The organism is Rhizobium sp. CFBP 8762 (assembly GCF_014841565.1).
GTDB lineage: Bacteria > Pseudomonadota > Alphaproteobacteria > Rhizobiales > Rhizobiaceae > CFBP-8762.
This window is the reverse complement of the sequence record NZ_JACYUD010000001.1, coordinates 630863-688533: the sequence shown is the minus strand read 5'-3', so window position 1 is coordinate 688533 and position 57671 is coordinate 630863. Positions and strand designations below refer to the sequence as shown.

Annotated in this window: 40 protein-coding genes, 1 tRNA gene, 4 pseudogenes and 3 other annotated features (2 of these 48 running past the window's edge); of the genes and pseudogenes, 22 read left to right on the top strand and 23 right to left on the bottom strand. The window is 57.8% G+C overall.

Annotation, left to right across the window (positions count from 1 at the left end; translation table 11 throughout):
• From IFT84_RS03205 to IFT84_RS03190, 4 genes are all read left to right on the top strand, one after another.
• Nucleotides 1-1381: the 3' portion of an MATE family efflux transporter gene (locus tag IFT84_RS03205; RefSeq protein WP_192117173.1), read on the top strand. It extends 14 nt beyond the left edge of the window; 1381 of the gene's 1395 nt are visible here — the last part of the coding sequence; its start codon lies beyond the left edge, outside the window; it ends in the stop codon at nt 1379-1381.
• A complete protein-coding gene (locus tag IFT84_RS03200; RefSeq protein WP_192117172.1) occupies nt 1378-1800 on the top strand; it encodes a glyoxalase superfamily protein in 423 nt (140 codons plus the stop codon). The genes IFT84_RS03205 and IFT84_RS03200 overlap by 4 nt, the downstream gene beginning before the upstream one ends.
• A 414-nt stretch (nt 1801-2214) precedes the next feature.
• On the top strand, nt 2215-2463 hold the full coding sequence (locus IFT84_RS03195; RefSeq protein WP_117191047.1) for a type II toxin-antitoxin system VapB family antitoxin: 249 nt from the start codon (nt 2215-2217) through the stop codon (nt 2461-2463).
• Nucleotides 2460-2849 (top strand): type II toxin-antitoxin system VapC family toxin, encoded by a 390-nt coding sequence (locus tag IFT84_RS03190; protein WP_192117171.1) that lies wholly within the window; start codon nt 2460-2462, stop codon nt 2847-2849. The genes IFT84_RS03195 and IFT84_RS03190 overlap by 4 nt, the downstream gene beginning before the upstream one ends.
• Before the next feature lie 710 nt (nt 2850-3559).
• Here the strand turns inward: IFT84_RS03190 and IFT84_RS03185 are convergent.
• The 6 genes from IFT84_RS03185 to IFT84_RS03160 form a co-directional block, all read right to left on the bottom strand.
• On the bottom strand, nt 3560-4111 hold the full coding sequence (locus tag IFT84_RS03185; protein WP_192117170.1) for a hypothetical protein: 552 nt from the start codon (nt 4109-4111) through the stop codon (nt 3560-3562).
• Nucleotides 4112-4330: 219 nt separating this feature from the next.
• Nucleotides 4331-4954, bottom strand: a complete 624-nt coding sequence (locus tag IFT84_RS03180) for a hypothetical protein (protein WP_192117169.1) — start codon at nt 4952-4954, stop codon at nt 4331-4333.
• Between the two features lie 267 nt (nt 4955-5221).
• Nucleotides 5222-6808 (bottom strand): hypothetical protein, encoded by a 1587-nt coding sequence (locus IFT84_RS03175; RefSeq protein ID WP_192117168.1) that lies wholly within the window; start codon nt 6806-6808, stop codon nt 5222-5224.
• 10 nt (nt 6809-6818) lie between these two features.
• Entirely contained in the window at nt 6819-9242 is a 2424-nt protein-coding gene (locus IFT84_RS03170; RefSeq protein WP_192117167.1) for a phospholipase D family protein, read from the bottom strand.
• Between the two features lie 779 nt (nt 9243-10021).
• Nucleotides 10022-10585: a hypothetical protein gene (locus tag IFT84_RS03165; RefSeq protein WP_192117166.1), complete on the bottom strand. Its 564-nt coding sequence runs from the start codon at nt 10583-10585 to the stop codon at nt 10022-10024.
• A gap of 254 nt (nt 10586-10839) precedes the next feature.
• A protein-coding gene (locus IFT84_RS03160; RefSeq protein ID WP_192117165.1) for an IS3 family transposase occupies nt 10840-12095 on the bottom strand; the annotation gives its coding sequence in 2 pieces (ribosomal slippage) (nt 10840-11801 and nt 11801-12095; 1257 coding nt in all).
• Nucleotides 11698-11814: a sequence feature (AL1L pseudoknot), on the bottom strand. Its footprint overlaps the gene before it by 117 nt.
• A 231-nt stretch (nt 12096-12326) precedes the next feature.
• On the opposite strand from IFT84_RS03160, the pseudogene IFT84_RS21675 reads away from it, so the two are divergent.
• The 3 genes and pseudogenes from IFT84_RS21675 to IFT84_RS03150 form a co-directional block, all read left to right on the top strand.
• Nucleotides 12327-12673: pseudogene (locus IFT84_RS21675) on the top strand (recombinase family protein); the annotation flags it as partial.
• A complete protein-coding gene (locus IFT84_RS21670) occupies nt 12659-12904 on the top strand; it encodes a helix-turn-helix domain-containing protein (protein ID WP_446737572.1) in 246 nt (81 codons plus the stop codon). The pseudogene IFT84_RS21675 and the gene IFT84_RS21670, both read left to right, overlap by 15 nt.
• A gap of 83 nt (nt 12905-12987) precedes the next feature.
• Nucleotides 12988-13781, top strand: a pseudogene (locus IFT84_RS03150) (IS3 family transposase); the annotation flags it as partial.
• Nucleotides 13324-13439: a sequence feature (AL1L pseudoknot), on the top strand. Its footprint overlaps the pseudogene before it by 116 nt.
• Before the next feature lies 1 nt (nt 13782).
• Here the strand turns inward: IFT84_RS03150 and IFT84_RS03145 are convergent.
• A pseudogene (locus IFT84_RS03145) lies at nt 13783-14452 on the bottom strand (IS3 family transposase); the annotation flags it as partial.
• Nucleotides 14055-14171, bottom strand: a sequence feature (AL1L pseudoknot). It overlaps the preceding pseudogene by 117 nt.
• A gap of 58 nt (nt 14453-14510) precedes the next feature.
• Here IFT84_RS03145 and IFT84_RS21590 point away from each other — a divergent pair.
• Complete coding sequence (locus IFT84_RS21590; protein WP_274603585.1) at nt 14511-14639, top strand: hypothetical protein; 129 nt, start codon at nt 14511-14513, stop codon at nt 14637-14639.
• A 154-nt stretch (nt 14640-14793) separates the two neighbouring features.
• Here IFT84_RS21590 and IFT84_RS03140 read toward each other — a convergent pair whose 3' ends face one another.
• From IFT84_RS03140 to IFT84_RS03100, 9 genes are all read right to left on the bottom strand, one after another.
• Nucleotides 14794-16743, bottom strand: coding sequence for an ATP-dependent helicase (locus IFT84_RS03140; protein ID WP_192117164.1), 1950 nt, complete (start codon nt 16741-16743; stop codon nt 14794-14796).
• 40 nt (nt 16744-16783) lie between these two features.
• A complete protein-coding gene (locus tag IFT84_RS03135; protein ID WP_192117163.1) occupies nt 16784-17332 on the bottom strand; it encodes a hypothetical protein in 549 nt (182 codons plus the stop codon).
• A gap of 97 nt (nt 17333-17429) precedes the next feature.
• Nucleotides 17430-19574 carry a BREX system Lon protease-like protein BrxL gene (gene brxL / locus IFT84_RS03130; RefSeq protein WP_192117162.1) on the bottom strand — a complete coding sequence of 715 codons (2145 nt, stop codon included), beginning with the start codon at nt 19572-19574 and terminating at the stop codon, nt 17430-17432.
• A gap of 10 nt (nt 19575-19584) precedes the next feature.
• Nucleotides 19585-22086: a BREX-1 system phosphatase PglZ type A gene (gene pglZ, locus IFT84_RS03125; RefSeq protein ID WP_192117161.1), complete on the bottom strand. Its 2502-nt coding sequence runs from the start codon at nt 22084-22086 to the stop codon at nt 19585-19587.
• Entirely contained in the window at nt 22079-25528 is a 3450-nt protein-coding gene (pglX, locus tag IFT84_RS03120; RefSeq protein ID WP_192117160.1) for a BREX-1 system adenine-specific DNA-methyltransferase PglX, read from the bottom strand. The genes pglZ and pglX overlap by 8 nt, the downstream gene beginning before the upstream one ends.
• Nucleotides 25528-29052: a BREX system P-loop protein BrxC gene (gene brxC, locus IFT84_RS03115; RefSeq protein ID WP_192117159.1), complete on the bottom strand. Its 3525-nt coding sequence runs from the start codon at nt 29050-29052 to the stop codon at nt 25528-25530. Before brxC ends, pglX begins: the two co-directional genes overlap by 1 nt.
• A gap of 3 nt (nt 29053-29055) precedes the next feature.
• Complete coding sequence (locus tag IFT84_RS03110; protein ID WP_192117158.1) at nt 29056-29658, bottom strand: DUF1788 domain-containing protein; 603 nt, start codon at nt 29656-29658, stop codon at nt 29056-29058.
• Entirely contained in the window at nt 29655-30275 is a 621-nt protein-coding gene (locus IFT84_RS03105; protein WP_197975415.1) for a BrxA family protein, read from the bottom strand. Before IFT84_RS03105 ends, IFT84_RS03110 begins: the two co-directional genes overlap by 4 nt.
• A gap of 189 nt (nt 30276-30464) precedes the next feature.
• Nucleotides 30465-31244, bottom strand: coding sequence for an HNH endonuclease (locus IFT84_RS03100; RefSeq protein ID WP_244651055.1), 780 nt, complete (start codon nt 31242-31244; stop codon nt 30465-30467).
• Between the two features lie 496 nt (nt 31245-31740).
• On the opposite strand from IFT84_RS03100, the gene IFT84_RS03095 reads away from it, so the two are divergent.
• The 8 genes and pseudogenes from IFT84_RS03095 (at nt 31741) to IFT84_RS03060 (ending at nt 41935) form a co-directional block, all read left to right on the top strand.
• Nucleotides 31741-32922: a hypothetical protein gene (locus tag IFT84_RS03095; protein ID WP_192117157.1), complete on the top strand. Its 1182-nt coding sequence runs from the start codon at nt 31741-31743 to the stop codon at nt 32920-32922.
• Between the two features lie 320 nt (nt 32923-33242).
• A complete protein-coding gene (locus tag IFT84_RS03090) occupies nt 33243-34379 on the top strand; it encodes a hypothetical protein (protein ID WP_192117156.1) in 1137 nt (378 codons plus the stop codon).
• 148 nt (nt 34380-34527) lie between these two features.
• The gene (locus IFT84_RS03085; protein ID WP_192117155.1) at nt 34528-35031 is read left to right on the top strand and encodes a hypothetical protein; all 504 of its coding nucleotides are present in this window, start codon (nt 34528-34530) and stop codon (nt 35029-35031) included.
• Entirely contained in the window at nt 35024-36991 is a 1968-nt protein-coding gene (locus IFT84_RS03080) for an ATP-binding protein (RefSeq protein WP_192117154.1), read from the top strand. Before IFT84_RS03085 ends, IFT84_RS03080 begins: the two co-directional genes overlap by 8 nt.
• Nucleotides 36988-37758: an ATP-dependent Zn protease gene (locus IFT84_RS03075; RefSeq protein WP_192117153.1), complete on the top strand. Its 771-nt coding sequence runs from the start codon at nt 36988-36990 to the stop codon at nt 37756-37758. The genes IFT84_RS03080 and IFT84_RS03075 overlap by 4 nt, the downstream gene beginning before the upstream one ends.
• 35 nt (nt 37759-37793) lie before the next feature.
• Nucleotides 37794-38732: a DUF429 domain-containing protein gene (locus IFT84_RS03070; RefSeq protein WP_192117152.1), complete on the top strand. Its 939-nt coding sequence runs from the start codon at nt 37794-37796 to the stop codon at nt 38730-38732.
• A 316-nt stretch (nt 38733-39048) separates the two neighbouring features.
• Nucleotides 39049-39366 (top strand): hypothetical protein, encoded by a 318-nt coding sequence (locus IFT84_RS03065; RefSeq protein ID WP_244651054.1) that lies wholly within the window; start codon nt 39049-39051, stop codon nt 39364-39366.
• Nucleotides 39367-39604: 238 nt separating this feature from the next.
• Nucleotides 39605-41935, top strand: a pseudogene (locus tag IFT84_RS03060) (hypothetical protein).
• A 43-nt stretch (nt 41936-41978) separates the two neighbouring features.
• Here IFT84_RS03060 and IFT84_RS03055 read toward each other — a convergent pair.
• From IFT84_RS03055 to IFT84_RS03045, 3 genes are all read right to left on the bottom strand, one after another.
• On the bottom strand, nt 41979-44063 hold the full coding sequence (locus IFT84_RS03055; RefSeq protein WP_192117151.1) for a DUF6538 domain-containing protein: 2085 nt from the start codon (nt 44061-44063) through the stop codon (nt 41979-41981).
• 158 nt (nt 44064-44221) lie between these two features.
• A tRNA-Gln gene (locus IFT84_RS03050) sits at nt 44222-44295 on the bottom strand.
• Between the two features lie 153 nt (nt 44296-44448).
• Nucleotides 44449-44676, bottom strand: coding sequence for a hypothetical protein (locus IFT84_RS03045; protein ID WP_192117150.1), 228 nt, complete (start codon nt 44674-44676; stop codon nt 44449-44451).
• Between the two features lie 379 nt (nt 44677-45055).
• Between IFT84_RS03045 and IFT84_RS03040 the strand changes: the two genes are divergently transcribed.
• Entirely contained in the window at nt 45056-47623 is a 2568-nt protein-coding gene (locus IFT84_RS03040; protein ID WP_192117149.1) for a DNA translocase FtsK, read from the top strand.
• Nucleotides 47624-47788: 165 nt separating this feature from the next.
• Here the strand turns inward: IFT84_RS03040 and IFT84_RS03035 are convergent, their stop codons facing one another.
• Together IFT84_RS03035 and IFT84_RS03030 are read right to left on the bottom strand one after the other, a co-directional pair.
• Nucleotides 47789-49942, bottom strand: coding sequence for a TonB-dependent siderophore receptor (locus IFT84_RS03035; protein WP_192117148.1), 2154 nt, complete (start codon nt 49940-49942; stop codon nt 47789-47791).
• A gap of 167 nt (nt 49943-50109) precedes the next feature.
• Nucleotides 50110-50994, bottom strand: a complete 885-nt coding sequence (locus IFT84_RS03030) for a helix-turn-helix domain-containing protein (RefSeq protein ID WP_192117147.1) — start codon at nt 50992-50994, stop codon at nt 50110-50112.
• Nucleotides 50995-51303: 309 nt separating this feature from the next.
• Between IFT84_RS03030 and IFT84_RS03025 the strand changes: the two genes are divergently transcribed.
• Entirely contained in the window at nt 51304-52176 is an 873-nt protein-coding gene (locus IFT84_RS03025; RefSeq protein WP_192117146.1) for a hypothetical protein, read from the top strand.
• A gap of 104 nt (nt 52177-52280) precedes the next feature.
• On the opposite strand, the gene IFT84_RS03020 is transcribed toward IFT84_RS03025, so the two are convergent.
• Together IFT84_RS03020 and IFT84_RS03015 are read right to left on the bottom strand one after the other, a co-directional pair.
• Nucleotides 52281-52748 (bottom strand): YbaK/EbsC family protein, encoded by a 468-nt coding sequence (locus IFT84_RS03020; protein ID WP_192117576.1) that lies wholly within the window; start codon nt 52746-52748, stop codon nt 52281-52283.
• A gap of 8 nt (nt 52749-52756) precedes the next feature.
• A complete protein-coding gene (locus IFT84_RS03015) occupies nt 52757-52945 on the bottom strand; it encodes a hypothetical protein (protein WP_192117617.1) in 189 nt (62 codons plus the stop codon).
• A 671-nt stretch (nt 52946-53616) separates the two neighbouring features.
• On the opposite strand from IFT84_RS03015, the gene IFT84_RS03010 reads away from it, so the two are divergent.
• The 4 genes in view from IFT84_RS03010 to IFT84_RS02995 are tightly spaced (at most 17 nt apart) and all read left to right on the top strand, a layout consistent with a single transcriptional unit that may run on beyond the window.
• A complete protein-coding gene (locus tag IFT84_RS03010; protein ID WP_192117145.1) occupies nt 53617-55224 on the top strand; it encodes a methyl-accepting chemotaxis protein in 1608 nt (535 codons plus the stop codon).
• 17 nt (nt 55225-55241) lie between these two features.
• The gene (locus IFT84_RS03005; protein ID WP_192117144.1) at nt 55242-55532 is read left to right on the top strand and encodes an STAS domain-containing protein; all 291 of its coding nucleotides are present in this window, start codon (nt 55242-55244) and stop codon (nt 55530-55532) included.
• A gap of 2 nt (nt 55533-55534) precedes the next feature.
• Nucleotides 55535-55900 carry a chemotaxis response regulator CheY1 gene (cheY1, locus tag IFT84_RS03000; RefSeq protein WP_192117143.1) on the top strand — a complete coding sequence of 122 codons (366 nt, stop codon included), beginning with the start codon at nt 55535-55537 and terminating at the stop codon, nt 55898-55900.
• A gap of 14 nt (nt 55901-55914) precedes the next feature.
• Nucleotides 55915-57671: the 5' portion of a chemotaxis protein CheA gene (locus IFT84_RS02995; protein ID WP_192117142.1), read on the top strand. Its footprint extends 541 nt past the window's final position; 1757 of the gene's 2298 nt are visible here — the first part of the coding sequence; the start codon lies at nt 55915-55917; the stop codon falls past the right edge of the window.

Here is a 57671-nt window from a genome sequence, read left to right as displayed (position 1 = left end):
ATCGCCCGAAAACCGTTTTCTGACTGCCTCTCCGGGCAAAATTTTTGTCGCCACCGCACTGCCTATGATCGCCATCATGGTGATGAACGGAATGCTGGGTGTTATCGACGCGTTATTTCTGGGACATTTTGTCGGTGCGCAAGCCATGGCGGCCGTCGGTATGGCCTTTCCGGTCCTTATGTTGACAATCGCGCTTTCGACACTTGTCAGCGGTGGAATGTCAAGCCTGCTGGCTCGGCAGCTTGGTGCCGACGAACGTGATGCCGCCAACGCGACCTTCGCGGGTGCTCATGGAATTGCGCTGACGATCGCGTCACTGCTGATCGTCATCTTCTGCGCGCGGGGGTGGAGTTTCGCCCAGCACATCGCTGGCTCCGATGGTCGTGTTGCAGAAATGGTCTGGGTCTTCCTGGCAATCACCATATTCGGAACCCCGATACAATTTTTGCTGGGTGTTCATGCCGATGCCTGGAGAAATGAAGGACAGGCGGGATTGATGGCGCTCATGTCGCTTGGGGTCACGCTCATCAACATTCTGCTGAACTACATGCTGGTTGCGGTACTGGAGCTCGGTGTTGCGGGTTCGGCCACGGGCACGGTTCTCGCGCAGGCGCTGGGACTGGTCCTTCTGGCCGGACTGCGCAAGTACATCGGGGGCATGATGCCGATCAACAGCCTGTGGCGGAACCGCTGGACCGGCAGTTGGAGGCGTATTGTTGCGCTGGGCGCACCCGTCAGTCTTGGATTTATCGGAATGGCGCTTTCAGCCGCCAGCGTGGTGCTTGCCCTCCGTCTTACGGGCAGCACCGATTACGAAAGTACCATTGCCGCCTACGGAATCGTGACACGCATTTTCGGTTTTACCTTCCTGCCAATCATGGCTATAGCGATGGCTATGCAGAGCATTGTCGGCAACAATGTCGGTGCGCGTCTCTACGCCCGCTCGGATGCGGTCCTGCGGATCGCAGCAGCGACAGCAATGCTTTACTGTCTTTCTGTCGAGGTTTTGCTGTTGAGCGAGTGCATCGTTGTCGGAGCGGCCTTTGTCGCTGATCCACATGTGAGCGGTGAGGTTGGCCGCATGCTTCGACCAATGTCTGCGATCTATCTTCTTTCTGGACCGATTCTCGTGCTTGGCCTGTATTTTCAGGCGATAGGCCAACCTGCCCGCGCGGCTCTTCTGACGATGGTCAAGCCTTTTGTGCTCTTGCCTGTCTTGGTCGCAGCGACTGCGGCAGTCTTGGGCGCGGATGCAATCTGGTTCGCCTTCCCGCTGGCCGACGGCGTGACCGCAATCATTGCAACTCTTGTGCTTGCCGCCGCCCTGAAGGCACGGGGAGACGCCGGTATCGGGCTCAAGGCCATGGAGAACCTGTCATGACAGTCAGAACCCTTGCAGAAGCCAAGGCGCACGCAAAATCTCTGAGGAGCGCATTTGCCGCTGACGGTACCGTGTTGGGTCATGCCCAAGCACTGGAACTCGTCGCCCGACAGAACGGTGAGCGCGATTGGAATACGTTATCTGCCAGACTGGCCAAAGGTGATCCCAGACCGTTCCATTTGCACCAAAGAGTGCGGGGACGGTATCTTGGGCAACCGTTCAAGGGCGAAATCACCGCGTTGTCATCCTCCGGCACATGTTACTCAGTCACGGTCCGTTTCGATAAGCCGGTGGATACCGTTACCTTCGATAGCTTTTCCAACATGCGCCGGGTTGTACGAGGTATGGTCGATCTAAACGGAAGTTCTATACGCAAGACATCAAACGGGACGCCGCACCTGACTTTAAGCGCGTTATAAAGTTAAGTGGAAGCCTTCGCAAAATTCCCCAGATTTTGAAAGATCACCGGCGCTGAATTTTCAGGGTAGTTCTTTCGAAAGACTTAGTCGCAAAACTCAAAGTTTCGCGATCGAGTTTTGCGACTCGCTTCATGTCGATCCCAGGCGGCCTCATCAATGTCGTCGGATGTGGGTCGTCTGCAACAGCCATCTTTAATGCCGTCTGCCTCCGCTTGGCTCCAAGTTGGCTTAATCCCTTCAACCCGGCAATATCCGGAGCCGCCGAGCGGTGTCCGATCGTCTGATTCAGAACGCTAGTCCTAACGTTACGAATAAAGGAAGAGCGGTTTTGACGCTGCATGCTCCCTTGGACACTGTAGTAGGATAGGGTAGAATGATAGAAAATTGGCTAAATAGGTAGAATGGATTCTCCGCATGAGCCTCAACGTGAAAGATCCCGAAGCGCATCGCCTTGCTCAGGCGATCGCCCATGCGACTGGGCAGAGCATGAGCCGGGTGGTGACCGACGCTTTGCGTGAGCGTTACGCGCAAATTGAAAAACAGAGAGGCAGGGCGTCTGTTGAAGAACTTCTGGCGATCGCTGACAGAGCTGCAGCCCATTTAAAGCGACCTTATGCCGATCACGCCGAGCTCCTCTATGACGAGGACGGTCTGCCGAAATGATTATCGACACGTCCGCCATGGTGGCGATCCTCTATGGTGAGCCGGAGGCTGCTGCCTTCACGCGACTGATCCACGTTTCCGCAACCAGCCGGATCAGCGTGGCAAGCTATTTGGAATTGTCCATGGTGATTGAAAAGCAGCTCGGGTCGGAAGGTATGAGGCAGGCCGATGCTTTCCTCCGCCGCGCGGCAATTGACATCGAGCCAGTAACCGTGGAGCAGGGCCATCTGGCCCGACAGGCATTCCTCGATTTTGGGAAGGGGAGACACAAAGCTGGACTGAATTTCGGTGACTGTTTTGCCTACGCTCTCGCCAGAGATTTCGACGAGCCGTTGCTATTCAAGGGAAACGACTTCACGGAGACAGACATTCGTTCGGCAGCATGATGCATGAACTCGTATGATGGGCTGGGGCTGACGCGCTGGCTGGTGCTTCGGCCCCGGAAGCGTCTCCGCTTTCGGTTCGTTCGAGTCATCGACCACAAGAATTGTCTTGTAGGAGTGGGTCCCCAGCCGTCTTTTTAAAGAGCTCCAGGAATCGCCGGGAATTAGCGGACGTCGCATGGTTTTAACGCGAAATCGTGCCAAGCATCTGCAAAGACGTCACTTTTTTTAGTGGGGAATGGCGACGATTAAACGTAGAAAATAGGTCCAAAAATGGCTTGCCTGGGGACCTTGGATTCTCACATGATTTCAGTAGCTTAACGAAATAGCTTTTGAATTCCCTATATTTTTCCGCCGCGAGCGACCGAGGATGCCACCTTTGTGCCCTGGCTTTGGGCCTCAGTCAACAAGACGTTATACCGGAAATAATTTCCGCGTTCGGGCGCGAAGCTGCCGTCTGGCCATTGCCTCGTGAAGCACGTAAATTCCCCTCATAATTTGCGTCCTGCCGCGTTGCAGAGGTAGTCTACAAGCGCATCCAGGCGGGCGGTATCGCCATCCGGAATGACGCGCGCGTTGCTGAACAAATGTGTCGTGTCGAGCGCGCTCGGAAGGCGGATGTAGCCTTCTCCGAGAGCGCTGAGAAGATCTTTCGCACGTAAACCAATGTCGTGGGCAAAGCAGTAGAGGGCATCTGCCAGTTAACCGCGACGCTAGATTTTAGATGTCGGCCAGGCGAACCCGAAGTGAAAATGGCCGACGTAGAAGTGGCGATGCAGGAAATCCAAATCTTGTTCCCACTCACGGATTGCATCCTCCCGCGACCCGTCTTTTCGCCGCTTGCTGTTCCTGCAGAACGCCGCGATAGACACAGCCATCTTCTGGAGCCGGACATACGATCCGTTCGGGCCCCATTCCAACATATAAGCACTATCGAACACAGGTGGCAGTGTCGCTTCGAACACACGGCGCAAGATCGCCTGCCTGACCTGAGTGGGCTCGCCGTGGGTGTGCCCCACCCAGTATTCGAGGTATGACAGCATGCCCTCGGCCTGCGACTTTTCAAGCCCTAGCCGGCCGTTGCCTCCGTTGGCGACCGTTGTCGGCCACTTGAAGCCTTTGGCGTTGGTGGTCGACGATCCGCGGCGTTCCCATTCCTTTGTGACCTTTATAACGGCAGCCTGCGCGCTGGCATGGCTGGTCTTTTGCTTGGGATCTCCGATAATCCGAAGCGCGTTCTTCCAGAGGATCAGAAGATCCGGCATCGACATTGTTTCCAGGTTGCCTGGCACGCGGGGCTGCCCACAAACCCTAGCGACGGCAAGCTCGCGCTTGTTGTTCGCCTTCGGTGCTGTAGGAGAAACCTGCGGCTTAGGAGGCTTTGGAGCCTTAACTTTCGGTTCTTCCATCACGGGAAGTTTGAGCTGTCCGGACTTCACACGGCTCGCTACACCGTAGCCGAGGTGCAGGAGCTTTCCCCGACGCTAGACGAGCTTTTCGTTGACCAGTTTCGTCAGGGCGGAGGCGAAGGTGCGCTGATAGCTCGGCTCCCCCGTTGGCGCGCCGTCTGTTTTCGCATGGGCAGGTGGGTAACCTAGGCCCGAAGCCACAACGGCCCCAAGCTCGTGGTACCCCAGAACCTTTCCATTCAATTCCCTGACGATAAGTGACAGTACCGAGGCGATCGGCGGAGGTGCGGGGGTGAACAACCCCTTCGCGGTTGCAGACACATCGGACTGATGAGACACGGAAGCGTTCGATGAGCTGGCAGGGGAACCCTCTGCTGGCGCGGATACTTTCCCAATGTTGATCGCAGGTATTCCAAGAAGGGTGACACGGCCGGAGGCGGAGATGTCAATGTCCAGATGAGGATGATGCTCGGAATAGCTTACAACCGTGCCGTTTTTCTTCATCGCGGCAGCAAAGGTGATCATGTCGTACCAGCGGACAGCCCGCTCGCCATACGGTAGCTCCTCGTCCAATGACAGACGAACAGCACTGCCGATGACAGATGTAGCCGCCGCGCGGCGCAGGTCACGTACCAGCCTTTCATGAGCGCCGCTTTGCGCGCTGGAATCGCCGCCTGCATCAATACCAATGCCGCCCATTTAGCCTCCCCACCGCGCATGAAGTACAAATACAACATACGGCCTGATTGTCTGAAATGATTTGGCAAACGCTACAAGTCCTGCTTGGTGGCGCAGCGTAATCGTTGTGGCTTTTGCTTGGCGATGTGGCTTTGCAGCGCGGCTATCCGACAACGATTAAGGCGCTGCTTCCAGCGTACAGCCAAGCCTCTATGTCAATCGGCGCAGAATTCCACGCCGCAACAAAGCAATGTGAGAGGTGCTGTTTCAGCAACGCAGCGCCCGATGTCATGCCGCCTCGTAGAGACCATCTTCCCTGATTTTGAAAAGACCGCATGAGGAACCGAGTGACAGAAACGTCCAGAGCCTGTCGGGTGTCGCGCCGAACCCTCTGCTGGGCTTCGGTCGCACAAGCATCCACCCGTCGCCCTCGAGCCCTATGCGCAACCGCTTCTTGCCGTCTCCGCCACGAACCGCCGACCAGTGCACATGCTGTCCGATGATCCAGCTCTCGATGATCTCCTTCCAGAGCACAGGGAGGGGACGATCAGCGAGAGCGTCCATCCTGCGGGCCATCATGCCCATGGGCATCCGGTCCGGGCGCTTCTCCATCGAATTCATGACACCGTCCGGGTAAACGGTCCCCTCGAAGGATTTCGCGATGGCCCTGACTACCGCCAGCGACCGCAAAGCAACACCCGGAACCAGGGAACGTTCCTTCTGCTGCGTGTGCCGGATTAATTCCAGGAGTTCCACCACGTCCGTGCCGCGTTCCGCGGCGGCGGTGGGCCACTCCCGTCCGCCTTCGATCAGTGCAAGATAGTCTCCCACTGTGCGGGAGGATGCGTAGTCCTGATCCTGTGCGGCTGCCGAATTATGCGCTGCCGCCACTATTTCGTCCGTCGAAAGAGACATCCCCTTCTTGCTGGAAAGAAATACTTCCACCCACAGCATCATTGATTCCGTCGCTAGCCGCTGGAGCTGGCGGGCTTGGAGGTGGCAGAGGAGAAGCGACGTGTTACGCATCTCCGTGTCGTCGCCTTCGTAGGCCACTACCGCGTCGAAGCCGGCGAACCTTCGTCGTATGCCGTCGATGTCGAGCGGCCCCTCATCGACAAGGATCGCGCGCAGAAGGTCGGCGGTCGCTTTGCGGCGACGCATGTCCTTCCCAGCTTTATCGAGGCCTCCGATATCATAGAAAAGGTGGCGGAACACGTCCATCTCCTCGGCAGAAGGCTCATCGATCGGCAGCACTCCCGCGAGTGGCCTGACATCATCCAGGGTCACCGTGGGCGGCTCCGGACGCAACAGGCGTTCCGGCAGTACAGATGAGACGAGATCCTCTATCACCTCGATCGCGGGCATGGCTTCAAGCGCCCAAGCGAACAACCCGCCCTCGGGCTTCAGGAAATGCAGTGCCTTGATGGAAGGTCCGTACTCGGTAGGGGCCATGAACCCGGTTTTCTCGTTTTTATAGCTGTCCCAGTCCGGCCCAGCAAAGGTGAACCTCCCTGTCGCCACCTCAGGGTTCAGATACTTCCGGACGGTCACGTCGCCACGGAAAGGGGTGCGCGCAATGGAGTTCGACCACGCGTAGAACGCCTCGTAGCGCTCCACCAGATCAACGATCTTCTCCGGCGTCATGCCAGCCCGCCCGGCGTACTTGGATGCCCTCCACCAGGCCCAGGCCATGAACGCATAGGGCCGGATGTGCTGGGTGACGTTGTTGATGCCGGGCACCGTCGCGTCCATCAGGTCGAGGTTGATCTGCCGCAGGCCTATGGGATCCACGCCACTCTCGTCGAGCTTCAACTCGCCCACGACGCGGAAGCCGGGCGTCCGGTCGAAGATTCCGTCTAGTTCGTCAAGCTTCATGTAGCTGTCCTCACAAGGATACGTCGATGATGATCCGGCTGCATCTCATCCCGGCGCAGGTGGCAAGGCGGTGCCGTCCCAGGCGAAGACGCTGCTCGGAAGGAAGGCCGGTATAGCATCCGGGGCAACCCGCCTTGCCCGATCGCCTTGTGGTGATATAGGCGATCTTGTCGGGCCTAGCTTCCCCGGCGGCGACTTTGCGCATGATGCTGCTTTCGATTGGCGTGGCTCCGTCCGGGATCGTAAGAACGCTTTCACCTGCGGCGATTTCCCGGCGAAGCTGGTTCATGATGCTCCATTGCGTCCGGCTGCCGACGATCTCCGCCCACGACTGCTTCCATTCCTCGTCGATGCCGCGGGGATGTATTCTTCGCTCTTCTCTGCCCTCCGCCAGGGGTTCGAAAAGCAGCCTCGTATCTTCGTCGAGCTCTCCTCCGAACCACGACTGGAGAACGGAGTGCATCTTCGAAGCGGACCCGGGATCACCGATTACGCTCATGGCCGCGATGATGCAGATGCACTGGTCGAGAGAGATCGGATCGGAATCAGTCGGCCGGGCGTGGACGGCGGCAAGGACCCAACGCTGCATCAACACTGGCAGGAGCTCATCGGGAGTCTCGGTACGCGGCACGATGTGGATCATCATGTCGAAGAGGGCGAAGAGACCTGGAGCGCGAACCGATCCCGCCGGGTATTCCTCGAGCTTCTTGAACAGGTGGTCGAAAGCCTTCTCCGCCATGGGCCGTGGAACCCTACGGCCTCGCTTCGGGGGGCGGCCGGAGCTCCCGGAGGCGGCACCGGGAACGACTGAGTCGTCATCGTCATCGGCGGCGTCGTTGTTCTGTTCGGGCATTGTCTCTGCAAGCCGGCGAACAAGCGCATCGATCAGCCCGTCGCCTGTCGGCGCGGCTTCGCCTCCCGCCCAGGTCGACTGCATGTCCAGCGCGCTCTGACCCTGCAGCGCGCCTAGTTCGCCCGTAAGACGAGGCATGGCTGCCTTCCGGTCGCTCCGGCCGCCGCCCGAGCGGTCGGCTGCGTCGAACAGGGCCTTCGGATCTCGAGCGAAGTAATCGAGGATAGCGGCCACGTCGCTGACGGTGTCCAGGCCGCTCACCATCCGGGCCATCGCCCGAGCGATCGGTCCGCGCCGCGATATGTCCCGGATCAGGTCGCGCAGTACCAGCCAACCCCGGACTTCCTGATCTTCACGGATGAGGATGACCTGCACCGAGGTCCCGAGAGCAATTGGTTCCAGCGACGGAGGGGGTTCGAACCTGAACCTCCCATCCGTGCCGACCCGTACGGTTCCGGCCGGGCCGCGCGTTGTTCCCGACGAGATGACCGCCTTCCATTGTCCTTCCGCGGCCATCCCGAGCACTCGTCCGACGATAACACCACCATTGTAGTCGACGATGAGGCCAGCGCCCGAGCATTCACGGGGTTCTTTTTCATACGTTGCAGTGCCGCCGCCTCTCGTCGTCGCTTCCCACCCGAAAGACACAGAGAGGTCGCATGGACGGATTACCACGGCCTCGACATTCCTGCCCAAAAGGGCTGCGGTCGTCGCGTTGGCGCTTCCTGTAACGATGAGCCGCCCGCGCTCGCATTCGATGTCGTAGAGTTTGGAATGAAGCGAGCGGCTGTCGTTGAAATGCGAGCTACTCACGGGCTTGCACCGCATCCCGGCCTCGCTTGCGGAACTGAAGTCGAAGATCGACGGTGCGAGCGGAGGCACTGCGATCGAGACGTCGTCGCAGCCGAGCCCTTCGGCGAGCGCCTTGAGGCCGAGGTGCCCGGAGAAGAACGGGGAGACGGCCGTAAACCGTCGGGCCCCGCCGAGTTCATCTGCCATCTCCTTGATCTGTGTGACTAGCGATCCTCCCATAGTATGGAGCATCCGGCTTCGTCCTGCCCCTGGGATCGACGCTGCCCTGGTCGCAAGTTCAATGAACCTGTCGAGACCCGCCGGTCTCAGACATTCGAGACGGCCGCCTTGCATAGCCCCGGCGGATATCGACTCGAACATGGCGGCGATGTCGGAGAAGCACCGCGAATCCCTTCCGGGCCTCAAGAGCTCGAGAACCTCGTTGTTGTAGCCCCAGCCACCGAACGAGAGATTGCCTGATCCCACCGTAACGCGAACATTACCATCCTCGTCCGCAAAAAGGGAGATCTTCGGATGGAATACACCGCCTGACACCTTGATCGGGACGAGATCGTAATCCCGACCCACTCCGATTGCTCCGACGTCCGAAAGCGACGACATGTATCCTTCGAGATCTGCGAGAATCGTAAAGTTCCTGACCGAGCGGCTCACCGCCGCCAGTGGAACAGCCTCGACGAACGACAGGCTCAACGAATAGGTGGTGAAGAGAAGAGACGACCAGGCCGAGGCGGAAAGCAGATCGCGTGGCGTAAAATTTCGTTCGTCCAATGGATGCCTCCCAGCCCCGCATTTGTGGCACAGCTTATAGACTGCACGAGAGCGGTGTTGCAATCTACGCTACGAACTTCAAAGTCGCTGAGATGACGCTACATACTCAAGCTTATTAGCCCCTTTCGTCCAATTGCGGGCCTGGTCTAACCCTTGCGGGTGTTCCTGCTCGTAGAGCGAAAGAGCAGACTGTGCGTTTCCGGCCATGGAATGGTAGTTGACCGCGGGTCCCCGGCCGTCTTTTTATATAGTTCCCGTCATCCCCGGAATCCGGCGTGCACAACATGGCTTTTACGAGAAATTTTGCCAAGCGCCTGCAAAGACGTGACTTTTTCTGGTGGGGAAAGGCAGCTATCAAACGGGAAATTAGGTCCAAAAACGGCGCGCCTGGGGACCTTAGATTCTCACATGATTTCAGAGGCTTATCAAAATAGCCTTTGATTTCCCTATATTTTCCTGCCGCGAGCGACCGTGGATGCCACCTTTGTGCCCTGGCTTTGGGCATCAGTCAATACGGGTGTGAAGCGGAAATAATTTCCGCTTTCGGGCTAAGTTTCACCTTCCTGCGGTCGCCGCTCGGATGGCCGCTTCGCGCCCTCATGCCGGTCGTCCACACCACACGCTTTAGTTCCTGGAAGCAGTCAGTCCGCTATTCGAGCGGTCACGTCCGAGCGGCCTACGCATGCGGACGTAGGTTGACTTCGCACCACGAAGGTCTTGAGGTGGCGATGTATACCTGTGGCGCAAACCCCGCGACAGACCTGCACCACAGGGTGCCTTTACAGCCCAGTGACCGGGGTGTCACCGGGGAGGAAGTACCACGCAGGCACATCGAGCCTGACCCTACGTAAAGAGCTTTTGACATCCGCATCCGAGCCTGGATCGTTCGACCAAAGGAGTGCTCCTCTGCGTCCCCAGTAGTCGAGATCCTCCGAAAAGGCACACGCTGCAGTCTGCCATGGCGTCTCATTGCTGTTGACGGTAGCCGCCATGATCCAGCGCGATCCCTCCACATCGACGGTTCCTGAAGTCGTCTTTGCAAACTCACCTGCGGGCGCGATATCGAAGCTGGGTTCGATCGCGGTCACGGCATCAGCGAAGGCGTCCGAGTAGCGCTTAAACAGCAACTCGCAGGCCTGCCGGGCTTCCTTATCACCGAGCTTGGGAAGTTTGAACGCCGTGTCAATTTCGATCCCGCCCAGCAGGGCGTCGCGGATCGTTTTCACTACCTTCGTGTCTCTGCTCGGATGAAGAAGGAAACCAGTCAGAAAGTCGGGAGCTATCTTGAGGTTCGGCTGGTCAGCAACGATCTGACCCGCAATTGTCATGGAGACTGATGCCATTAGGTTTACCTCCTCGGCGTCGTGTGTGCCGGGCGGCAACGCAAGATACGGTGCATGGAAACCTAGGACGCCTCCGGGTTCGAGTGTGCGGGAAGCATGACGCATGTCGGCCCATTCGCTCCCACCTAGGAACGCAAGCGCGCAGGCTGAATGGCACCGGTCCCCGCGGCGAATGTAGGTCTGGACGCCCTCGGTAATGAAGCGGCCTGCGAGAGTGAACCGCACCGGGTTTGCCGGAGGCCATTTCGTTTAAGTTACGCAGCCATGGCTGGTTCGTCCAGCATGGCGTAATACCGCTCTTCAGCTTCGGCTGGCGGTATGTTTCCGATGGGCTCCAGGAGGCGTCGGTGGTTGAACCAGTCTACCCATTCCAGGGTAGCGAACTCGACCGCTTCGAAGCTCCTCCATGGTCCACGTCGATGAATGACCTCGGCCTTGTAGAGACCGTTGATCGTTTCGGCGAGGGCGTTGTCGTAACTGTCGCCGACGCTTCCGACAGACGGCTCGATGCCAGCTTCTGCCAACCTCTCGGAGTAGCGAATGGACACGTATTGAACGCCCCTGTCCGAGTGATGCACGAGGCCGCCGCCATGAACGGGATGCCGATCATGAAGTGCCTGCTCAAGGGCATCGAGGACAAAGCTTGCATGTGCCGTCCGGCTCGCCCGCCAACCAACGATGCGACGAGCGAAGACGTCGATGACATCCGCGTAAATGCGTAGCATTTGTCGCGTGGCCACGTAGACGAAACCCTGCCAGGTGGCGACATAGGTGAAATCCGAAACCCACAGCCTGTTTGGCGCAGGGGCTTTAAACTGGCGGTTCACCCGGTCAAGCGGGCTTGGAGCCGTCTTGTCCGAGAACGTCGTGCGGATCGGCTTTCCCCGAATAACACCTTGCAGGCTCATCGACCTCATAAGTCTGGCGACAGTGCAGCGGGCGGCGTCGAAGCCTTCACGCTTCAACTGCCGCCAGACCTTACGAACGCCATAGACCCGAAAATTCTGCTCGAAGACACGGCGGATCTCGATCTTCAGGCTAATATCGCTGCGGGCGCGGACCGACAGGCGATCCACGTCCAGTCGTTTGGCGACATTCTCGTAGTAGGTTGACGGGGCGATCGGCAGCAGTCTGCAGATCGGCTCGACCCCGAACACACCACGGTGTTCGTCGATGAACGAAATCATCGCTTGAAGGGGCGGTCGAGCTCCGCCATGGCGAAATAGGCCGAAGCTTTGCGCAAAATCTCGTTGGCCTGACGAAGCTCGCGGTTCTCCCGCTCAAGAGCCTTCATCTTCTCGGCCACATCGCTCGGCAGGCCTGCTCGTTTACCGCTGTCGACCTCGGTCTTCTTGACCCATTCGTGCAGCGTGGCTGGCGAGCAGCCAATCTTGGCAGCGATAGATGAAACGGCAGCCCAGCGGGATGGATGCTCGGCTTCGTGATCCAGCACCATACGAATGGCACGTTGACGGACTTCAGGTGAAAACTTGTTCGTTGTCTTGCTCATGATGACTCCACTTTCTCAGAAGTTGGAGCCTCCGGCAAACCCGGTGCGGTTCAGAAGTGATTCAGTTACCTATATAAGGACCGAACCAACTGTATTTGCCTTAACTTCGGTATGCATACCCAAAAGAGCCATAGCGATGTTACATTCCTGAATGTAACTTTTGACTTGTGTTCCTGGTTTTGTTACGATCGTTCAATCGAAGCCACCCTAATGCTACAATTGGATGTGTGAATGGCACGTATCGGCTACGCTCGCGTCAGCTCCGGCGATCAGGACCTGACCATCCAGCAGGAACAACTTACCGCGGCGGGATGTACCATTGTCCGTTCCGAGAAAGTGTCGGGCAAATCTGTGAATGGTCGCGACGAGTTGCAAACGGTGATGCAGTTCATGCGCGATGGTGACGAGCTCTGCGTCGTTCGTCTGGATCGCCTCGGCCGATCACCCGGGACGTGTTGAATATCGTCCATGAGCTCGACGAGCGTGGTGCGAGCCTGCGGGTTCTGGAGCCGGAGATTACCACCGGCGGCGATGTCGGCCGGATCGTCATCACTGTGCTTGGTATGGTGGCGGAGATGGAGCGCAAGTTCATTCTTGACCGACAACGCGCTGGCATCGATGCCGCGAAAGCCGCTGGCATCTACAAGGGCCGCAAGCGCACCCTGCCCTATGAGGAAATCCGTCGGCGCAAGGCGGCTGGAGAGAAGATCTCTGATATTGCCCGAACGCTTGGTATTGCCCGCATCAGTGTCTACCGGGCCTTGGCCGACAAGCCCCTGGATGAGGGTGGTCATGCCGATCAAGCCTGAACTGCGCGGCTTCTATCCGATCGACTGGGCGGAGCTATCAATCTCCATCCGGTTTCGCCGGGCAAAGGGGCGCTGCGAGCATTGTGAACGCCCACACGGCAAGCGGATCTGCAAACAAGTTTTCACCTGAAGTCCGCAAGCGTGCCGTCCGTATGGTGCTGGACCACGAAGCCGAGCATCCATCACGGTGGGCCGCTGTTTCTTCTATCGCTGCCAAGATTGGCTGCTCGCCAGCCACGCTGCACGAATGGGTCAAGAAGACAGAGGTCGACAGTGGCAAACGGGCAGGTCTGCCGAGCGATATGGCCGAGAAGATGAAGGCTCTTGAGCGGGAGAATCGCGAGCTTCGTCAGGCCAACGAGATTTTGCGCAAAGCTTCGGCCTATTTCGCCATGGCCCCATCGGCGAATGAATTCATTCGCCGATGGGGCAAGGGGAAGCTCGACCGCCCCTTCAGACGATGATCTCGTTCATCGACGAACATCGTGGCGTGTTCGGGGTCGAGCCGATCTGCAGACTATTGCCGATTGCCCTGTCAACCTATCACGAGAATGTCGTCAAGCGCCTGAATGTGGATCGCCTGTCGATCCGCGCCCGCAGCGATGTTAGTCTGAAGATCGAGATACGCCGTGTCTTCGAGCAGAATTTTCGAGTCTATGGCGTTCGCAAGGTCTGGCGGCAGTTGAAGCGTGAAGGCTTTGACGCCGCCCGCTGCACTGTCGCCCGGGCTTATGAGGGCGATGAGCCTGCAGGGCATCATTCGGGGAAAGCCGATCCGCACGACGTTCTCCGACAAGACGGCTCCAAGCCCGCTTGACCGGGTGAACCGCCAGTTCAAAGCCCCTGCGCCGAACAAGCTGTGGGTTTCTGATTTCACNCTTGGAGCCGTCTTGTCCGAGAATGTTGTGCGGATCGGCTTTCCTCGAATGATCCCCTGCAGGCTCATCGATCTCATAAGCCGGGCGACCGTGCAGCGGGCGACGTCAAAGCCTTCACGCTTCAACTGCCGCCAGACCTTGCGAACACCGTAGACGCGAAAGTTCTGCTCGAAGACACGGCGTATCTCAACCTTCAGGCCGATATCGCTGCGGGCGCGGATCGACAGGCGATCCACGTCCAGCCGTTTGGCGAGGTTCTCGTAGTAAGTTGAAGGGGCGATCGGCAGCAGTCTGCAGATCGGCTCGACCCCGAACACGCCTCGGTGTTCGTCGATGAACGAGATCATCGCTTGAAGGGGCGTTCGAGCTCCGCCATGGCGAAATAGGCCGAAGCTTTGCGCAGAATTTCGTTGGCCTGACGAAGCTCGCGGTTCTCACGCTCCAGAGCCTTCATCTTCTCGGCCACGTCGCTCGGCAGGCCCGCTCGTTTGCCGGTGTCGACCTCAGTTTTTTTCACCCATTCATGCAGCGTAGCTGGCGAGCAGCCGATCTTGGCCGCAATAGATGAAGCGGCAGCCCACCTAGACGGGTGTTCTGCTTCGTGATCCAGCACCATACGAATGGCACGTTGACGGACTTCAGGTGAAAACTTGTTTGTTGTTTTGCTCATGATAGCTCCACTTTCTCAGAAGTTGGAGCCTCCGGCAAACCCGGTGCGGTTCAAAGCGATGAAACAGCCTGTTCCGAGTTTGAAGCGCGGACCCGAAGCGGTCAGCCAAGGCGTCGTCAAGCTCTACGCATTTTTTCAAGCTGCGAAGCAGGTGGCCCAGCGTGCTCCGATCGATGTCGTCAAGTAATTTCCGCGCTTCGGCCGAGTCAGGTTCGAAAATCCAACCTTGTTCAATCGCGCGGGCGCTAAGAATTAGCGTGCCTAATTCAACCTCGAATAGCTGTGCGGCTTCCCCCGTTCTGCCGAATTTTGCGTAGAGTTCATCGTGTGTCGCCAATGGCCTAGCCCGCGATTGGTTGTGGCGCTGTCGGGCCTAACTCGCCGATAAATTGGCTCGCATGAAGAGACGCGATGCCATATTGCGTCTGCGCTGGCGCGATGCCAGCCCCAAGGGCGGATGCTAGCGGCATCCTCTGTGAGTAGGTCAGAATTAACGTGCCAGGCTTGCCAGCATTTGGCGCTGCTTTTACCCGTGTGATGCCGACATATAACAGCCGCCGTTGCTCTTCCATTTCTTGGGCCTGCTGCGCAGCGGGCAGTGCGTTGTCGGGTTGCTTTGGAAGCAAGCCTTGAATACAGCCCGCGATGATCGTGACAGGCGCACTCAGCCCCTTACTCTTGTGAAGGCTCATAATCCTCACGTCCTGGATTTCTGAAGGGATGTCGGGCTGGTTTATCGCTTCTTGAAGTCGCGCCAAGAACTCGCTGTTTATGTCCTCACCTTCGATGCCTTCTTCAGTGTCCATTTCGGCAAGAATGTTGAGCGACAGTTCCCGGATGTCGCGTGTTGTAATCTGCCCATCCGGGAATAGCTCGCCGACGACAGAAGCTAAATCCGGAAGTGCCTCCAACGCATTGAGCTCCGCCATGAGGTCGTTAAAGGCAACGACAATCCCGGCAGTATGAGGCAGAGAAAGATTTCCGGCGGCGATCTGCTCTAGCGCCTGCCAAGGCGTCAGACCGGATGCTTCGCAATGTTCGCGCACACGACGGTAGCCTGCCGCATGCCAGTTATTGCCATCAATGCCGATCAGCCATCGCAGGGCGACACGGTCGTCTCTATCTATGAGGAGTTTCAACTTTGCGAACGCTCGCCGGGCTTCCATTGCGTCAAGTTCCGCTTCCGCGTAATAGGACCGAACTGGAATCTGTCGGTCGACAAGCGCCTCGTAGATCGGAGTACCGATCACACCACGCTGCGCAAGCACCAATATGTCGCCGGGTGGAGTGCCGTCCGCAATCATTTCCGCAATGATGTTCGCAACGCCGTTCACCTCATTTGAGAGCAACTGATATTGAATAATCCTGACATCGCCAGGCCCATTGGAGGGCAGCGGGACCAGCGTGCGAGGGACTGGTCTGATTTGGTTATGGCCTATTAGGCTGTTAGCAATCTGGACGACGCGGGTTGGGCAGCGGCGACAATCATCTAGCCCAAGATCGTCCGCGCCAGCATTTGCAACGAGCCATTCGCGGATCCCGTCCGGATGAGCGTGTTTGAAGCTGTAGATCGACTGGTCATCGTCACCGACAATGCAGACGTGTGCATGATTGGAAAGAAGCTCGATGACCGATTGTTCCGCGCGGTTTAGGTCCTGATATTCGTCAACCAATATGTGCTGGAACTCGCTGCGTTCTTGCGCTGCTGGGTTGTTCCGGAAGTATTGGTATAGTTGAGGGATTACCTCGCCGATTAGCATGGCGCGATGAAAGCGGAGCCAATTTAAGAGGTCCAGTTGAAACGCCGCATCTGCGGGATCGAGGACATATCCCGGCTGTTCATGTTGTAGTCGAGCCCAAGCCCCCTCATACGCTTGCTTAAGCTTCTTAATGGTTCTCCTGCCTCCATGTGCGCCCATCAAGTCGGAAATGAGCGGTTCCAGTTCAAATTCGTTAAGCGGCCTTGGCACTCGGCCGGTTGCGTCAAGTACGTGATTTCGCATCAGCATACGCATAGCGAGACTGTGGAGCGTAACACCCGTCAATCCGTCGCTGCCCGCGACGTCCATGTTGATTAGCTCACGATGCAGGTCTTCTGCGGCTACGCGAGTAAACGTGACTGGCAGGATCGAGGCAGGCGCAATTCCTTGTTCCAAGAGTCGTGCCACCCGACGTTTCATCGCGAACGATTTGCCCGTGCCTGGACCCGCTACGACGCGCACGCGGAGATTCGTTGACGAAGCAATCTCGTAGGCAGGACTTCCAATTGCTAACCCGTCAGACCAAGCCATTTTCCCCCCGAAGGTTTTCGTGCCACATTGGCTTTAATGCTTAATCTGCTGAAGACTCGGCGCTGGCAGCATCATAAAACTTCGCGAGGTACTTTTGGAATTTCTCGCCGTCCATCCCAAGCTTTTCACGGACCGGAGCCAATTCACCGCAAAGATCGCTATCGATCAATTCAAACATATCGCCGTCATTGTGCAATTCCTCTATCATCTTGTCGCGGCCGATGCGATTGCTGAAATCGACTGCTCTTTCCCTGAAATAGTGATGGCCGAGAAAGTCCCTGCGCTTCTTAGCCTCCCTGAGCCTTTCTTTTAGGGCGTCACTAAGCTCGGGCAATGCTGAAACGCGCTTGAGAAGATTGCCAAACGTCTGCGAGTGTTGGCTCTCCATAAAGCGATCGAATTCAGCTTCATACTGTGTCCGATCAAATGACTTTCCACGATCAGTCAAATATTGATCGCGGACGCGGCTCAGGAAAGTGCTCTGCATGAGTGCAATCGCTAACCCCGTTTCCAGCACACCCGCTTCATAATATGCCCGACCGAAATAGGCGAAGACCTCCTTGATGTGCTCCCCTTCGTCATACGCCATCTGCGGTCCCATCCCGATAATTCTGCAGCTAAACGAATGGCAGTTGTTCCACTTTAGACGATTAAAAGCCGACAGTCCCCTCCCGGCCCCAAAGCAGTCACGTGGTGTGGGCTTCATCCCCTGACACTAGGGAGATGGCCGGGTTCCTTTCACCTGCAACCTTTACGCAGGTCACATAAAAGCCCTTGATAACTCGGTGATCTTGCAAACGATCGCCCAGTGAGAAGCCCTCTGTCTTGATCGGGGGCTGGAAAATGTCGAGTCCCCGATCCAGCACGATCTTCCAGCCGGTATCTGTGACGATATCGCGAGCATGAGCTGTCCCGGAGGTGTCGAAGGCCCAGCTAAATTCCACCCCGGAGCCGGTGCAGGCGGCCGTAATGGAGTCGAGAAGCTCTCTTTGACGCGGCAGATTGCCCTCGTCTGGCGCCGTAATGAGATGAACCCGTACCTGATCCTCGGGCCGCTTTCGGCGGATCACCATCTCCACGAATTCCATCATATTTCGGATTTGATAGAAGATCCGAATGTACGGATCAGTCACGACTAAGAGCGACGCTCCGTCAAGATACGGTCCAAAAAGCTTGTCATAGCTGACGCCCTTGCGATTTTCAGCATAGACAAAGTGGCCCTCCGCAAGTGCGATCGAACTCTGAGCTGCTGGCTGTGCCGGTACCAAGGCGCGAGCCGCATCTTCTTTTCGCTCACTCGAAGGCAGTGCCTCAGGGACATCGGGCATGGCATCTTCCTGCTCGTCCCGACCACCGGAGCCTTTCGGGTGGTAAAACTGCGGATATTCCTCTTCCTCCACGGTGGTCACGCTGCGCCTGGCGCCGTCGATGCCAATGTAGTGGAAGTCCACTTCCGGATAGGTGCTGTCTATACGGGCGAGTTGGTCCTTGACCCGTTTCCGGCTTTCCATGGCGAGACGGAGCAATTCCTCGACCTCAGCCTCTGTTTGGCTGCCGTCCGGAAAGATCAGCTTGAGGAGCCCTGACATGGTCTTGGAGATCGCTGTGCGGTCCCGCTCCGAGATCTTCTCGCTGATCTTGAAATACTGCTGAACCCGGTTGGAGAAGTCCTCGGATCGCAGATGCCGCAGGATTTCCGCCAGGTAGTCGACGATGAAGCCGTAGCCTGTTGTGAACATCTCGCCGCGGATGACGTCGATTTCCCAGCCTGGCAGATAGGCGTGCAAGCGGTCGATGAAAGCCGAGTCATGGAACTGGCTCGGCAATGCCTCGAAGAGATCGCTGTTCTTCAGCATATAGGGCACGTTGTGGTCCGTATTGCCGACGAAGGAGAAGCTGGCCTCCGCCCCCATGGGGTTGACCCCGCGGGAAAACGTCTTGTTGGCCATGTAGTTCTTCATGATGTCGACCAGCGCCTTGTTCGCGGTCTTTTCGCGTCCGGCGAATTCGTCGAAAGCCACCACATCCCAGTAGCCGACCAAGCCGATACGGCCGTTCGAGTTATTCACGAAGAGCTTGGGAATAGTAATCTCGCCGCCTGAGATCAACTGGCCGTGCGGGGAGAATTCCGAGTAGACGTGCGACTTACCCGTTCCCTTCGGCCCCAGTTCAATCAGATTGTAGTTTCGCTCGACGAAAGGAATGAGGCGCAGCAATTGCAGCAGCTTGCTCCGGCGCCCGAAGGCCTCGGGGCGGAAGCCGATGCTCTGCATGAGCAGATCGATCCACTCGTCCGTAGTGAAGGCCCGGCGAAGATCTCGATACTGCTCATAGTCCACCTTGGCGATCTGGATCGGCTTGATTGTTTCCAGGATCCAGGGCGAAACCCGCGCCTCGTCAGAAAATTCATACTGCACATCGGCGATGCACCAGACGCCGGTCACCAGCAGCTTCGGGTGTGTCTTGACCGTGGTGCTGTCCACGGCGACTTTCTTGATTCCGAGGTTCTCGAATACCGCCTCATAGCTGTCGGTCTTCTCGTTGAGCGAGACGCTGATCTGGTCGATCACCTTATAGCGGCCGCGCTCCCGGATGGTGGACTGGATCAGGCCGGCTTCGCTGCGGTGAACATAGTGCTTGCGCAGGATTTCCTTGACCGTCTCAATGCCCGTCTGGATCAAGGCCTCGTCGTCCGTCGCGCAATACTGCCCCAGCAGATATTCCAGCACGTAGGTCGGCACGATGGCATTGCCCTTGACGGCCTTCACGAGATCTTTCCGGACAACGAAGCCCGCGAAGTGTTCGTTGATCTTGCTGTCGAGATCGCTCATGGGCTGGTCCTCAGAAATCAAAGTCAGTGGTTATGCCGCGGCGCAATTCAAACCGATGAGTGGCATAATCTTGATAACGGCTCGTCTTGCCGACACGCTCACGCAGCTTCAAGATGACATCCTGATTGTTGAAGCGGTCAGCCTCCCGCGATAACAGAAATTTTCGCGGCATTTCGCGTTCACGCGGGTTGTCGGAGCTGAAGTCGAACACCAGGGTGTATTCGTCGGAAATCAGCGTTCCATCTGTGGCATAGATGCCCGCCAAAACCTCGCGCGACCGCATCTTTTCCGAGACAGGCTGAACCTGATACAGCGTGACGGCTGTCTGGCCGGACGAAATCAGGCTGCGCCCGGAAACGAGGATCTGCACTTCGACCTGACCGATGTCGGCCTCCCGCTGCTTGCCGACCCGGATGACGGGTATGACGATCTCCTGCAGGCTGGCGCCGCCGTGAACGAAACGGCTGCCGGCACCTTTGACCCGCATGCGGTTGATGGAATTCGGGATCAGAACATCCAGGTCACCGGAAAGCCCCAGATTGGCGGCTGTAAAATGCTTCATCCCCTCGGTGGGGGCAAGCCCCCGGCCAATGACGAAGCGACGGTTGCGGAAAAGGACTTCGTCACCCTTTGGATCGGCGATGGCGAAGTCGCTCTCGTCGAGAGCGCGGTGCTGATAGAGGAAGCCGTGGTCGGCGGTGATCAGGATGTTCGAGAAGTTGGCGGATGTCAGCTTGCGCACCAGCTTGGTCAAGTCGTCGATCGTGTCCTCGGCAGCTTCCGGCAGCAGTTCCTCCGTCTGCATCTTGTCGCCGATCGCGTCGATGCGGTTGTGGTAGATGTAGATGATGTGATTGTCGCGGAAGAGCGCTTTTCCCTCGTCGACGCGCATGTTCATCACGTCTTCGAATTTCAGCGCCTTGGCCGTGTCGCCGTTGCGTCCTGCCGCCAGCAGCTTTTCCCGTGCCGCCAGACCTCGGGTGTTTTGGCCGCCGGAAAGAATATCGCCGCTGCCATCCTCGGCCATGGCAAGCCCGTTTTGCGGCAGGAGTGCGGCCATGCCGAGCTGGGTATAGCTCGGGAGCGAACTGATCATCGGCTTCAGATCGGCATCGAAACGATCCAGCGCGCGGATCCGGCGCAGGCATTCCTCGGCGACCTCAAAACGCAGTGCATCGGAAATAATTACCGCTACCTTCTGATCCTTGCGGCGATATTCCGCCGCCTGTTCCCGGTAGAAGTCGGCCTGCGATGCGTATCCGGGGATCTTCCAGTCGTTCAGCCGGGCGACCTGGTCCTGCCAGGCATCGTTGACGGCCAGAACATAGCTGTTGGTGTAGCGGTTTTCGACCGATTCGTAGAGGTCGCCCAGCAGTTGCGCCAGACCGCTCTTCTGCATGTGATAGATGAATTTGCGATAGAGCTGGTCGAGCCGGTACCAGGTGCTGACATAGCGCTGAACGCCTTCGGCAGCACTCGTCATGCCGAGATGGGCTTCCGCCAGCGCCTGCTGAAACTCGGTGGCAAAACCGATGGCCTGATAGATGTCCTCGTACTTCGAATACCAGTGGCTCTGCCGCCGTTCGCGCACCCAGCTCAGCACCTCCGGCGCGCCAACCGCCTGTGCGGAAAGAGCCTGCACGATCTGGCGAATGATCTCGCGGTCGATTTCCTCGAAATGGTCGATGGTGACGAAGGTGCGGAAATCGCGCTTCTTCAAGTCGGCCGGAATGGCCAGTAGATCCCGATAATGTTCAGAGAGCGCCTCGAACGCAGCCGCCCAGTGCCGGTTGTTCTTCCACCGGCGGAAGACGAGCAGTGCCTCGGCATTGAGCGCCCCATCCTCTCCCAGCACGCGGGCATAGCCGGATTGGAACAACGAGATGGCGAAGTCCTCGAAATCCGGCTCGCCCGATTTGTATTCAAAGGCTTGACCCACCTGCGTCCAGAAAAATTCCGTCAGGCCGGAGCGCTCGATCAGCCGCAGACCCTCGTCCTTGCCAGCGGCAAGATCGCCCAGCAGCGCTTCGATCACTGTATCCAGGCCGCCTTCGGCGCCAGCGCAGACTGCAAGCATTTTCAGTCGCATCTGGGTCTGGGTATCGGAGGTGTGCAGCAGCTTTTTTAGGACCTCGACACGAGGCTTGGCGCCGAAGAAACCGATATGCGCGCGTACGACATTTTCGAATTGTAGCGGCAGGCCCAGCTCCGCAACCCAGATGGCTGCCTGATCCGCCTTGAACACGGTCGTTGCGAGTTGCACATCCAGCAGCCAGTTTTCCGGCATCGGCGGCTCAGGCCCATCTTTGAACAGCAGGAACCGGCCATCCGGCTCCTGCCGCAGGATGCGGTATTTCAGGCCGAACTCGTTGTTGGCGATGTCCAGCTTGGTCACCCCCGAAAGCGCGATCGCGTCAAACTCCGCGCGCATGTCACGGTCGGTATCGTACCAGAAGACAACCCGGTGCTCTTCGAAGAGCCGCCGCAGGCTGGCGGCGATGCGATCACTCATCCGCCGCCTCCAGCCCCTTGATGGGCTTCAGCGCCGCGCCGAACAGCGGATAGTTGCGCTTCACGCCATCATCCAGATCGATCTCGATCTTTTTCTGCGCCAGCGGGAAGATGACATCGCGCTCCCATTCCTCCAGCTCCGCGATCTGCTTGGCAACGGTGCCGACATCCTTGAGGGCGCGGGTGCGTACGGTCTGGGCCGCTGAGGGATCGTCGGAGAGCTTGTCCAGCCGGGCATGCTCGGCTTCCAGCTTGCGGATGAACTCGCGCAGGTAATCGTTCAGCAACACGGACACCGTCTCGGGCCGGTAGCGGTGCATGTAGATCAGCGCCTGGAATGTGCCTTTGGGGCTGGAGAACATCCAGTAGATCGGCCGCTTCTTGTAGCGCTTCAGGTGGTCCTCATAGAAGGTCCGGGTGAAGTATTTGCGGATGTCGCCGATCTGTGCCTCGATGAAGGCAAGATTTTCGCGGAAGCGCTCTTCGCCGAAGGTCACGCGCAGGAACTTGCGGAACCGGTCCACAATGTCATCCGGGAACCAGTCGCCGTCCAGCACGGGTATCACATTGTCCGCATCCGGCAGGAAGCTTGGCACCGGCACACAGGCAAGATAGTCGGCCAGCGTCTCACCCTGATTTGCGAGGGTCAGCCCCGGCGCATCAAGGCTGTAGCGCCCGAACATGCAGCCCACGGCATAGGATAGAAACTCGGCCATGGTGTCCGCCTTGAGGCGCTCTTCCGCAGTGCCCTTCACGCCATAGCGATATGCCGGGTTGCAGGTCAGCGTGATCTCCTCAACTTGCACCTCAGGTCTCAGCTCACCGGACAAACCATAGGCATCGATAAAGACGCGATTGTTCTCTTCTTCCAGCCGCTGCATTTCCTCAGTCATGCCCTGCCAATGGATGCGCAAGCGGGCGTAGGTGGCCTCCAGCATTTCACCTTTGTGATCTGGTGAGAGCAGTGGAAAAGAGCGAAACTCCCGAGTTCGCTCATTTTGAGACCAATCCAATTCGGAAATCGCAATCATCCGTTCTGTCGTCGCGTGTGCCGAAGACAAGGCTTCGGCGATGACTGGAAGGTTTAAAACATCGTTTGTCTGAACGTTAATCGTCGGGCTCAATCGCTCTAAGATGGCCATACTCACCGTCGAATTCAGAAATCCTATTGCGCCAAACTTTAATGAATCTTCCACCCCGTCTCGAAGAAACACCGACGGGCCGCCAGTTTCGGCAATCATTCCTGACTGGAACCATCGGAAAGTCGGACCCTTCGAGCTCACTTTGGTCCAAGTAATTCCATCTCTCTGCCACAGATACTCAGGAGAGATTCTAGCGACATGATCCCGGCGATAATGGTCTCGCGAGGTCGGGTGCCAATCAACTGAGACATCAGTATTGCCGAAATATTTCCTGCTCTCACCACCCTTTATGCAAGTGCGATAGCAATCGCCGTCGTCACGTTGGTTCTTTGAAAGTTCCCAGTGGAATCGTAGAAATCGCTCGTTATCTCCCGTCTTGGTCAAGCCGTCGCTGAAGAAGAAAGTCGAAATATACTCCTGACGATGATAGGCGCCGATGATTCCGGCGCTCAAAGCATAGGCGAGCGGCTTGCCAGGAACATCGGAGAAATCGTTCAGAGACGCTTGAAAACGATGGGCGGGCCGTTCCCACTGTCCGAGGAAAAAACTGCGCTTGTCCACAGTTGCAGGCACGTCACTTAGGTCGACGTAGCAGCCTGAAGCTCCCGAGATGCCGACTCTCAGGATGAAAGCTGTGCCCCGGTTATATACATGGCCCTCGGGGAAGCAGTTCCAGCCAACATGAAGCATCCCAGCCACAGAAGCGTTCGTGGATAACCAATCCCTAAACTCTTCGAATGATGAGATGAACATCCAACTGTCCAGAGTGACGAAGGCCATCAATGTTGGCTGAGCTGACAAGAGAGTTGCTCGAATGATGAACGAAGTCATCAAGTCGTTCTTGCCTTCTGGAAACCTGCTAACAATATAGCTAGAAAGCTCCTCGTTGAGCCCCTTGGCGCCAGCATAAGGTGGGTTGGCCACCACTGCATGATAAGTTGGCGATAGTGCCTCGGCCATCCGCAGCACGGCCGCGACACGTACCTGCACCTCCTTCAGCAACAGGTCTGAGCTGAAGTCCCGTGCCTCCACGATGCGCAGCGTCTCGGTCGGGTCACGCAGCTTCGGCACGATCAGCGAGCCAAAATTCTTCGCCTGCTCAAACTGTGTCAGCGTTTCGCGCAGCGCATCTGTAAACAGATCCTTGCCCACCACGGCGGCCACGTCCGTCAGTTCGGCAGATGTGAAGGTGACGTTTTGCAACACGACGATATCCGGTTTCACCTCCATGCGCAGGAAGCGGCGACGACCGAGTTTCGCTGCTGCCTTCATGGAAAGCGCAAAGGCAGCCAGTGCGCCCGCGCGGTCATCGATCTCGATGCCGGTGAGGTTGTGCTTCAGGATCAGTGCCGGGATCTCGGCGGGGTCATAGCCCTCTTCCTCATAGATCGCGTGCAGCAGGTCGAAAGCATAGGTCAGCATATGGCCGGAGCCGCAGGCCGGATCGCAGAGTTTGATCTCTTCCGGTTTGCCGATTTGCAGAAAGTCCGTTTCCGGCTCTTCCGGGGCGATGTAATAATCCATCTGCGCGGCCAGCTTCGAGCCGGGACGATTGAGCAACCACAGCCGCCCCAGCGAGTTTTCCACGAGATAGCGGACAATCCAGTGCGGGGTGAAAAGCTGCGTTGCGGCCGGAATGTTTTCCGCCGTGATCTTAATGTTCTTCTTCAGCCCGGCGAAAACCTGATCCTTCTTTTCCGAGATATAGAACTGATAGAGCCAGCCGATGATTTCGACATCGGCGCAGGCATCTTCCGCCATCACCTCGCGCAGGCGGGCGAGGATGGAGCTGGACGACAGCAAATCCTCCGGCATCAGGAGTTCGGTATAGTCGCCCACCTTCTCGAACAAAAAGGGCATGGCCCCATGCCAGGCATTGCAGGCATGCACCAGCAACAGCCGATAGGCCTCCGCCTGCGGATCGTTGGAGGGTATGCGGCCTTCAAGTAAGGCGGAGATGGCAACGGGTGCCTTTTCCGGCAGATTGCCGGCCATCGCTTCCGCCAGTATTTCCGGGCGCGTCGAGCCCTCGGCAGGGGAAACGACGCGTGGATTGTTGTAGCCGTTCACATCCATGAAGCGCAGGGCCGTGAAGCGGTTGAACCAGGTATAGGCTACCTGTTCGATCACCTGCCGTTCGCCTGCCTCATGGATCGCGACTTCCAACGCCTTCACCGCCGCCGGCTGTTCGCGCCGTCCCGCAGAGGCCGGATCCAGCACCACCGTCAGCTTTGCGGTGACCTGACCAATCAGCAGGTTGCGGGCGCTTTGCGCGAATTTCTTCAGGGCATTGGTATCCATCAGACGATCACTTTCTTGCCTGCAGCAATCTCGGCCAGCAGGGTCTTGCGCAGTTCATTAACGTATTGCTCCACATCCGCCGCTTCGGCGAGATAGGTGCGGGGATAGGCCACCTTGATTTGCGAAGCGTTGATATAGGTTGGCGGCTTGAACGGCTGGGCAGGCCGCTCGGCCATGCCAGGCGTCTTGGGCTTAGGAGCAGCAGGCGGTGGAGCAAGCCGGGCGATATCCGCCAGGATCTGCTGCATCAGTCCTGTGCGCGCACCATTCGCCCGGTCCCGAAGGATCGGGATCATGCTGACCGCTTCGACACCCGTCTTATGGGTTTCAATGCTGCGCCGGATCTTCTCTTGATGCTCAGCATCCAGTGCCTGAAACTCAGTCGTCCAGGCGATCTTTTCGGCGCATTCATCAACCGCCGCGATGACCGCCTTGCGCTCCTTCAGCACGTCCAGTTCCACCTTGTCCTTCAAGGTATAGAGGTCTGCCTTGAGCGACTGGACGGCATTGCCCTTGTAGCAATCCGGGTCGTGCAGCGCTGCGCCTAGCTTTTCCCCTGCACCCGCATCGACATAGCCGATATTAGCTTCCTGTGACTGAAGGAAATCCCGGACGTCATCGTAGATCTCCTTCTGGGCTCCGGCCATGAAGCTGCGGATCTTGTCGAGGATGTCCTCCTTGGCATTCAGCAGCGCGTCTTCCTGTTTCACCGGCTCGGTGATGTACCAGGCAGGAGGCTTGCCCGTCATGTCGGCGATCCGATCCCGCAACGGCTCGAGGGCGATCAGGAAGGGATAGTTTCGTTTGTCAGACAGCAAGCGGTTCAGCTCGTCCGCCAGCTTGCGCGCGCTCTCCGCCCACTCGCCGCCAAGTATTCGCGCATCCGATCCATCCGCCGGCTGACCGAACAGTTCGCGATACAGATCCTTGGCAGCGCGGATCTGGGAGGGGAGGAACTCCACTTGCGGCGTGAGCAGAATATTACCTAGCTGATGACTGTTGTTCAGCGCGCGTGCGAGACCAGCGCCCTCCAGCGGCGCGCCATCCGACCGGGCTTCGCACTTGCCCTTGGCGACCAGGCTTGCGGTGAGACAAAGGGTGGGGACCGTCGGCCAACCGTAGGGCTTGGCGCCGAACCGCTCCGTCAAATATTTGACTGATACCTTCACGCCATTGCGGGCCTGCCCCTGGATATGGTTCAGAACCTCCTGCTCCTCCTCCTTCAGGCCCGTATCGCCGAGAAGGTCATTCGCAAGGCTTGCCGCCTTGGCAATATCTGCCTCTTGGTAGGTCACGCCGCGCAGCATCGGCAGGTTGACATAGACCTTGTCAACGAGAGACTGGAATGCCTTGACGATGCGCTCCTGCGGCTCGTCTCCGCCAATATCAAGCTCATCGCCCCGCACGAAGAGACGTGCGTCCGCAATCAGTTTTCGAAGCCGGGCTTCCAGATCTTTCGCGCGACGGGCGTTTTGATCGCCCTTTTCCTGAATAATGCGGTCGCGGCCCGGTTGCGGTGAGCCGGTGCGAGCCTGTCGGATGTACTTGTCTGTTTGCCGGAACAGCCGCAGGTCTCGAACGAACCGGACATCTGGCTGCAGGACCACAGCCAGCTCCTCGCGCCCGAGGTTGCGCATGCGGACGGTCTCCGGGACCGCGATATCATCGCCGACCGGGCTGATGATGTTGATGGATAGCTCATATTCGCGGCCCAAGAGATGGTCGTCGAGCTTCCGGCTGAAGGCATATTCGTAGCCCGTCGTCAGATGCTTGATCTTGCGGTGACGGAGGATGGTGTCGAAGGCGAGATCTTCCAGCGCCTTGGTGCTTTCCGTCGGGTCGACGTCGAGCGCCTTGATCTCTGCTTCGACGTCCTTCTCCTCATTGGTGAGAAACTCATAAACATCGCCATTGCGCTGGATGTAAGTTTCCCGCTCAAGGCGGGCCAAAGCCTCCTCGATCCTGCGGCGCTGTTCGCCTTGGTCTACATCAAACTCCGATAGCAGCAGGATGCTGATATTCCTGACGGTCGCCCTGAAGCCCTTGACGTATTTGACGAGGAACAGCGCCTTTAGAACACGAAAGGCATAGGCGTCGTCGAGATTGTCTTTCGCAATATGGATGGATTGCTGGACGGAGGACTTCAGTACGGATTGTATGCCGTCGAACATGCGATCGAAGGTCGCGAGGCCGCCGACCGGCATATCTTTCAAAGCCTTGGCGACCTCCTGAAACACGGCCAGCATGGACCGTTCGCCAACAGAACTGTGCTTGCCTTCAAAAGCGTTGTGCTCCGAAAGTGAAGTGATCGCCATCTGGAAGAGCGTGTACTGGTACGGCGGGAAGGGATAGCTGGCGATGAAGTGATTTCGGTCGCGATAGTTTTTAAGCGGGATAGAACCATCAGCAAAATCGAACAGGGTTCGCAGATTGCTGACTTCCTTATCGTGCAGATTGCCCAGCGTGATTTCAGCAGCGTCGGTTTTCGCCAGTAGACGCTTTTGGATCACCTCAGCCACGTCGGCGGAGTTCAGCGGCATGCGGTTGGAAAAGCGGGCCTGGATTTTGGAGAAGTCATTCTCCTGGCGCGCCGTCATGTCGCCCACGACATCCGTGAGTGCCTGCTGCGCTGTCACGATGATCCACGCCTGTCCCTTGCACTTGGTGTTCAGGCTTTCGGCTATAGTCTGCAGGTTGGTCATCAGCTTGACGTTGTCAGCGATGTACTGACCAACCTCATCGACGAAGAAGTTCAGCCGAAACTTGGGCACCTGCCGGTCGATCCAGGCCTTCACCGTGTTGGCAAAATCCTCGATAGAGACGCGCGTATCCTTGCGATACTGGGTGAGGATATCCTTTGCATCCGCGGCGTCCGTTCCTGTGGCGCGGGCGAAGGCTGCGGCAATGTTGCGCGATTCCAGCAAAGCTTCTTCTCTGCCTCGCGTTTCCCACGGCTTGCCGGACAGTTCCAAAAACGCCGCCTTGAATTCATCGAGTTGCCCGCGCTCATCCAGTTGCCGTTCGAACTGGGCGATGTGCGGCTGCTTGCCGTAATAGCCGCACATCTCATCGAACACTTTTTGGAACACAGCCAGCAGCGCATCGACGTCCGTCTTTGAGATGACGTCGGCCTTCTGGTCGATATTGAAAAGGATCGATTTGGACGGGATCGAAACGGCCTTGCGCAAGTCGCCGGCCAAAATTGTATCCTTCTTAAGTGCATCCTTCTGCGCAAAAATATCGAAGGCCCTGACGCCATCAACCTCGCGATTTTCCAGCAGGAGGGCGAGCATCTTGAGAAGATGCGACTTGCCGGAGCCGAAGAAGCCGGAAATCCAGACGCCGTTTGCAGTGCTGTAGTTGTTGTAGGCCTGCAGGAGCAGCCCCAGCCTTACCCCGATTTCGCCGGTGATGACGTACTCGTCCAGCTCCACACGAAGACTTGCCTCATCATCCGCCTTGATGACGCCATCGATGGAACGATCGACAGGTTTTTCGAATATGTCACGCATCGCGATCGTCATGGGTCAGACCTCGTAATTCAGGATATTGAACGCTCTGTAGTATTTGTCGTCGTGCAGGCACCCAAAGAGATCGAGCGACGCTCCTGTCGCAAGCGAATGGGTGTAACTTCCGGGAAAGAAAAGAACCGTCGGCTTGTCCTTTGCCGTGCTTTGCAGATTGTTCAGGACGTTGTGCGAGCGGATGTAGGGATACACCTCACCGACGCCTGACAGGAAAATGACGTCGTGGGGCGTTGAGGAAATCGCCTCGCCAATCTTGGGGATCAGATTGGCTTGGGGGTCCAGGACCGACTGAAGCAACTCTCGAAACTCGATTTTATCCGTTTCGGATTCGACGTCAAGAATCTGCTGGAGGATCCCGCGCTCTTCCAAAATACTGAGCGACAAATCGTAGAGGCTGAGGTCCAGGGCGGTCACACGTGCATGGCCAACCCGAGCCACCAGTTGGTGCCTGTCCTCATCCATCGAAAGCCCTTCCTTGGCATCGTAGGGGTAGATGAAGAAGGGCACCTCATTACCGAGGCCCTGTTTGGACAAGAATCGCGGGCTAGTGATCACTCTGAAGAGATGCTCGGAACGAGCTTTGCGTGTGACTGGAAGATTCATGCAATGCCTCCATCGGATTTCAAACCCGGAAATAGCTCGAGATCTGAAGGGCTGTGCTCCGCAATTATTTTGTAGAGCTGCGGCGATATGTATGTCGCAAGGATTTTGTTCTGCCGTGAAATGATGCCAGCCTCGCGCATGATCCGGAAAAGGACTTGCCGTAGCTTCGATCGTGTCATTGGGCTGATGCCCGCGAGCCCGTCATTCCATTCTGCTTTTGTGGCGAGGAAAGTATCGAAATCCTCGACTGGTAACTCGGTTTGAAGGGATAGGAAGCGTTCTCGCACAATCTCCTTGGCAAACTCATATACGAAACGGTATTCGCGACATATTGCCAGCCACAGCAAAGCCTGCTGATCGGTGCGATCTCTCGTTTCACCGAAAAACCGTAACTCTCCATCATTCAGCTTGGACAGCCTACTCGCAATTTCACGAAGGACCCGGTGCCGAGAGGCTGCTTTTGGCAAAGATGTGATGCTGTCGCCAAGCGCCATTTGTCGCGTTTGGCTCCAATCTGCTGACGACTTATGAAGGTTTACGACATCGATGCTTTCGTTGAGAAACAATCCGCCGACGACGAAGGACATTTTGTAGGGCTTACTGCTATCGGCGGCCACGAATTATTCCTTTTTTAAAGCGTCGAGCAGAAGGCCGTTAAACTGGCGTGAAATCATGATTTTATCAGTAGACTGACCTGTAAACGAAAATACATTCTCGAGTCATTATTTGATTGCAAGACTGATATCGCTATCCCGTGTGAAGTGCATCCGCATAGGGGGCAGGCTGCGGAAATCATTTCCGCCTCCTCAACCCTTGAAGACCTTCTCGCGGTGGTATTGCAGAAACTGCGAATGCGGCCGCTCTTCCGCTCGTGTCGGCACCAGCAGGCGTCGCTCTGGATTGATGAGCCGCGTCACGGTGTCGGGAACGCCGCCACTCGCAATCAGCAGGGTGTAGTCGTCATCGACGGAGATCAGGCCGCGATCGAACATCCAATGCACCGTTCCGGAAAGTGCGAGGCCGTTGCGAACGCTATCCGGCCCGCGATCTGCGACCGGGCGAATATGGGCGGCCTGAACTTCGGAGCGGCCGCCGCCATTGATCAGCTTCAGGCCGGTGACGCCGCAAGTGTCCTGGTAGGCCGCCTTGATCGCCACAGAAAACGCTCGGTCCCGGAAGGGGCGCTGTAGCACCTGGGCGACGATCCCTCGGTCTATGCTGTCGACCTCGTAGGGCATCTGCGGATTGTCACCAAACCCAAGACGCGCCTCCTCTGCCGGATCGGGCGCCGGTCGCTCGCGGTCTCGTCCACCAAGCACATGCGCGAAGCCGGCGGCGAGGATCAGGTCGTATTCTTCATCCGGGATGTTGCGGACGGCGCGCCCGAAGGCGCCCTTGTTCGTTGAGCCGTCCTCCTTGCGCAGGCCGCGCTCATAATAGTGGTCAGCCTCCTTGAACGGCACGGCGTGGTCGAACTGCAGAAAGTCCTCGATCAGCGCATAGAAGTGGTCGGCCTTTGAGGGATCCTCAATGATGTCGGAGATCCTGGCCGTCGCGAAATAAGCCTGCTTGCCACCCGTCTTCATGAGATCACCGCTGGGCCGCCGTGGCTCGTAGTAGACGATCCAGTCTCCCCGCGCGGCCTCGACCTGGCGCAGATGGTGCGGGGGAAATGATACCGCTGCTCCGGAAGGTCGTCGTAGGTCGGGTCGACCTTGGTGGTCAGAATTGCCTTTGCCATGAGCGTGCTCTTTCATGCCGACGAGTTGCGGCAGGTCCGTTCTGACTACCAGGCGGGGCAGGATGTTGAAAGGGGCGCGCTTGGGTGCACACAGGCCGGAAAGCACCTCAGGAGGCACTCGTATTAAGTGTAGGATTTTCTTGCCGCAACGATAAGCAAGATTCCTCTGGGGGAGCCAAAAGGTGCCCGTTAGTGAAGTATACATAGTATTATTTTACGTATAAATCTTGGAAACAAATTATTTCAAAACCTTGAGTTGGTTTAATTATTTGGATCTTCTGCCATAATAGTTTGGTAAGTTCACAGAAACTTACTGTCGCAAATACACAAGGAGATAGACTGTGAAGAACATCAATAAAGCATCCGCTTTTGCCTCTGCCGCCCGCCCCTTCTACGAAGAGCACGCGATCGGCGATGATCTGAAGATTGTCCTTGAGGATGAGGCCAAGCACCTCATCGGTGCGCGGCGCAGATCGACCGAAGAAGCCTTCGAAGGCGGGGAGCGTCTCGATAGGGTTGCTTTGCTCCTCCCGGAAGGCACCGTAGAGAAATGGGCCGTCGAGTGCTGCGGCTACACGTCACGCCACATCCGCACTATACGTGCTGTGTCACGCAACTTGAACGCCTATAAGCAGATCCTTGTAGATCTTGCTATTGGTCCGACCGTGCTTGGAAAGCTGAGTGCTGCCACGCCGGAGCAGGTCGAACAGGCCATCGGCTTTGCCGGCATGCACGGTCGCCTGCGGGTGCAGGACGTCACGGCAATTATTGCCGGGTCGAAGTCGGACGTCGATGAGAACCCGGAACGCGATCCGTATGATCTTGGCGGGCTCGACGGGCTCAAGGCGATCATCGCAATCAAGGTCCGCGATGGGATGAAATCGTTCATTGGACACCTTGAGGAGATCCGCACGCATGTCAAAGACGTGCTGCCGAAAAACAACATCGTCAAGAAGGATCTCGCCGAGAAAACCCACCTGACTGCACGTCTCGCACACCGCGAGCTGGAAAGCCTGGTACAGTTCGTCCAGCCGCATCCGAACGACAAGAATACGATGTCATCCACGGCGTTGCCGACGAAATCAGGTTGGGAAAAGATCAGCCGGCTGCTCTACAAAATGGGCAGTGCGACCTATTGGCCCGATAAGGCCGAGCTTCGGATCTGGCTGGAAACCGAGGTGTTGCCGCTGCTGGATTGGGCGGCGCCCGAGAAGGCCGGGCCGACCATGCCGGACGCGAAGGCCGCTGCCCTTGCGGTTCCCGTGGCCGAGACCGTGATGGTCGAAGCTCCCAAGGGTTCGAAGTCGGAGGTAGCCAGTGTGCCATCGCTCGAAGAATCGCTGACGTCGATGGCGGCGGCATTTGGCATGGTCGCCACGGTCGACTTGTCGATGCCGGAGAAGAAGGGGGAGGAATCCATCCCGACTTTGACGGAAGCCCTGGCTAAGACCGAGAAGCGTGTCCAGCGTCCCGCGTTCTTGGCCAAGGCAAAGCCGACCTCGCCACCATCCGCCACGGCTTGAAGTTGGAAGCCCGGTGTACCGTCTTGCCATTGAGTTCGAGAGGGCCGCTTGTCGGCCCTTTCTCATTTTCCGGATCCAGCCAGAATTCTGCGGAAACGAAATCGGTTAGCGATCTACGATCCCATCCAGGTCGGGGACTGTGAGCCCCGCGTTAACCTTGTACCGGCTTCGTTCTCTTTTTGTGATCCGGGTTCTTGAGCCCGGCCTCGGGTCCTGTCAAGTTACGGACGTTCCGGATGGCCGGAACAAGACAGCCCCTGCCGATGCGCTAACATCGACAAGGGCCTGACCCTCAAGCCTTCGTGAAAAGGAATCGGGCTATGACCACGTTTACCTCCAAGGTCCCCACTGGGGAAGTTCTTCGTTCTCTTCTTAACAGCGAAGCCGCCGCGGCTGCCGCATTCCGCCCGCACTCGCTCGGGTTTGGCCGCAATGCGGTTCGGGCTGTGGCTTCGGTCCACGAGCCTGCTATGCTGCGACGCCAGCCGCATCTGGTTCGCTTCGCCGATGTCGAGGCCGATCTTGATCTGCTGATCGATCGCGCCATTGCCGCCATCGTCGATGGCGAGCCGACCGAGGACGAGATCCTTGGTCGTTACGTCAATATCGCCTCGCTCGTCCGGGCGGTGTCATTCCGCGAAGGCAAGCTGTTGGAGCAGGCGGTCGACCGCCTCGCCAAAGCGAACCCCAACATCCTCGTCTTGACGCAGTCCCTGAAACTGCCGCTGGTCAAGGCGGCGATGGAAGCCCTGTCCGGAAACGACTGGACCAGCCTCGACGGCGTGAAGCTCGATTGCGAGGCACCGGCGAAAGGCAGCTATACCCCGGACCTGATCGTGGTGAACCGCGCCCGGCATACGGCCTACATCTTGGACCTCAAGCGGTCGCTTGCGTCCTATGGTGATACGAGCCGGCTAGAAGAATTGAAGATCAAGATGATGGCGGGAGCGATGGTTCTGCCGGACTGGCTTTACAAAAACCACAAGCGGTTGATGGTCGACACGGTCGAAGTGGCGATCGTCGATGGTGCCAGCCGCCCGAGCGATCATGCCAACGGGGTCTGGGCTCTGTCCGAGATTGACGACCTCCTAGAGATCGATGGTGTCGCCGCCTGCATGGCCGAACTGCGTCGGCGCTTCGGTCGTCGTGTACAGCAGCTTCTCGAAGCCGAGGCGCGCAGGGCGATCGGGGTAAACGAACAGCCTTTGACCGCAGCAGCCGAGGTGGTCAGCCCTTCGTCAGTCCCCATGCACTCGCGGATCAACCTCAACGGGCCGAGCCGGACCTTCGAAGAAGACCAGGCTGCCCGCTCAGGTGATGATGATCTTGCTCGTGATGATCGCACTTGTGATGATCTGGGCGACGATGTCTTCGGCCCGTGCGATGAGATCGAGGATGACGCGCCGAAGCCGATCTTCTTCCGCGTCGGCTATGCCCGTCGTCCGGCGGCGCATTGATCCAAGTGTCCTGATCGTTTGAACGCCGTGCCCTGACGCTTGTCGTCAGGCAACGGAAGTCGACCGCCATGGCCAGGGGCCGTGGCTCCTCATCCTTCCTTCATCTCATTGGCGCCGGATCCCAATGTGGTCTGGCCAAGGAGCCGTCATGTCTTCCGACACCCATCCGGATGTGCCGCCGCGCATCCGTTGCGAGACGATCTCGCCCACTTCATCGCCAAGCCTCGCCTGCCATCGCTCACATGGTACTATCCTCCACTATCCCGGATCCGGTCTCGGCCGTCCACTTGCCGACGATCCGGCTGTGCTGATCGGATTGGCGCTCGGACATGTCCGGCAGGGAGAAGGGCTTACCGGCACCGTACCGGACACCATCATCGATCGACTGCGGGCGCATGCCGATCACGGCAATCCGGCTTGCCGCCTGTTGCTCGATTGGTTGGCCGGACGAAACCGCGATCTCGTGGCAATGTCTTCACCGGATCCCGTCAAACCGGATCGCGCTGCGTCCCGCCCCGGTCGCCGCATGATCCGGGAGCGCCGCCAAGCAGGGCCGGGCAGTTTAAGGCGGCGCAAGCCGACGACGACCCAGTCGCCCGATCCCAAAGCGGCAATTATTGCCGCGACGACGGAGGGCAGGGTCGATGAATAAGCTGTCGCGTCTCCTCATTCGCCGCCTCGAGCGGATCGCCCGCCGTGAGGCGCAGCGCAATGGCCATCGCAATGGTCTGCTGCACATGAAGATCGTCGAGATCGGCGGCCATGTCATGCGGCACTATGAACCGGCCTTCGATACGTCTCGTCTGTCCGGAGATCGTGATCGCGACCTGGCATGGCTGCGCCGGAATTTTGGCAGCTATCTTCTGCCGCCGCCTCAGCCGTCCGACATCGTCGTGACCGAAGGCAGGCCTCATGCATTCGTCCCGCCGTTTCCATCCGGAGGGACGCAGGCCGGAACCGGTGAACGTATCTGTGCCGTTGATCATGCTCGCCGGGCTTACGCCGTCGGCCTGGTCGGCCGGGCGGGGAAGTCGCCACTGGTCAGCAACATCGTCGCCAGCCTCGTCCTTGCCCGCGCGATCGAGAATGGCCCCGTGCCCTTTGCCAAGATTGTGCGTGCTGCTGCCATGTCGGCGCCCGTCGTGTCACTGCATGCACCGATGGCCGGCTTCGAGCAGTCCATGCGGCGGTTGATCGAGGTGCCTGGCTTCATTCCTGGTGGGGCGCCGAATGGAATTGATGGTGACTACGTCTATGACGACGCATCTTTTGCTGCGTCCGAAGGAACGGGACGGACCTATATCCAGTTCATCGGAGACAATGTCCGGCGCATCGGTGGAGCGGCACTGCAGCGGCGGTTGGTCAATGCCCTGACCCGGGACTATCCCGTCGTGGCCATCTCGGAGAGGTCTGAGACTATCCCGTCCGAGATTACCATTGCCGCCGATGTGGATCTCGTCTCCGGATGGCTCGATTACGCGTTCGTCAGTACGATGATCGAAGCGATGCATGGCGCCAGCGGTATCGCCGCGCTGGAACAGTGGTCGAATGGGTATGATGCGCACTACCTGACGATCGACGACATCGTGCTGGCGTTCAGGCCGGGGCGCAGTGCCCCGGAGGTGATCGCAGTGCTGGCTTCGCTCACTGAGCGCAATCGCATTGCGGCCCGGGACGGCGATGATGGCGAAGCCGATCCGGCTACGACCGACGCCGGCAAGCCATCGAAGTCGAAGAAGGATGCGGCATCGTCAGACAAATCCTCGTCCGGAAAGGACAGCGGCGGCGGATGGAAGCGTGACAAGCCATCCGGCGCCGAAGTCATTCAGCCGGAGCCGATGAATGAAACTGTTGCGCCGGGTCGCCCGTCACTGACGGTCGATACCCTCTCCGGATACGGCAAGGCCAAAACCTGGGCACTGGATCTGAAGGTGGATCTCGCCGACTACCGGGCAGGCTCGCTTGCCTGGTCGGACATGAGCACCAAGCTTCTGCTCTACGGTCCGCCGGGGACCGGCAAGACGACCTTCGCCCGCGCGCTGTGCAACAGCCTGCAGGTTCCGCTGGTCGTCACCTCCGTTTCCACCTGGCTGCAGGGTGGGCATCTCAACGATGTCATCGACAAGATGGCCAAGACCTTTGCCGAGGCCCGCGCGATGGCGCCGTCGATCCTGTTCATCGACGAGATCGACGGCATCGGCAAACGGCAGCCAGCGGAACAGGAGTACGGCGACTACTGGAATACTGTCGTCAACAAAGCGCTCGAACTGCTCGATGGTGTGGTGAAGAGCGAAGGCCTGGTCATCGTCGGTGCCACCAATCGGCCGGAACAGATCGATGACGCGATCAAGCGCTCGGGGCGACTGGAGACCCACATCGAAATCCCCATGCCCGATGTCGCCACGCTCGCGGAAATCTTTGCCCACCATCTCGGTGATGATGTTGCGGCACTGGTTAGCGAGGCTGGATCGAAGAGCACTGACGCCGAGGACAGATGTTCAAAGGATGCCGGCGCCTTGATCGAAGAACCGTCGGCGTTCGACGGGCAGGCCTACAACAACGACGATGACGAACCTCGTTCCGAAGAAGTCCGGAAGGGAGCAGCAAAATGACCGCCACATCGAAGCAGGGCATTCAACCCGCCAAGCCTCACGCCGCCGTTCAGGCGGTGCTGAACCGCCTGGCGACCCGCGCCATGGGTCTGACAGGCGCCGACATCGAGCGGATCGTTCGCCAAGCTCGGCTGAAAGCGCGGCGCGAGAAGCGGTCGATCCGCTACGAAGACATCGAGGACGGCATCCGGATGGACCGGCCGCAGGTACCGTATGACCTGCGCTGGCGCTTTGCCATCCATGAGTCAGGGCATGCGGTCGTTCACCACGCTCTCCGGCTGGGGCCTATCCATGGCCTCAACATCGACGCGCCCGGCGGTGGCTACAGCCAGCTTGGCTTCACCGCATCCGGCAGCGATACGCTCGGCTATCGGGAGGACATGCTCGCCATGCTGATGGCGGGTAGGGCAGCCGAGCAGATCGTGGTTGGCAGTGTCTCGGCGGGATCAGGTGGCTCCGACGACAGCGATCTGGCGCGGGCGACGAAGCTTGCACTCGCCATGGAGCGCTCTCTCGGCTTCGGCGCCATCCAGCCGCTGCTCTATCGGGACGACAAGGACCCGACCGCCGTGCTCGATGGCAATCCGGATTTGGCGGCTCGCATTCATGCTCGGCTTGAGAAGGCGCTCGCACGGGCGGTGGAGACCCTCACCGAAAACCGGGACGGGCTTGATGCCTTGGTCAAGGCGCTGTTCGATGCCCAGGCGCTCGATGGCAAGGCGGTGAAACAGCTCCTCAAACACAGTGATCGTGCCGGAGGAAGCTGATAGCCTTCGGCGCGCGTCGTAATGGGGAGCAAGGTATGAATGTCGCTGTCGTCGCCCACTGCGACTGGAGTATGGACAGGAAGAAGCGCTGGATGGCGGTTGCCATCCGGGATGGCATGCGCTGGCAGGTCCATGCGCCGGAGCTGGTGGGCGACACGTCGACCCTGATTGACCGGATGAAGGCCAGATCGGTGGAGAGAGGCGCTCTGCTCCTCGGCTTCGATTTCCCGATCGGTCTTCCGATGGCCTACGCGCGTGCCACCGAGCTTGGTTCGTTTCGTGAAGCGCTTTCCTCGTTCGGATCGGGTATCTGGTCGAACTGGTATAGCGTTGCCGACCACCGTAGCCGTATCTCTCTCCACCGCCCGTTTTATCCGGCGCGGCCGGGCGGCACCCAACGCGCTCATCTCTTCGATGCTCTCGGCGTAACCGATCCGCAGGCGCTCTTACGTCTCTGCGAACGCGCGGCCCCGGATAGGCAGGCCGCCTGCATGCTGTTCTGGACGCTCGGCGGCAATCAGGTCGGAAAGGGCGCCATCACCGGATGGCGCGAGATGATCGTCCCCCGGCTGGACGACATCGGCCTCTGGCCTTTCGACGGCCGCCTCGCCGATCTCCTCGATACCAGGCCATGCATCATCGCTGAGACCTATCCCGGTGATGTCTACCGACAGCTCGGCATGCCCCGCGGCGGCTGGAGCAAGCGGCGGCAGAGCGACCGCCAGCGGATAGCGAAGTCGATGATACCGTGGCTTTTGGCACGGCCGGATCTCGACGCTCATGCTTTCTTGCCGATGATCGAAGATGGGTTCGGCGCAGACAAAGCCGGTGAGGACCGTTTCGATGCAGCCGTCGGCCTGCTCGGCATGCTCGACGTCGTCGACGGGCGGCGCGACGAAGGCGTTCCGGATATCGATGGGGTGCGCAGATGGGAGGGTTGGATCCTCGGTCATCATCGCAATGATGCAACCTAATCCGAGACGACGTGAGGCAGGTTGTCGGCAACGTACCTCACGTCTTCAGGACCTGAGACAAATTGCGCTCTTTTGATTCCGAGTTCGGGATTTTTGATTCAGAACTCAAACCAAACGATTCAGCAACGCCGTTTGCGGCAGGTCAGCCTGTGTTGACGCGCGGTAAGTTGCCCGCAACGCGAAACAAATTGCGCTCTTCTGATTCCAAGCTCTGAGCTTCCGATTCCCTGCTCTATATTTTCGATTCCGCCAAACGGCGCTTGCGCCGGTCGGCCGGTGCCCTGACCATTTAGGAGGCCGAGGATTGGGAGGGCGAATGATGAATGCAAAGGCGGCAAGGCAGCGGCAGAAGGCGCTTCGTGATGCGAACAGGAGTGCCCGTCGGCCTGAGCGGGATGATCTGGCGAGGGTGGCGCTGTACTGGCTCATCCGTAGGGCGGTCGATAAAGGCCAGGAGGCCGAACTCCAGAAATTCCAGGATGTGATCGTGTCGATGCTGAGCGATCAAGGCTTCGATGAGGGCGAATGCGATAAGGTCTTCGACGATCTCGTCTCGAAATACCGGTCCGGTGGCCTTCCGTTCCGCCGGAAGCTTCACCTCCTCTATCCCAACGGTGTCGACCAGGACGCTTGAGCCGTCATTCATCTCAGACCACCCCCGGTTCCGGTGCTGCTTGTTGCTGGTACCGCTCAGCGCCCAACGGCGTTTGTCCATTTCACGAGTTCTCCCCCCATTACTTCGTAAAACGCCGTTCGATTCTGAATCGAATTTCCAGAGCGTTCCGTGGGCTCCAACGCTTCATTAACGCGCTTCGCTTAGCTCGACCGCCCCCCTGAACTGAGGGGTCCAGTAACAACGAGTATGAAGTGAAATGACGAAACTTACCGCAATGAAAGCCTTCCAGCGCAAGATCGACGCCTATTGCGCGGTGCGACTGTCCCCAATCTTCTCGACCAACGATGCCGACGCCCTCAATGCCTATATGCGGCGTCTCATCGAGCGACGATGCGGTCCGCAGCGAACCGGAGGTCACACGGATTGGGATGTGGTTGCCCGGCTGACTGGCGTGGATGCAGCGATGCTCGCCGTACATCACCGTGCAATCGATCCGGCCTTTGATGCCATCATTCGATGGAGCAAGGATGGCGACGCCGGGAAAGATACGTCACCCGGTTCGCGCCAATCTACCGTAAACAAGAAGAAGGCGCTTTTGGCCGATCAGCCGAAGGCTCGTCCGGGAATTGTCGCAGCAGACAACACGCGGCGTCGGGACGATCTCCCGAAACGAAAGCCCGCGGACATCATCGAGTTTCCGGAACCCTTGTTCCAGCAATGGACCGATCCTTCCGGTCTCGCTGAGGCGCTCCAGCTTCATATGCGGCGGCATGGCGAGACGTATTGGGTCCTCCATCGTTCCGTGGTTCGCTCCGATGAGCCGATGGACAAGAACACACTGCTGAGCTGGATCGAAGGACGGCGCGTGCCACGCAGCACCGACAGCTTTGACGTGCTCGGGCGGATAGAGCGTCGCTACCGCCTTCCGGACGGGTACTTCAAGGCAAAACTTCCGCATCAGTCACGGTCAGCGTCCGGATTCAATCTGTCGGAACTCGACCCGGCTGAACGTCGAAGGATCGCTTGGCATCTCCCGGACGACTACAATGCTCTGCCATTTGCTAAGCGCCAGGAGATCTTGGATTGGGTGCGTCGTGTGATCATCAGCGGCTCAACGGATTACAGAAAATTCCAGGCGGCCGCAGCCAAGCAGCGTTACGCCATCCGCTTCCCGGGCGTGTCCTATGGCGGACGTGCACCGCGAGACGGCAAGATCGCGGTGCCGGCAAACTATGAGGAGACATGGATCGAGGATCCCGATCTCCTGTCGGGCGTTGTGGATGCACCGCCCGCATTGGCCCTGGAAATGGCAGACCTCGTCCGCTTCAAGACCTCGGCCCTCACGTCGATTGGTTTCCAACGCAACGGCGTCTGGGGCGAGGAGACGGCTTCTCAGAAGATCGAGCATCTGGGGCTCATGTTCGGCGCCTTGGCGGCGTCGAGGACGGGCGAGATCAAGGGTTACGGCGTGCCGGTCCGCCACCTGACATTCGGTCTGCTTATCTTCCCGGGCATATGGGACTGGTATCTGCAATGGCGTGAAAGCCGTCGCGGTTTCTATACGGCCTGGGAAGTCGATATGCTGCGGATAGCGCTGGCGATCACCAAGGAAGGCACTGGATGGCTTCGACAGCATCCTTAACTTCTCGCTCGCGTTCAGCCCATTCCCGGTCTCGTCTCCCAAAACGAGATCGACTATGCCCGAGAGGATTGGCATGGTGCGTGTGAGGATTTCCACAGCCACGCCGCTCATCGCGTAAAGGAAATCCAGCGCATCGCTCGCGTCCATCGCGATCCGTTCGAGCCGATCATGCCAGTGCTCGAGGCCGACAGTCCGGTTGGCGAATATCGTAAGATCACTGAGGAGATCATTCGCCTCATGCCGGACGAAGAGCGTTATCCGCGCCCGGCCGCAGAGGCAGTTAGATCGTTCCTCATGTTGCGGCTGGGATTGCATCTGGGGCTTCGCCAGAAAAATCTCCGGCAATTGATGCTATGCCCACGCGGACAGATGCCGCGTCCGGAACGTGTCCTCGAAAAGCTGAAGCGCGGAGAGATTCGCTGGAGCGAGCGAGACCGTGGCTGGGAAGTGCTGATTCCAGCAGTGGCCTTCAAGAATGCCCATTCGTCATTTTTCGGAGACAAGCCGTTCCGACTGGTTCTACCGGATCTGCTCGACCTCTACCGTTATATCGATGACTATGTCGAACGGCATCGCGCTACGCTTCTCAGGGGCGTTGCCGATCCGGGAACGTTCTTCGTGAAAACCGTCAAGACGACTAGCACCGATGCGGCATATGACGTGACGACCTTCTACGAGGCCTGGAGGCTGACCATCCAGCGTTACGGCATCTATAATCCCTATACCGGCCGAGGGGCGATCAAGGGTCTGCTGCCTCATGGTCCTCACAATGTTCGAGACGTGCTGGCAACGCACATCCTGAAGCAGACCGGCTCATACGAGCAGGCAAGTTACGCCATTCAGGACACGGCTGATATGGTGGCCAAGCACTACGGCCGTTTCCTGCCGCAGGACAAGGCGGCACTGGCGGCACGAATTCTCAATCAGGTTTGGGAAGCAGCTTAGTTTTCTGGAATGCTGAGGCGGAAATCATTTCCGCCTCAGCATTCTATTTCTTGCCCTCGCGTGCCCACGGCGGCGGCTGCTTCTTCTCGATCCATGGGAGAAGATGCAGAGGCTGTCGTTCGACGCCCGATGTGATGACCGGATAATGTTTAAGAGCACTGCGCATCAACGGAAGGCCTGCTGGGTTGGTGTATCGCGTGTTGGTTTCGCTACCCTCGCTTAGCCGTCCAGAGATGTCGTCGATGACTTCAGTCGGCACACCCGCCTGTTTCAACGTATCGGCCATGCCGTGCCTAAGCGCGTGAATTGCTCGATCCCACATATTCTCACCGAGCGCTCCCTGCATGATTGGGACAAAGGTGTCGTAGAACCGATCTCCGGGATCGTTATCCGTCTTGTCAGAGAAGAGATCCGGGAAAAGTGCCTCGTACCCCAACTGCTTGATGGCTTGAACGTAGTCGATGAAGCCCAAGCGGACCAGCTCCTCCGGCACAGGTAGTAGTCGCTTTGACTGTACATTCTTCAATCCACGAATGCTGTTCGTACGAAGGATGATGACGTAGCCGTCGCCATCCTTTGCAATGTCATTCACATGAAGTCCGGCAAACTCTTTCCGTCGGGGGCCCAGATAAGTGAACAGGATCGGCAGAAAATAAAGCGAATCGTGGAAGACTTGTTTTCCCGGCTGGCGCCTTTTCCCGCGCAGATGCCCATGCGAACCAACATAAAGCGGGCTGGAAAAAATCGGAGCGATATCCGCCGGGGATGGCTTGAATTGTTTGCCACGGACCTCGCCAGCCTTTGGCTTTCTCGGGCGCAAGCCCTCAAAGGTCCATTCCTCGATTTCGAATCCGTGACCTTTCAGGTGCTTCAGGAAATGTTGCAGGTTTCCAAAGTGTTTGCGGATCGTTGTTGAGGCCAGGCCGACATTCGCCTTAGTGCCGGAAGCCTCCGCCGCCAGGCGTAGCTTTTCTCCCTCATTACGGAGTTCCGGTGCCGACATGATGCGCATCCTGCTGCTGCGTCCCCAATTTGTCGGAATGTGGTTGAGGTGCTGGCGCAACTGGCCAATGTGAAATTGCTTAATCTGCCCGGAATGCTCAACGCCATGCTCAATGAGCACCGATTTGAACATCCGCACCAGCGCCATTGCATCCCGCGCGGTCGCTGGCTCCCATTCGTCTCCCATGTTGGCGATAAGCTTTTCGCACTCTTGCTCGAAATCGGAAACGGCGACCACCCGTTGCTCAGCCTCGGAAGCTTTCGAGGCGGACTTCTTCGTAACTGCCGGGCGCGGGGTCAGATCGAGCTGGGTGATTTCCGTTTCTTCTGGAATGGCGATCAGAGCCGTCGGCAAGGGCCGCTCATGCAAGGAAGCCGGAAGAGCAGGATCTGAAGCTGCGGTGTCCGCCGCCTGGCCCTCAGGAACAGGCGCAAGGGCTCTTCCCACGCCTGTGAACTCGCTTTGACTTTTGTCGACCAGTTCATGACGCTCTTCGATATCGAGAAGAGCCGCGGCACGACCCTCGAAGATCTTTGACATGGCGCGCTGACGATTAGCGACGGTGTCGTCGATTTCGAAATTGTAGATCAGTCGTCGGATGCCGTCTTCGAAGCCAGGGCAGCGAGCGATTGCCAGTTCGCCCCGATAGTTCGTCCCGATAGCGTCGATATGCGATGCCGGGACGCCGTTGTTCAGGAGGTAGGCAAGGCCAGCGCAGCCACTCTCCAGCGTCAGCTCCACCCGGCTCCCGAACTTCGCGACGAGCTGGCAGGCCCAACCTGCTTCGAGATCGAGTTCCATCTCAACGACATCGCCGCCGCGCCCGTTGCGGCGGGCCATCATGTTGATGTCGTCGAGCCGTTCGAGTTCCTTGTCGCGCTCATGCTCGAACAGTTTCTGGAGCTGCTGCTTGGACATCGCTTCCTTCGAATGCGTCTTCAATTCGGCCAGCCGCGTATTGAGCTTTCGGCCAATGATCTGAGCCTTTTTATGGTCGGAACAATGAAGGCTGAGTGAAAGCCGGCTGCCGGGCTGGCATTGAGTGAAAGCGGCCGGAACCCGGGGGCGCCAGTAGAAGATGTTTCCGCGGCGGATGAGATTCTCGACCTCGTGGCGCACAGCCATGACGAACAGACCCTGTATCAAGCCTGAAGGTTCGACCGCGCCGATTTCGGCTGGGCATCACCTTTGGGCATCAGTTCTGGGCATCAGGTCGCCAATGATGCCAAAACGATATCCGGCACGACTGGAAAATCAAGGAATTAAGGGCTTTTAGGGAGAATTGGCTGGGGAACCTGGATTCGAACCAGGACTAACGGAGTCAGAGTCCGTGGGTCTACCGTTAACCTATTCCCCAAAACGATACGGTCGACCCTGTCAAACAAAGCACCGTCGTTCGGTGCCGCCTTGTAACATATTTGTTTTGGAGATCAAGGGCTGCATTGCACATTACAGCCAGTTTTTCACGGCCGACCCGCTTAGTCGTTGAGCGGGTCGGCGTCGTCATGATTTAGGCGTTGGCCAACTTCAAAAGTTTGGAAGCTGTGGCGAATGCGTTCTTTTCGATATCGGTGAACGTTTCAGTGCCGTTGCCTTTGAAGGTAACGTCAACCGTCACCTTGTGTGCGACGTCATCGCCAAACGCTTCGTCTTCGAAATAGAACTCGACGACGGCGCGGTAAAACTTCTGTTCCTTGTCGAAGTAGATATCCGCGACCTGTTTGCTTTCAACGTTCATTTTTGATCCTTTCATCAATCAGCGTGAGCTTTAGCATGCCAAAGCCTGTTCCGCGACCCCTGCTTGTCATCGGGAAATATCTTTATGACCGGATACGGCCTGAAAGCCCGCAATTGCTGGGTTTCGGGCCGCGTTTGCTTCCGGGCCGGTCGGATTTGAGCGGCGTTAGAAGGAACTTATTAACCTTCATTTTCTATTCGATTGAGGTAGCCATCGGCGATTTTGAAGCTGGATAGCAGGTCACATGCGAATTCCCGGACGATGACATGACAAGGCGGCATTTGATGATGGCAAGGTTAAGCCAGACACGAAGCATTCGGGGACACGCACCCGTGTTGATTCTGCCCCGGCAGGCACTGAACGGCGGAAGGAAGCTGCTATGAAAGACGATGATTTTACCCCCCTGGCAGGATCCTCGCAGCCGGATTTGCGGTTTCATCCAACACAGGTGCGGGGACCGCGTACCATTGCCAATACACGGCTGACGACAGCCCTTGACGCTGCCCATGCCGATCGGGATACGGCATCGGGCGGTCGTGCCGTCGCGGCCGTCTGGCAGAGCGCATTCTCGCTCGCACCCAATGTGCGCTTTACCCGGACGCCCGAAAGCGCCATGCCGCGCAAACACAAGCCAACACCGCTGATTGTCCCGCCGCAAACACAGCAGCTTGAGAACAAGCCCGAGCCACATGTCATCGAACATTCCGCAGCACCGGAAGCGCCAGTTGTGGAAGACGCGCCGGTCGTGGTTCACCCATCAGATACTCCCGAGCTGCCCACGGGCAGCATATCTGCCGATCCTGTGCAGCCCGAGCGACAGACCGAGGACCGGGAAACAATCATCGACGCCTATGAGGCCCCGAAATTGGATGAGCCTGCTGATCTTGTCACGACTGCGGCAGTCGATGGCTTAGCCTATGTCTCCGATTTCGCATTTTGGGAGTACATGCCGCTCGATCATCAAGCAGCTATCGGCGCAGCGTCCGCTGACCCGGTGTTGCCGGCCAAGCCAATCCATGCGCCTGTGCCGACCAAAACGGTCAGAGAGGATGAACCCAGCGAATCGATCACGCTAAAATTCCGCGTGGTGGAGTGCCGTCGTCCATCCGACTCGCCGGTAACACCCGTTGTTGAGCCTGTTGCTGCTGAACCGGAATCTTTGGTGGAGCAGGCAACGGAGCTTGCCGAGGTACCAGAACTGGACGAAGCACCGTCTGATGCTGGTGAAGACGTGGTTGACGCTGCTCTTCAGTCCGAGGCGCTTGACATGGAGCCGTGTGTTGAGGACGAGATCGTTGCTGCAGTTGCGGTGACATCGCGTGTCGCCCCGCGCTTTGAGCGCCCGGTCAGCGTCTTTCGCGTCGATAAGCCCGCCCGCACATTCAGCGGTGAGACGTACGAGTTTCCGCCTCTCTCCCTGTTGCAGGAAGCACCGGAGAGGTCCGGCGCCATCATGACGCAGGAGACACTGGAGCAGAATGCTGGTCTTCTGGAAAGCGTTCTGGAAGATTTCGGCGTGCGTGGAGAAATCATTCATGTCCGCCCCGGCCCGGTTGTTACCTTGTATGAACTGGAGCCTGCACCAGGCGTTAAATCGTCCCGTGTCATCGGTCTGGCGGATGATATCGCTCGGTCCATGTCCGCGCTTTCCGCGCGTGTCGCCGTGGTGCCAGGTCGCAACGTTATCGGCATTGAACTGCCCAACGCCACCCGGGAAACCGTGTATTTCCGTGAGCTGATCGAGTCGGACGATTTCGTCCGCTCAAACTTCAAGCTGCCGCTTTGCCTCGGCAAAACCATTGGCGGCGAACCCGTTATTGCGGAACTCGCGAAGATGCCGCATCTGCTTGTCGCCGGTACGACCGGTTCCGGCAAGTCGGTGGCCATCAATACGATGATCCTTTCGTTGCTTTATCGGTTGAAGCCGGAAGAGTGCAAGCTCATCATGGTTGACCCCAAAATGCTGGAACTGTCGATTTATGATGGTATTCCGCATCTGTTGACCCCCGTGGTGACCGATCCAAAAAAGGCCGTAACGGCACTGAAATGGGCCGTGCGGGAGATGGAAGATCGCTACCGCAAGATGTCGCGTCTGGGCGTGCGCAACATCGATGGATATAATGCTCGTGCTGCCCTTGCCCGTGAAAAGGGCGAGACGGTGATGACGACCGTGCAGACCGGCTTTGAAAAAGGGACGGGGGAAGCGCTGTTCGAGCAGGAGGAAATGGACCTGACACCTATGCCGTACATCGTCGTCATCGTGGACGAGATGGCCGACCTGATGATGGTGGCTGGCAAGGAAATCGAAGGAGCGATCCAGCGGCTTGCGCAGATGGCGCGTGCTGCGGGCATTCATTTGATCATGGCAACCCAGCGTCCGTCTGTGGACGTGATTACCGGCACGATCAAGGCGAACTTCCCCACCCGGATCTCGTTCCAGGTCACATCGAAAATCGACAGCCGCACCATTCTCGGCGAGCAGGGTGCCGAGCAACTTCTGGGGCAGGGCGATATGCTGCATATGGCCGGCGGCGGGCGCATTTCCCGCGTCCACGGTCCGTTTGTGTCAGACGAGGAAGTGGAAAAGGTTGTCGCTCACCTCAAGTCACAGGGGCGTCCCGAGTATCTGGAAACCGTGACAGCGGATGAAGAGGAAGAGCCTGAGGCGGAACCCGCTGGAGGTGCGGTTTTTGACAAGGGTACAGTGGCTGCGGAAGATGGCAACGAGCTGTACGATCAGGCAATCAAGGTGGTGATGCGCGACAAGAAGTGCTCAACCTCCTATATTCAGCGCCGTCTGGGTATCGGCTACAACCGCGCAGCCTCGCTGGTGGAGCGGATGGAAAAAGAGGGACTGGTTGGTCCGGCAAACCACGTGGGCAAGCGCGAGATCATCTCCCTGAACCGGGATACCGCAGTGCCAAAGATGGTTGAAGACGACGAATAAGCTTTGACCGCCGATCGGAAATGAAAAAGCCGCGCGGAAAGCGCGGCTTTTTCGTTGGAGAAACATCGTATCACACTCAACTTCGATAGGACTCTGGCCCCTGGCAACTCCCATAAAAAAGAGCGGCCTGAGCCGCTCTTTCCAAGTCATGTCATTGCTCTGACTTTACCACTTTTTGCGCAGTGACAGGGTAATTTGGCGTTGATCACCGTATCCGCAGACGAACTCACCCTGGCAGCCTTTAACGTAGTTCTTGTCGAACAGGTTGTTGACGTTCAACGCTGCTGTCCAATCGTTCTTTTCGTAACGAATGGCCGCGTCGACTAAAGTAACGTTTGGTACTTTCAGTGTATTCAGGTTGTCAGCATAGGAACTGCCTTGATAGCGGACACCACCGCCAATGCTCAGACCCTCCAGAGCGCCATCTGTGACCGTGTAATCCAGCCAAAGCTTTGCAGATGAACGAGGAACGAGGAACGGGCGTTTTCCAACAAGCGCCGGGTTTGCATCTTTCGTCACCTCGAGATCGGTGTAATCATATGATGCCAGTGCCATCCAGTTCTGATTCAGGTTGACTTTACCTTCCAGCTCAAAGCCAGTGGATCGAACTTCGCCAAGCTGATCATAGAAAAAAGTACCGGGGAGGCTGATGGCTGCGTTCTGCTTCGTAATCTGGAACACCGAAGCCGTCAGCAAGCCATCGATAAATGTGGGCTCGTATTTGATACCGCCTTCGTACTGGTAGCCTTCTTCCGGCTTGAATGGTGTATTGGTGACATTGATGCCGATCAGCGGATTAAAGAACGTTGCCGCACTGATATACGGCGTCACACCATTTGCGAACTCGTAGGCGAGACCAGCACGTCCGCTCAAGGCACCGTCCTTCGTCTCAAAATTATTACCGACGACTGAGTTGGAATCGATTTCTACACGGTCATAACGTCCGTTGAGCGTCACCAGCCAACCGTCACTGAAGCGAATCTGATCCTGCGCATACACGCCGATCTGGCTTAAGGAAACGATCTGATCAAGGTATGGCGTAAGAGCAGGTTGCGGCAGACCATAGACTGGCCGTACAGGGCTGATAGGCGTTGCCGCCGCAGGCCAGGATGGCGATGCCTGAATATGGTCCAGGCGATAGTATTTATAATCGACGCCAGCCAGGAAGGTATGGTTCAATCCACCGGTATCGAACTCCTTCTCGGCGCGGTTATCGATGGAAATCGCATCTACCCGTGTCGTGTGCTCAAACCCGATGCGATACAGATCGCCGGATGCCGTGTACCCGTAGGGATAGGTGCTGTTTTCTTTCTTATCGAGGTAGCTGTATCGTGCATTCTGCGAGAGCTTCCAGCCATTGTCGAACTCATGTTCAAGCTCATAGCCGATCAACGCCTGCGTGTAGCGTCCAAAGTCGGACGAAGGTTCGCCGAAGAAAGCATCTCGATCAATCTTGCCATAGGACGCTGGAACGACAGTGCCGACATAAGGCAGGAAGCCGTTTCCGACATGGACCTGATCTAAGCCGGAGAAGTAGCCGAAGACGCTGACCTTCGTGCTGTCATCTGGCTGCACAGTGACTTGCGGCATAATGAAGCCACGCAAATCCTCGGAATAATCAGAGTATTGGTCACCGCCGGAAATCTTGCCGGTCACACGGTACGTGACGGTGCCATCGTCGTTCAGCTTGTCGTTGACGTCGAACCCAAAGTAAGCATTGCCGAAATTATTTATTCCGATTTCCGTTTCCAGCAGTTTTTCTTGCTGTGGACGCTTGCGGATCAAATTGATGATGCCGCCGGGGTTCGCACCGCCGTAAAGCACGGAGGCAGGCCCTTTCAACACTTCAATGCGTTCCAAACTGTAGGCATCCATCTGAAACCCGCCGAACCCGAAACTATACTGGTTTAGCCCGTCCAGAAACACACCGGTTTGCGTAGCGTCAAAGCCGCGAATATAAAACCAGTCCGTATCGGGGTCTTCGCCGAATGGCGCAGACAAGACGCCCGGCGTATAGCGCAGGGCTTCGTCAACTTTCGTCACGACATTGCGGTCGCGCAACTCCTCGCGTCCGACAACGGACACGGACTGTGGAATCTCAGTGATCGGCGTATCCGATTTCGAACCGGACGACGATTTCGTCGCGACATAGCCTTTGACAGGCCCAGTTGTTGTTTCTCTCGATGCACTGTCTTCGACGGAAATTGTTTCGAGTTGGGCAGGGGTCGCTGATGACTGCGCATGTGCAGCTAAACTCATGGTGAGAAGCGCACTGCCTGCCAGTAGCATCGTGGTTGTATAGGAAGTGGTATAACGCATGATGACCCCGCAACTGGCCTGCCAAGTCCCAAGACCAGCAAACCCTCAAATTAGCTATTTAATGTGAGGAATTACATCAACTATTCGCGCGCAGGATTGTTCGATCCTTTTGATCTTTGTAAAATTTTGGGCCATGTACCCCGTCAATTTAGAGAATACGCGGGTTTTCACCGTCTGTGACTTTTTTGCCAGTGCGCAGGTGTTGTTCCGACTATGCGGCGGAAGACCTTTGTAAAATGTGCCTGATCCGTAAACCCTGTTTCCACCGCTATTGTGGCCAGCGGCAAGGTGCCATCGGAAAGCAGGCACTTAACCTTCTCAATGCGTGCCCTCATCTGCCATTGGTGGGGTGCCACGCCCGTCGATGCCTTGAAAGCGTGGCTGAAATGCGACTGGGAAAGGCCGGTCAGGTCAGCCAGTTCCTGCAGTCTGACGGAGCGCAGGCAGTTTGCTTCCAGATAGTCCACCGTGCGCCGCATTTGCCAGGCGGCTAACTGGCTGCGCTTGCGCACTTTCCTCTTGCCGATCTGCATGAGGTCAATGAAAAGAGCAACCGTCAGTCCATCTCCGTAAAGATCATGCAACGGGTTGGGATTGACGCATTCCTGTGCGACCAGTTCGGCAAGCGCATATATCCGGGGATCAAAGAATTGTAGCCGCGGTTTAGCCAGAACCGTGCTGTCAACATCCTCCATCAGGCGTTGTGTCAGGTCGTCGATATTGAAGTGAAAGTCGATGTGCCGAATTCGACTTTGATGGGTCATGTGCGCCCATATTTCCATGTTTGCAGGAATATAGGACATGGCGCGGTGATCGCTCAGTTGAAAGCGCTCGTCCTTACGGGTCGAAATAGCAAGTTGACTTGTGGGAAAAGCCGGTGCTTCAAGTATAACCAGCAGCCTGGGATCCGCACCCACGTAATAACCCCCTGCACCCGGCGCGCAAGCAACATCCCACAGATCCACGGCAACACCGTTCCAGTGGCGACGGTTCGGGCCATTCAGAACAGCAAAGCCGTCAATTTTATTCGACATTCGTGGCTGGAAGGTCATGGCGGTCCAAACATCAGCGGGTAAACGAGTATAGCATATCAAATATGACGGTAAAGGTATGCTTTAACCAACATTCATTTTCGGCAAATGCAAATCACGGCAACGACAGCTAGGATCGCCTAACGAACATGTTTTCCAAAGAACTTTAATGGGGATTGGCCACTGAGCAGAAATTTCCGTAAGTTAAACTTATGGTGATTCAATATCTTAAATAGAGTCACGCAAATTTTGCCGATTTCCGGAAACTTATAGTGCGTCCTCCAAGTTGTTTTATCAGGACCAGCAAGTGGTCGCTTAGGAGGAAGTAAAATGAGGAATGTTTGCAAGCAGGCTTTGTCTGTTTTTCTTGGCTCGGCTTTTTTACTGTCGGGTGTTGTAACAACGGTTTCTGCACAAAGTTCAAGCCAGGGGCAGGGCGGAGGCAGCAGCGGATCGAATAGCGGCGGCTCGCGCGGTGGCGGACTGGGCGTCGGTGTCGGCATCGGTGGAATTGGTGTGGGTGTTGGCCTCGGTCGTAATAATGCTGGCGGCCTTGGCGTCGGGGCAGGAGCCACGGTTGGCGGTGCCAGTGGTGTAAATGCGGGCGTTGGTGCCAGTGTCGGCGGTGCAAATGGCGTTGGTGCCGGTGCCGGTGCCAATGTGGGCGGCGGTCGTGGCGTCAGTGCAGGAGTGGGCGCCAGCGTTGGCGGCTCCAGCGGAGTGAACGCAGGCGCAGGCGCCAATGTTGGTGGCGGTCGCGGTATTGGGGCCGGTGTTGGTGCCAGTGTGGGTGGTTCCGGTGGAATTAATGCTGGCGTTGGGGCCAGTGTCGGCGGTGGACGTGGTGTCAATGCCGGTGTCGGTATTGGTATTGGCGGCAACAACAACTCTGGAAACACCGGTGGAAACACAGGGACCGGTAACAACGGCACGGGCACGAACGGGACTGGCACGAATACGGCCAACACCGGCGGCCTGAGCGGCACCGATACCAATTCCAGCACATCTGGTGCGCAGCGTGACGTTACCTCCACCAGCCCATCCAACTTGAACCGCTCCCAGCGCAATCAATTGGCAGCGTTCCGCAATATGTCCAGCACACAACAGCGTCAGGTGTTGAACCGGTGCAGGGCAATCGGAGCAGGCGGTGGTGATGCCGGATTGGCAGCCCTGTGTTCCCTGCTGCAAATGGCGAACCGTTGAGCGAGAGCATTTCAAGTAAAAGCGGGAGCGCTTTTCCATCGGGACCATGCGTCAACTCATACGCGTTTTAGAAAAGACAATGCCCGGAGTTCCTCCGGGCATTTTTATGAGGTCGATATGGTCACGTCAATCCATTCGGCCTTCGTCAGGGCGGCCATGCGGTCTGGCGCAATGCGAACAGCCGCATGAATGTCGCCCGCAGCCGGCACAACCTCGGCAAACGCTTTCAGCGATTCGTCGCAATACACACGGATTGTTTCCGGTATGCCGAAGGGGCAAACGCCGCCAACCGGATGGCCTGTTTCCGCCTCAACCTCTTCCAGCGGCAACATGCGCACTTTCGAGCCGAAATGAGCCTTATACTTTTTGTTGTCCAACCGTGCGTCGCCACGCATGACAATCAGGATGACGTCATCACCCAACCGGGCTGACAGGGTCTTGGCAATCTGGCCCGGCTCTACGCCATGGGCAGCGGCTGCCAGCGCCACGGTTGCGGTACTCTCCGTCAGTTCAATAACAGAAATGTCGGGCGCATGCTGCGCAAAGAAGTCCTTCACGGATTGCAGGCTCATGCTGGGCATCAACCATCGTTGGATGAGTCGAGTTCGTCCGGACGCTTGCCCTCGTCCGTGCTGCCGAGGTATCCGCCGCGTGTCAGCGCCTCCCTTAAAAGCTGGGCAATAGCTGCATCACGGTCACCAAGGTGTGAGTGCGCAGACAGGTAAGCATCCAGCGCACTGGAAAGGTCGGCGTCGAAAGTATATGGCATGCTATGTCCCACCTGCTGATAAAGGTTCGGTTAAACCCCAATTGCGAGGGAAGACTAGCGTGGAAGGCAGACGGGGAGCAAGTCCGCAAGCGACGTGCAAGTACGGTTCAAGCTTAAAAAATATGTGGCCGGTCCATGTGACGACGGTCTTCAATCGTCAGCAAGGTCCACATCGCCGCCAGCGTGCAGGATGCGATCAAAGTCGCGCTCAATCCTAGAACAATCATTGCTCATTCCTTGAGTGACATCATTGTCATCTTTATGATTTAACAATAGCTGTTAAAGCTTGCTTGAAGCTGACGTCAATTCTCGGGCGCTCAGTATTGGGGAAAGTAGAAAAAGTCAATGCTTTGGTTTGACCAATGAAAATTGTTGGGATTGGATGGTGAGTCCCAGTTTCTACGCAGCGAGTTTTGAATACTTGAGCGGGTCTCACGCCGCGTCGCAGGATCGTGTGTTAACCTTCGGGCAAGGAATTAACCATAGATATGGTAGTTAAGCGTTAAAGCGGAGTCGGATAAACGATTCCTCTAGGCATGAAGCCGCCCTGACGCACCGGATTATGGCCGGTATGCCCTTCATCAAAAGATTGACAACCGCACTGTGCCTTCCGGCAGCAGTCACGGATCGTCATCAGCGCAAACGTGAACGTTTGCCGGTCGGAGACGCGCGTGGGACAGGATGCAACACCCGACAATGGACGCAAATCGCAAGGCGGCAGCCTGCGGGATCGTCTGCGATTTGCCGGTTTGGAGCAAAATGAGACGGAGCGTGTGCGCGCCCACCGCCAGACGCTGGAACCGCTGGTTCATCTAGCCATCCGCGATTTTTTCCAACGCCTCCAGAGCTTTCCCGATGCGGCCCGCAACTTCAGCAGCGAGCGGCAGTATGATCGGTTGCACGATGTGCAGTCCGCGCACTGGAATGTGCTGACGGATGCGCGGTTTGACAGCCTGTATGCCGAGCGCGTGAAGGTGCTGTCCGATGCAGAAAGCCGCATGGGGCTCGATCCGCGCTGGCATATCGCTGGCCATGCCATTGTGCTGGAAACGGTCATTGCGGGGCTGATTGAGCAGGCATGGCCGTCGACCGTTCTCACGCGGGGGGCGGGCCGTCGCGATGAGCTTCTCGATCTCGTTCGCGCTTTTGTGCGCACGGTCATGGTCGATGTGGAAATCGCTGTCTCGTTGCGGTTCAATGAGTTGCGGCAAAATAACCAGCGGTCGCTGATCGAGCAGCGCACCGGCGAGCAGGCAGCGGCAACAGAGCTTCTCACCGGCCTCGCCCGCAAGATCGAGCAGCGGGATTTCACCCGCTATGATGTCGATGCGCCTGATGTTTATACCGGGCCTTTGTCGGCGCTGAATGCGGCCTTGTCGGATGTGGATGGGCAGCTGGACACATTTGCCGAGCGCATGGCGAGCGCAGAAACCAGTCTGCAGACCATTGCTGCAGGCACTGGCACATTTTCGGGCCAGGCGGGCGTACAGGCGTCGGAACTGGCACAAACGGCGGACACCCTGCACAATATCGCGGCCCGTGTTGCGGAGAATTCGCTGGAGACACAGCGTGCCGAAGCGGCGGTCACCGTCACCCGCCAGTCGGCGGAGAAGAGCGGAGACATCGTCGGGCAGGCCATTTCCGCCATGGCCGACATTGAGAATTCCGCTGAAAAAATCGGCCAGATCATCGGGGTGATCGACGAAATTGCGTTCCAGACCAACCTTTTGGCGTTGAATGCGGGCATCGAAGCCGCCCGGGCCGGGGACAGTGGACGTGGATTTGCCGTAGTCGCGCAGGAAGTGCGTGCGCTGGCCCAGCGCTCCGGCGAAGCGGCGCGCGAAATCAAGCAACTCGTGACCGGCACCAAGGCGCAGGTGGACGCAGGCGTGGAAATGGTCGCGCGCACGCAGCAGTCCATCGGTAGTATCGTCCAGCAGGTGACCGATATCAACAGCGCGGTGGCGGGGATTGCCCGGCGAACCACCGAGCAGGCAAGCGATCTGGAACGGGCAACGGCGGATGTCGGGCGGATTGGTGATCATCTTCGCCAAGCCTGCGACGGTGCCACCCATACGCGCGAGACCTGTGAAGATCTTCACATGGTGATTCTGGAACTGGGAGAAACCATCCGGTCCTTCCGCGTTCGCCGCACATCCGCCACCGGTGTCGTCTCTCGGCAAGCGGCAGCAACGATCCCGGCTTTTGAGCCCGGTCTTCTGGATGGCGATCAGGACGAGCGTTTTCACATCAACCATCTGGCAGCACTCGGGGCTTGAGGCGCAAGGAACGGCATATGGCAGTCAAGACACAAACGGTACAAACCCTGACGCTTCCGGCGGTGCTGGATCTGAATGCGGCGTCAGCCCTTAAAACACAGCTTCTGGCACTGCGCGGCAGCCCGGTCACCATCGATGCCGGGCAGGTGGATCGCCTTGGAACCCTGTGCCTTCAGGTTCTGGTATCGGCTGGCCGGACGTGGGAGGCCGACAACCTCCCCTACACCTATGAAAATGCGTCGGACGCATTTGCAAAAACAACTGCACTGCTCGGCGTGTCCGTCGAACAGCGCCACGGAGAGCATTGATAATGAAAAAACGAGTGCTGACGGTAGATGACTCCCGGACAATCCGGAACATGCTGCTGGTAACGCTGAACAATGCAGGTTTTGAAACCATTCAGGCCGAAGACGGCATCGAAGGTCTCGAAGTGCTGGAAACGTCCAACCCGGACGTCATTGTGACCGATATCAACATGCCGCGTCTGGATGGGTTCGGCTTTATCGAAGGTGTGCGCAAGAACGACAAGTACCGCGCTATCCCCATTCTGGTTCTGACGACCGAGAGCGATGCGGAAAAGAAGAACCGTGCGCGTCAGGCGGGCGCCACCGGCTGGATCGTGAAGCCCTTCGACCCCATCAAACTGATCGATGCTATCGAACGCGTAACCGCTTAACCGGGATTTCCACTATGGATATGAACGAAATCAAAGAGATTTTCTTTCAGGAATGCGAAGAGCAACTCGCAGAACTGGAGTCCGGTCTCATGAAGCTGAACGACGGCGACCGTGACCCGGAAACGGTCAACGCTGTCTTCCGTGCCGTACATTCCATCAAGGGCGGTGCCGGAGCTTTCGGTCTGGATGATCTCGTTGCTTTTGCTCATGTCTTCGAAACGACGCTGGACTGCGTACGCTCCAACACACTTGAGCCGAGCCCAGACGTGTTGAAGGTCATGTTGAAATCCGCCGATGTGCTGGCGGATCTGACCAATGCAGCGCGCGACGGCGGTACTGTTGATGCGGCCCGCAGCCAGACCCTCGTGCGGGAACTGGCCGCCCTTGCCAAGGGTGAACTGCCCCAGCCGGTGGCTGTGGTGCAGGAAACGGTTCCGGTGCAAGAACCCGCACCTGCGCCGGCCGCTGCCAGCGACGAGGCAGAGTTTGCGCCGGTGCCATTCTCGTTTGATGATTTCGGTCTGGATGAACCGGAAACTCAGCCTGAACCGGTTGGCAAACCCCAGTACGATATCTCTTTCGCGCCACGCAACGAGCTATATGCCAAGGGCAATGAGGCCACGCTTCTGCTGCGTGATCTGTCGCGCCTCGGTGACATGAGCATCCGTTGCTCTACCGATAGCGTGCCCCTGTTGGATGAGCTCGATCCAGAGGCTGCATACTTCTCCTGGAAGATTTCACTGGCGACCGACAGGGGTGAGGATGCGATTCGCTCTGTCTTTGAATTTGCCGAATGGGATTGCGATCTGACAATCGAGGCGACCCATGGCAACCCGAGCACGGTCACGATGGATGAAAACGAGTTGCCGATGCAGCCCGTTCCATTCGACCTGTCCGTGCTGGATGAGGACGAAGCCGAGACCATTGGCGGGATCGTTGAGCAGGAAGAGGCGATTGCAGCCGCAGAGGCGCATCTGGAAAGCCTGAATGCGTCCGTTATGGCGGCGCAAGGCGTCAGCAATGTCGTGGTGCTGGCCGATAATGATAGCCGTGCCGAGGCGCTGAAAAACAACAGTTCCCAACCTCAGGCCATGCAAGCCAGTGTCGGGCAGACCATTCGCGTGGACCTCGATCGCGTTGATCGTCTGATCAACCTTGTTGGCGAGCTGGTGATCAATCAGGCGATGTTGTCGCAAAGCGTGATTGAGAACGACAGCCACGGCGTTTCTGCCATCAATATGGGGCTGGAAGATCTACAGCAATTGACGCGCGAAATTCAGGATAGCGTCATGGCCATCCGTGCGCAGCCGGTCAAGCCGGTGTTCCAGCGCATGGCGCGCATCGTGCGTGAGATTGCCGATACCACCGGAAAATCCGTGCGTCTGGTGACAGAAGGCGAAAACACCGAAGTCGATAAAACCGTTATCGACAAGCTGGCTGAACCGCTGACCCACATGATCCGCAACGCGGTCGACCATGGTCTGGAAACACCGGAAAAGCGTCTGGCTGCCGGAAAAAGCGCCGAAGGCACGGTTCGCCTGACCGCGAAACATCGCTCCGGCCGGATCGTGATCGAACTCGCCGATGATGGCGCGGGTATCAACCGCGACCGTGTGCGCCAGAAGGCCATCGATAACGATCTGATTGCCGCCGATGCGAACCTGTCGGACGAGGAGATCGACAATCTGATTTTCCATGCCGGGTTCTCGACAGCAGAAAAGGTGTCCGATATTTCCGGGCGCGGTGTCGGCATGGACGTGGTGAAGCGCTC

Coding starts and splice junctions, on each gene's coding strand:
- IFT84_RS03200 (WP_192117172.1), top strand. CDS start 1,378: ATGACAGTCAGAACCCTTGCAGAAGCCAAGGCGCACGCAAAATCTCTG.
- IFT84_RS03175 (WP_192117168.1), bottom strand. CDS start 6,808: ATGAAGCTTGACGAACTAGACGGAATCTTCGACCGGACGCCCGGCTTC.
- IFT84_RS03135 (WP_192117163.1), bottom strand. CDS start 17,332: ATGGCGTATGACGAAGGGGAGCACATCAAGGAGGTCTTCGCCTATTTC.
- IFT84_RS03055 (WP_192117151.1), bottom strand. CDS start 44,063: ATGGCTGTGCGCCACGAGGTCGAGAATCTCATCCGCCGCGGAAACATC.
- IFT84_RS03195 (WP_117191047.1), top strand. CDS start 2,215: ATGAGCCTCAACGTGAAAGATCCCGAAGCGCATCGCCTTGCTCAGGCG.
- pglZ (WP_192117161.1), bottom strand. CDS start 22,086: ATGAGTGATCGCATCGCCGCCAGCCTGCGGCGGCTCTTCGAAGAGCAC.
- IFT84_RS03185 (WP_192117170.1), bottom strand. CDS start 4,111: ATGCCGGATCTTCTGATCCTCTGGAAGAACGCGCTTCGGATTATCGGA.
- brxC (WP_192117159.1), bottom strand. CDS start 29,052: ATGACGATCGCGATGCGTGACATATTCGAAAAACCTGTCGATCGTTCC.
- IFT84_RS03190 (WP_192117171.1), top strand. CDS start 2,460: ATGATTATCGACACGTCCGCCATGGTGGCGATCCTCTATGGTGAGCCG.
- IFT84_RS03065 (WP_244651054.1), top strand. CDS start 39,049: ATGATGAATGCAAAGGCGGCAAGGCAGCGGCAGAAGGCGCTTCGTGAT.
- IFT84_RS03030 (WP_192117147.1), bottom strand. CDS start 50,994: ATGACCTTCCAGCCACGAATGTCGAATAAAATTGACGGCTTTGCTGTT.
- IFT84_RS03045 (WP_192117150.1), bottom strand. CDS start 44,676: ATGAACGTTGAAAGCAAACAGGTCGCGGATATCTACTTCGACAAGGAA.
- IFT84_RS03140 (WP_192117164.1), bottom strand. CDS start 16,743: ATGGCTTGGTCTGACGGGTTAGCAATTGGAAGTCCTGCCTACGAGATT.
- IFT84_RS03090 (WP_192117156.1), top strand. CDS start 33,243: ATGACCACGTTTACCTCCAAGGTCCCCACTGGGGAAGTTCTTCGTTCT.
- brxL (WP_192117162.1), bottom strand. CDS start 19,574: ATGAGCGATCTCGACAGCAAGATCAACGAACACTTCGCGGGCTTCGTT.
- IFT84_RS03005 (WP_192117144.1), top strand. CDS start 55,242: ATGGCAGTCAAGACACAAACGGTACAAACCCTGACGCTTCCGGCGGTG.
- IFT84_RS03165 (WP_192117166.1), bottom strand. CDS start 10,585: ATGGCATCAGTCTCCATGACAATTGCGGGTCAGATCGTTGCTGACCAG.
- pglX (WP_192117160.1), bottom strand. CDS start 25,528: ATGGATACCAATGCCCTGAAGAAATTCGCGCAAAGCGCCCGCAACCTG.
- IFT84_RS03025 (WP_192117146.1), top strand. CDS start 51,304: ATGAGGAATGTTTGCAAGCAGGCTTTGTCTGTTTTTCTTGGCTCGGCT.
- IFT84_RS03110 (WP_192117158.1), bottom strand. CDS start 29,658: ATGAATCTTCCAGTCACACGCAAAGCTCGTTCCGAGCATCTCTTCAGA.
- IFT84_RS03020 (WP_192117576.1), bottom strand. CDS start 52,748: ATGAGCCTGCAATCCGTGAAGGACTTCTTTGCGCAGCATGCGCCCGAC.
- IFT84_RS03180 (WP_192117169.1), bottom strand. CDS start 4,954: ATGGGCGGCATTGGTATTGATGCAGGCGGCGATTCCAGCGCGCAAAGC.
- cheY1 (WP_192117143.1), top strand. CDS start 55,535: ATGAAAAAACGAGTGCTGACGGTAGATGACTCCCGGACAATCCGGAAC.
- IFT84_RS21590 (WP_274603585.1), top strand. CDS start 14,511: ATGAAACAGCCTGTTCCGAGTTTGAAGCGCGGACCCGAAGCGGTCAGC.
- IFT84_RS03080 (WP_192117154.1), top strand. CDS start 35,024: ATGAATAAGCTGTCGCGTCTCCTCATTCGCCGCCTCGAGCGGATCGCC.
- IFT84_RS03015 (WP_192117617.1), bottom strand. CDS start 52,945: ATGCCATATACTTTCGACGCCGACCTTTCCAGTGCGCTGGATGCTTAC.
- IFT84_RS03075 (WP_192117153.1), top strand. CDS start 36,988: ATGACCGCCACATCGAAGCAGGGCATTCAACCCGCCAAGCCTCACGCC.
- IFT84_RS03070 (WP_192117152.1), top strand. CDS start 37,794: ATGAATGTCGCTGTCGTCGCCCACTGCGACTGGAGTATGGACAGGAAG.
- IFT84_RS21670 (WP_446737572.1), top strand. CDS start 12,659: ATGGTGGCGGAGATGGAGCGCAAGTTCATTCTTGACCGACAACGCGCT.
- IFT84_RS03100 (WP_244651055.1), bottom strand. CDS start 31,244: ATGAAGACGGGTGGCAAGCAGGCTTATTTCGCGACGGCCAGGATCTCC.
- IFT84_RS03040 (WP_192117149.1), top strand. CDS start 45,056: ATGAAAGACGATGATTTTACCCCCCTGGCAGGATCCTCGCAGCCGGAT.
- IFT84_RS03085 (WP_192117155.1), top strand. CDS start 34,528: ATGTCTTCCGACACCCATCCGGATGTGCCGCCGCGCATCCGTTGCGAG.
- IFT84_RS03035 (WP_192117148.1), bottom strand. CDS start 49,942: ATGCGTTATACCACTTCCTATACAACCACGATGCTACTGGCAGGCAGT.